Below are 57,671 nucleotides of genomic sequence, written 5' to 3' on the forward strand. Positions count from 1 at the left end.
AACACCACGGCTGGCCCATCGTCATCAAACCCCGAGCCGAAAGCTCCAGCGCGGGCGTCGTCATCGCCCACCGCCCCACCGACATCCAGATGCCCGCCAACGCCATGGTCCAGGCGTTCCACCCGGGTCGGATCTACTACGTCGACGGCGTCTTCGACGGAACCAGACTCGACATCTGGACCGCGTCCCGCTACCTGCAGTCCTGTGTGGACTTCCGGTCCGGTTCGGTGCTCGGCGGGGTACAGGAGGACGACCCCGAGATCCTCGACCGCGTCGGCGCGTTCGCCGAACGCGCCCTGCGCGCGCTGTCCAACCAGCCGGTGGTCGTCCACTTGGAACTGTTCGTCGACGGCGACCGCTGCGCGTTCCTCGAAGTCGGCGCCCGGGTCGGCGGCGGCGAGATTCCCTTCCTGTGGCGCGAGGTGCACGGCTACGACCTCATGGCGGCCGCGTTCCAGATCGCCATCGGGCAACGTCCGCAGCCGGTGCTCCCGTTCGACCGCGGCGGGGAGATCACGGGCGAACTGCTCGCCCCGGCACCCGCCCGGCGCCCGTGCCGCATCCTGGAGGCCACCCCGATGGTCGGCCGGGTGCCGTGCCTCTACGCCGAAGACCTGCTCCGGCCCGGGGACGTGCTGCCGAACGCGGACGCCTACTACGAGCACGTCGGCGGTCGGTTCCGGTTCCGCGGCCCCACCAGCGCGGCGGTCGAGGCGGCCATCGAGGCCACCGCCCGCGAGTTCCGGGTGCGCGCTGAGCCACTGCCCGTGGCGGCGGCGGCGTAGCCGTGACCGACCCGGCAGGTCTCATGCGCAACAAGAACTTCGCCAAGTTCTGGTTCGGTGAGACAGTGTCCCTGTTCGGTGTCCGGGTCACCGCCTTGGCGCTGCCGCTGACCGCCGTGCTCGTCCTCGACGCCGGCCCAGAGGAACTGGGCTTGCTCTGGTTCGTCACCTACTTGCCCTATCTGGTGGTGGCGATGCCGCTCGGCGTGCTGGTCGACCGGCGTCCCAAGCGGCCGTTGATGATCGCGGCGAACCTCATCCGGGGTGTCCTCATCGGACTGGTCCCGGTACTCGCCGTGCTCGATCTCCTTACCCTGACCGCTTTGTTCGTGATCACTTTCGGCGTCGGCGTCTGCACCGTCCTGTTCGACGTCTGCTGGCAGTCCTATGTCCCGGTCATCGTTGCCCCCGAGCACCTGATGGCCGCCAACGGCCGCGTCACCGCGAGTTGGTCGGCCGCCGAGTCGGCTGGCCCCGGTCTGGGCGGCCTGCTGGTCCAGGTCCTCACCGCGCCGTTCGCGCTGATCGTGAACTCGGTGTCGTACCTGGTGTCGGTGGTGTCGCTGTGGTCCATCCGCGTGCCCGAGCACGTGCCCAACGCGACCGGGAGGCATGTCGGCCGGGAGATCATGGACGGGCTCACCTTCGTGGTGCGTCAGCCCTACCTCCGGGTGATCGTGCTGAGCGGCGGCCTCTACAACTTCTTCTACGTCTTCCTCGAAGCACTGTTCGTCGTCTACGCGGTGCGGGTGCTGGAGTTCGACGCGGGGCTCATCGGCCTGGTCATGTCGCTGGGCGCCATCGGCGGCGTGCTGGGCGCGGGCGTCGCGTCCACGCTGGTCAAGCATCTGCCATTCGGCGTGGTCTACGTGGTCGCGGACCTGGTGGGGGTATGCGGCCCGCTGCTGATCGCGGCCGCGTCGGGCTCCAAGGTGGTCACCGCCGTGGTGGTGACCGTCGGGTTCTTCATCATGCGCGCGGGCTCGGCGATCTCCAACACCGCGAGCATCAGCCTGCGCCAGACCGTCACCCCGCCGGAGCTGATGGGGCGGATGAACGCGGGCATGCGCACGCTCATGTGGAGTCCGCAGACGCTGGGCGCGCTCGCGGGCGGCTTCATCGGCGGGTTCGCCGGCCTGCGCGCGGGGCTGTGGATCGCGGGAATCGGGACCGTTTTGTCCGTACTGCCGCTGCTCTTGTCCAGAATTCCGCACATTCGCGAGTTGCCCGCCGCCGCCCGACCGGCCGACAATGCGCAAATTCAGCAAGAATTCGTCTGACCAGGAACTTTTCACGGCAGATCCATGAATTTCGCTCTGTCGGCCGGGACATGGTCTGCGAAATACTCTGAGCCATCCACTCCCGCTGCCGTGAGTCGAGCAGCCGCGAGGCGACAAGGAGACCACCGGTGACAGGACTTGGCGCCAGTCCGCTTTCGGCGGTTCCCGCCGCGGTCGAATCCGACCCGCCGGTCCGACTCCACGCGAGTGAGAATCCCTATGGCGCGAGTGCCGCGGTGCACGCGGCCCTGGTTCGCGAACTCCCGAACATCAACCGATATCCCGACGGCACCGCGCGGGCACTGGTCGACGCTATCGCCGAACATCACGGAGTCGGCGGCGATCAGGTCAGTGTTGGAAACGGCGTCGACGAGATCATTCTGCTCCTGGTCATGGCACTGCGAAGATCAACCCATCCCGGCCTGGTCACCGACGCGACATTCCAGAGCTATCACGCGAGCATTTCCGCGATGCGGGAAACAGCCACCACCTGTCCGCTCGACGGCTATCGGCTGCCGGTCGCCGAAATCGCGGCACAGCTCGACAACGGGGCCGGATTCGCGTTCGTGTGCAATCCGCACAATCCGACCGGGACGGTGCTCACCGGAGCCGAACTGGAGTTCCTCGCCGCCGCGGCCCGGGGTGGCTCGACGCTGATCGTCGACGAGGCCTACGCGGAGTACGCGGGCGCGGAATTCGCCTCCGCACTTCCCCTGGTCGCCGGGGACGCGTCTGTCTGCGTGCTGCGGACCTTCTCGAAGGCGTACGGCCTCGCCGGGCTCCGAGTCGGCTACGTCATCGGCCCACCGCAGCTCGTCGCCCAGATCGGTCACCTGCGCCGGGCGCTGCCCTACAACGTCAACCGGCTCGCCCAGACCGCCGCCGTCGCCGCGCTGGCCGACCAGGACTTCGTCCGGCGCACGACGAAGCTGACCGTCGAGATCCGCGAGTGGTTCGGCCGGGAACTGACCGCGCTCGGCCTGAACTGCGTTCCCTCGAATGCGAACTTCCTGCTCGTCGAATTCGGCGAGGACAGCAGCGAGGTCGCGGCGGCGTTGCTCGCCTGCGGATACCACGTGCGCGACACGACCGGCATGGGCCTGCCCGGCCATATCCGAATCTCGATCGGCACCCGCGGCGAGATGGTCACCCTGCGGCACGAAATCGCCGACCTGCTGGCTCGCCGGGACGAACTCAGCCCCGTCGCCTGACTGGGGTGCCGAACGATGATCCGCGCCAACGCAATTGTCCCAGGATAAGAGGTCCGCACATGCTCGCCGCATCACTCTACAACGCCTACGCGACGTCCTCCGCTGTCTGCGCCGCTGTGCAGACCGGCCTGCTCGATGCCGTGCACCAAGACCTTAAAGTGGACATCGAGGAATTCGCGGCCGCGGGTGATTTAGACAGCTATGTGCTGCGGGGGGTGTGGGAGGCGCTGGCCCGCGAGCAGATTCTCTCGGTCGTACAGGCGGAGCCGCTGATCATCACCAAGGGCGCCGAGTTCGACGACATCTGGCTCAACAAAGGCTATTTTCTGTGGCTGGTCCGCGGCTACGGCGACATGCTGAGCCGGGTCGGCGAACTCGCGCACAACAGTGCCCGTGCGGGCGTTTTCGGCGCGCGCAATGGGCGCGCCATCGCCCAAGCGGGCAAGGACTACGGCGCGCATTTCGTCTGCCCGATCGTCAACGACCTGATCGCGGGCCTCGATTTCGAGGTGCTGGCCGACCTCGGCTGCGGAAGTGCCAACCGCATCATCCAGTTGGCGGGCCGGTATCCCACCAAGCGGTTCATCGGCGTCGAGGTCGACTCCGGCGCGGTCGACGTCGCCCGCGCCGCGGTCGCCGCCGCGAACCTGTCCGACCGGGTCGAGATCGTCCAGGACGACGTCCGCAAGTTGCGCGAACGCCCGGAGTACGCGCACGTCGACACCGTGCTGTCGTTCTTCCTCGGCCACGACTTCTGGCCGCGGGAGGACTGCCTCGCGACGCTGGACCAGATCCGCGTTCGGCTGCCGCGGGCCCGCGACTTCCTGCTCAGCGACACCTACCACTCGGCGTCGGTCACGCCCGACCCGCCGATCTTCACCTCGGGGTTCGAGCTGACGCACGCGGTCATGGGCCAGCGCGTCCCGACCATCGAGCAGTGGGTGGATCTGTTCGAGGACTCCGTCTGGGAACTGCGGAGCCGGACCGCGCTGGACATCGCCTACAGCGAGATCTTCCACCTGGTTCCCAAGCCGTAGCTCAGTCCTTGCGCGCCCTGCTCGGCGCGACGCGCGGGGGCTCGTTGGGCTGCTTGGGATACACCGGCGGCCACGGCGCGTCCATCAGGCCGCCCGCCAGGTCGCGGCGGGACCAGTCGAGCAGCGGATCGAGCGCCTGGGGGCGCTCGGCGATCCCCGCCCACGGGTCGCCGCGCTCGGCCAGCCGGGCGGGCACGGTCGCGATCGTGAGGCTGTCGGGGTCGACCGTGTCCAGCTCGTCCCAGCCGATCGGCGTCGACACCTGCGCGCCGACCCGCGGCCGCACGCACCACGCGCCGAACACCGTCTTGTGTGGAGCGTTCTGGTTGAAGTCGACGAACACGCGCGCGCCGCGTTCCTCCTTCCACCACCGGGCGGTGACGAGGTCGGGGTGGCGGCGCTCCAGCGCGCGGGCCAGCGCGACCGCGGCTGCCCGCACCTCGTAGCTGTCCCACCGCGGCAGCAGCCGCGCGTACACGTGCAGGCCGCGTGCGCCCGAGGTCTTCACGCGCGCCTCGATGCCCACCTCGGCGAGCAGGTCCCTGGTCAGCGCCGCCACCTCGCGCACCTGCGCGAACCCCACTCCGGGCGACGGGTCGAGGTCGATCCGCAGCTCGTCGGCGACCTGCGGGGCGGCGGCGTGGAACGGCCAGACGTGGAAGCCGATACAGCCCAGGTTCACCGCCCACAGGATGTGCGCCAGGTCGGTCGCCACGAGCGCGTTGCTGGTCGTGCCGTTGGGCGTCACCACCTCGGCGGTCGTGAGCCACGACGGCGCCGACTTGGGCGCCCGCTTCTGGAACCACGACTTGCCGCTCGCGCCATCCGGGTAGCGCTCCAGCAGCAGCGGCCTGCCGCCCACCGCGGCCAGGAACGGCTCGGCGACAGCCAGGTAGTACCGGACCAGGTCGAGCTTGGTCTCCCCGCGCTCGGCGAAGAACACCTTGTCGGGGTGCGTGATCGTGACCTCGGTCCCGGCCACGTCGATCGTCAGGTCGCCCGGTGACACTGGTTCGCTCACGGGTTCGTCCGTTCGCCGAACAGCGCGGCCAACTCGGCGGGCGCCACCGCGTCGAGTTGGGCGTAGGTGCACGACTCCGGCGTGCGGTCCGGCCGGAACCGCACCAGTCTGCCGCCGTGCCGGAACCGGCCGCCCAGCACGTGTTCGTAACGCACCTCGGCGACCGTCTCCGGTCGCAGCGGCTCCCACGACAAGTCCTTTGTGGAGTTCCAGCGGCTCTGCCCGCCGGTCATCCGGCCACCAGCGTCGGCCCACGCCTGCGCCCAGGCCCGCCAGGGATGCCCGTCGAGCGCGTTTTCCCGCAGCGGCGCCAATTCCGCGACCAGCTCCGCGCGCCGGGCGACGGTGAAGCTGCTGGCCACGCCGACGTGGTGCAGCACGCCGTCGCCGTCGAACAGGCCAAGCAGCAGCGAGCCGACGCCCACACCGTCCTTGTGCCAACGGAAGCCCGCCACCACGCAGTCGGCCGTGCGCTCGTGTTTCACCTTCCACATGACCCGCTTGTCCTGCAGGTAGGGCAGATCGGCGGGTTTGGCCATCACCCCGTCGAACCCGGCGCCCTCGAACCGGGTGAACCAGTCCTGCGCGACGTCGGGGTTGTCGGTCAGCGGAGTGAGGTGAAGCTGCCTCGCCGCCGAGCCCCCGGTGTCGCCGAGGACGCTAGCCAGCAGCCGCCGCCGCTCGCTGAACGGCTCGGCGGTGAGGTCGCGGTCGTCCAGCGCGAGCAGGTCGAAGGCCACGAAACCCGCCGGGGTCTCCGCCGCCAGCTTCCGCACCCGCGAAGCCGCCGGATGCAACCGATTCTGCAGCGTCGCGAAGTCCAACCCCGCCCCCGTGACGACGACGATCTCACCGTCCACAACGCACCGCCGTGGCAACTTCTCGATCAGCAGCTCGACCAGCTCGGGGAAGTACCGGGTCAGCGGTCGGTCGTTGCGCGAGCCCAACTCCACCTCGTCGCCGTCGCGGAACACGATGCAGCGGAAACCGTCCCACTTGGGCTCGTACACCAGGCCCGGCAGGCGCGGCACCTCGTGCACGGCCTTGGCCAGCATCGGCTTCACCGGCGGCATCACGGGCAGGTCCACGAGCTGACCCTAGAACGCCGACGACCACTCCGACACCACCTGGGCTTTCGTCGGGCCGCCTTCCCCGACCGGCCCTCGCACCCCAGCGTGTGTTCTGGACCCAGCGGCGGTCGGGGGCGTCAGTGTTTGGCGAGGCCGCCGACCAGGAGGTTGACGCCGAGGCGTAGGCGGTGGCGGAGGCGGTCGGGGTGGGCGATGTCCACCTCCAGGCCGTAGATCAGCGACAGGGTGACATGGGCGATCTCGCTCGCGTCGGTGCCGTGCAGGTCGACTTCGCCGCGGGCGGCGGCGGCTTCGATGGTGTTGGTGAGCAGGTCCAGGATCGCGGCGGTGAAGTCTTCGACGAGTCCGCCCGACAGCCGCGCGCCGGCGTCGAGCAGTTCGGCGGCGTGCGGGCTGTCGCGCCATAACTTGAGGGTCAGCTCCAGTTTGGCGGCCAGCACCGCGTGCAACCGGTCGGCGAGGGAGGCGTCCGCCGCCACGGCGGCGACGGCCTGCGCGACGGCGCCGTCGAAGAGCCTGGTCCCCAGCCTGCGGAACGCGTCGTCCTTGTTCCGTACGTACTGGTAGACCGCGGGCCTCGACATCGCCGCCGCGGCGGCGATGTCGTCCATCGTGGTCCGGCGCACCCCGTGCCGGGCGAAGCAGGCATACGCCGCGTCCAGGATCCGGTCAATCGGCTCGTCGGGCATGTCGAGGAATATCGCACGAGACGCCTGCCGCGCGTTCCAGGACCTCCAACACGGTGTCGCGCAGGAGGGCGACCTTGTAGCCGGTCTGCGGCAGTGGCGCGCACCGCAGGGTCGACTTCTCGGCGGCGGCCCGCAGCGTGGCGGGGTTGGCGACCTCCCCGATCAACGCGGACTCCACCTCGGGCAGCCGCAGCGGGGTGTGAGCAACGCCACCGACCGCCACCGCCGCGGCGGCGATGACCCCGGAGTCGGCGTCCACCACGAGCCGGGCCACCGCCTCGACCAGCGGCCATTCCGCCTCGGCGCGGCCGATCGCCCGGTGGTAAGCGGCCCGCTCCCCCGCGATCGGCGCGGGCAGCTCGACGGCCAGCAGCACGTCGGCCGGGCCGAGCAGGTGGTCGCGGGTGGGGTCGGAACCGTCCCCGTAGAGCTGGGCGACGGGCAGCCTGCCGCGGCCGTGCACCTCGACCCGGGCACCGTCGTAGGCCAGCAGCGCCACCGCGATCGACGACGGGTGCGGCGCGACGCACGGCCCCTGGTCGATCACCGCGGAGTACAGGTGCGCCCCCTCGCGGGCCGGGCAGCCGTCACCGCCGGTCTGGAAGCAGGAGAACCGCGGGTTGCGGTAGTACCAGCAGCGGTTGCGCTGCAACAGGTTGCCACCGAGCGTGCCCGCGGCGCGGATCTGCGGTGTAGCCAGCCCGCCCGCGGTCGCGGTGAGCGCCGGATAGCCCGCGCGCAGCCCGGGATCGGCGGCGATCTCGGCGACGGTGGTCATCGCCGCGATCCGCGTCGACCCGTCCGGGAGCCGTCCCATGCCGCGCATCCCGGGCACCCCGCCCAGGTCCACGAACGGTCCGGTGGCGCGGCCGGTGTGCTGGCGAGCGGTGACGTCGGTCCCGCCCGCGCGCAGCTCACCGCCACGGCCCACGGCGGCAACTACAGAATCGAGGCTCATGCGCGAATCCCTTCGAGCAGCCGGTCCGGCCGGATGGGGAGGTCGAGCGGAGACCAGCCGGTGGCGGCGCGGACCGCGTTGCCGACCGACGCGGCCACGCCCAGGGTGGCCAGTTCGCCGATGCCGACGCCGCCGCCGGTGACGTGGCCCCAACCGTCCTGGTGGAAGTGGACGTCGATCTCCGGGGTGTCCCCGATGCCGGGGATGCGGTAGTCCTCCAGGTTGTCGGTCAGCACGATGCCGGTCGCCGGGTCGACGTGGCGCTGCTCGTAGAGCGCGAAGCCGACGCCCTGGATGATCGAGCCCTCGCACTGGCTGCGGGCCAGCCGCTCGGAGTAGATGTGGCCCGCGGCGATGCCGCCCCACACCCGGGTGGCGCGGACCTTGCCGAGCCGGGTGTCGACCTCGACCTCGGTGACGTGCACCGCGCCGCTGAATCCGCGGCCGATGGCCAGGTTGTCCAGGGCGAACGGGGTGACGTAGCCGCGGCGGTCCCGGACCCGCTTGCCGACGACGCGCACGCCGTCGGCGGCACCGAGGCGACCGGCCACCGAGCCGATGGGAACCCCGAGCGCGGCGCGCAGCCGGGTGGCGGCGTCGCGGGCCGCGGGCGCCACCGAGGGGGTGGTGCGGCTGCCGCCGGACATCGGCCCGTGTGCCGGGCCGGTGCGGCCGACGTCGACGCGGATCCGGTCGGCGGGCAGCCCGAGGTCGGCGCGCAGGATGTCGTGGATCACCGAGCGGATGCCGGTGCCCATGTCCTGCGTTGCCGTGCGGGCGACGACCACCCCGCCTTCGACGACCAGTTCGACCTTGGTCCCCGGGTCGAGGAAGTAGAGCCAGTTGGCGGCGGCCACGCCGACACCGCGGCGGAAGCGGCCGGTCTGCGAGCCGGGCGCGGGCCGCTGGGTCCACGCGGGCAGCGCGGCCGCCCAGTCGTAGAGCGCGTGCCGCTTGGTGTTGCCGTCCCACCGGCGGCGCAGCGCGATCGGGTCTTCGCCCAGCCGCAGCGCCATCTCGTCGACGGCCCGCTCCATCGCCCACGACATCGGCGGCCCGCCGGGGCCGCGGAACGGCGCGCCGGGCGCCTGGTTCGTCACCACGTCATAGTCGCGCAGCCTGCGCGGCGCGGTGCCGTACATGAGCCGGGCGAGCGTGGCGACCGTGGAGGTGACCGACACCCCGCCGTCGCCGTACACGTCCACGGTGAGCGCCGCCAGGTCGCCCTTCTCGTCGGCCAGCAGGCTCAACTCGGTGCGGGTGCCCGGCCGGTTGCCGGTGGCGACGAGCTCCTCGGACCGGTCGAGCACGACCCGGACCGGGGCGCCGGTCGCGCGGGCCAGCTCGACGGCCGCGACGATCTCGATCGTCATGGACGTCTTGGCGCCGAAGCCGCCGCCGACGTGCTCGGCCGCCACGTGCACCTGGTCGACGCTTAGCCCCCACTTCTTGGCGGCGGCTTCGGCGACCGCGGTGACCGCCTGGGTGGAGACGTGCAGCCGCAGGCCGCCATCGGGAAGCCATTGCGCGACACAGGAATGCGGCTCCAGGGCGGTGTGCACCTGCACGGCGGTGGTGAACGTGGCCGATACCAGCCTCGGGTCGTCCTTCGCCCGCGCGCGCTCGACGCGCTTGGCCGCCGCGCCGCCGCGCCAGCTCATCGAGGTCGGGCCGCGCAGGTTGTCGTTCCACTTCGCGGGCATCGTCGGGCCCTCGCTGGACACCGGGGCCGCCTTGCGCGCGGCCTTCGTCGGGTAGATCACCGGCGCGTCGGACTGCCGGGCGCGCGCGGTGTCGAACACCGCGGGCAGCTCGTCGTACTCGACGTGCACCTGGCAGGCGGCCTTCCTGGCCTCGGCCGCCGTCGGCCCGGTGACCGCCGCGATGGGCTGGCCGACGTAGCGGACCGTGCGGTCCGCGCCCAGCAGGTCGACCAGCGTGGTGCCGTCGGACACCTTCACCGAGCGGACCACTGCGTGCGCGGCGGCCGAGCGGACGATCACCCCGTCGAGCTGGCCGGGCAGCCGGACGTCGGTGGTGTACTTGGCCTGGCCGGTGATCTTGGCCATCGCCTCGATCCGGGCGCCCGGGGGCCCCTCGGCGTCGTGCGCGCCGGTGCACGCGGCGCCGATCGCGGCGTAGATGCCCTGGTAGGCGCCGCAGCGGCAGAGGTGCCCGGACATCGCGTCGGCGATCTCGGCGCGCGTGGGCGCGACGTCGCCGCGTTCGGCGCGCCACCGGTCGACGAACGCGGCGCCCTCCACGACGAAGCCGGGCGTGCAGTAGCCGCACTGCAGCGCGTCGTGCGCGGCGAACGCGCGCTGCACCGGATGGGTGCCCGCGAGGCCCTCGACGGTGGTGACCGACCGCCCTTCGAGCGCCGCGCACGGCAGCAGGCAGCTCACCTTGGGGGTGCCGTCGACCTGCACCGTGCAGGCGCCGCACACGCCCGCGCCGCAGACCAGTTTGGCGCCGGTGAGGCCGAGGCCGTCCCGGAGCAGACCGACCGCGGACTCGTCTGGATCGGCGGACACGGTGTGCACTGTGCCGTTGACCGTCACATCCACATGCACTCCTCGGGGCGCCGATGACTTCGTACTGACATGTTGACATTCAAACCACAAAACGTCAGATCGTCAACCCGCAATCACCCGAACGTGTGGAAGTCATCGGCGCTCTGGAGGTCGTGGGCACCCTGGCGTGGATGGCGTGGCCGAAGCCGCGCGACAGCCGGTGACCGCACCGGCCAAGCGGGGCGCACACCTGCTCGACGCCGTCGTCGAGGTCGTCGCCGATGGCGGCATCACCGCGGTCAGCATGCGTTCGGTCGCCGCGGCGGCCGGGGTGTCGCTCGCCCAGGTCCAGTACTACTTCCGCAGCAAGGACGAGCTGGTCGCGGCGGCGTTCGAGCACGTCAGCGAGGGTGTCGAGGGCCGTGCCGCCGACCTGGACACCTCGGGTCCGCCGCGGATGGTGCTGCGGCGACTGCTGGAGCTGTGGCTGCCCTCGACCGCCGAGCGGGCCCGGGACGCCCGGGTGTGGGTGGCGTTCACCGCCGCCGCCATGACCTCCGCGCCGCTGCGGGAGATCAACACGAGGATCGACCGGGACCTCCGGGCGGGCTTCTCCGGCCTGCTCCGCCAGGCCCAGGCGACCGGTGACCTCGACCCGGCCCTCGACCCCGACGTACACGCGGCCGTACTGCTCGCGGTGGTCGACGGGCTGGTCACCCAGGCCGTGCTCGCACCGGAAGACGGGCGCGCCGACCTCGCCGCGCGCGGGCTGGACGCCCACCTGTCCCGACTCTTCGCCGACCAGGAGCAGCCATGACGGGAATCGGGAGAGCACTGTTGGGTTCCTGCTCGGCGTCACCGTGACCCTCGGCAGCGCGGCGGCGGTGTTCGCCGCGGGAACGGCGGCGGGCCTGCTCCGGTGGACGACGCCGGATCTCGCCGCGCTGGCGGCCTTCGTGCTCGTCAACGGCCTCACGGCGGTGCGGCTCGAAGCGCTCCCCGAGGAACTCGCCCTGCGCGGCTACGCCTGGACCGCGCTGCGCGAACGACATCGGGCCGCGGTCGCCACCCTGGTCACCACCGCCCTGTTCCTGCTGGTACCCGGCGGTTCCATGGTGGTGCACGCCGCGATCACCCCGTCGCCGATCGGCTTCGTCCCGCGCGGGGAAGACCCGCTGTCCTACCTGATCCTGCTTGTCGTGTTCGGCCTGACGCTGATCGCGGCCAGGACGGCCACGGCGTCGGCCTCGCTGTGGACCTCGGTCGGCACTCATCTGACAGTGCTCACCGTCAACCGCATAGCCCTGTTCGGCGACGAACGCGGCGCGGGCTGGTCCGCCGAGGCAGGCCCCGAAGCGGTTCTCCTGGTCCCGGTGTACCTGTGCGTGGCCGCACTCGCCTTCCTGGTGATCAGACGAGGTTCGCGGCGCAAGCGCCCAGCAGATCGGTCAGCCGCCGCTGATCGCGCGGCGTGAGGTCGGCGACCATGCGCCGCTCGACCCGGTCGACCGCGCGGGCGGCCGCGCGCAGGCCGGATCGGCCCGCCGGGGTGAGCGTGACCGGGCGGGCTCGACCCGCGCTCGGCCGGTCGGCCACGGCCACCAGGCCGCCTGCCCGGAGTCCACTGAGGACGTCCTGAAGCGACTGTCTGGTCACGAAACACAACCGCGCGAGTTCAGCGGACGACGCGCCGGGACGGTCGGCCAGCGCGCGCAGGACGGCGTACTGGGACAGCGAAAGCCCGGTCGGACGCAGCTCCTCGTCGCACGCCTGGCGCAGCAACTGCTGGACGCGTTTGACCAGATATCCGGGCCGAGTCTCGGTCGGCGCTTGACTCATGTCAGGTACCGTACACATACTGGACGCTGTAAGGAACCTGACATGAAGGAGAGCACCGTGCCGACCGTGATCGACGTCGACGCCGACGTCACCACCCTCATCAACTGCTTCACCGTCACCCCCGACCGCCAGCGCGAACTGGTCGACCTCCTGGCGCGCGCCACCGAGGACGTGATGCGCCACCGGCCGGGATTCGTCGCGGCGAACATCCACGCCAGCCTCGACGGCACGCACGTGGTCAACTACGCGCAATGGGCGAGCGTCGAGGCGTTCCAGGCCATGCTCACCGACCCGGTGTGCCAGGAGCACATGTCCGCCGCCGGACAGCTCGGGTCGGCCGAACCGGTGCTCTACACGGTGGAGTCGGTGCACCACCACTGATCGGCGTAATGCCGCGCGAACCTCGGCGAACACCGGACCAGAAGCCGAAAGGCGACCGCCGAGCGGGCGGACGGAGACCCGTTGCCTGAGCGTGCCGAGCCGTGTGCAGATCGTGCATACTCCGTGCTCTTGATCTTGTCCACTCCCTAGCGTCGGCCGGGTCCGCCCGATCCCGCCGCCAAGGGAGTCGCCTTGACTGTCAACCGCCGCACCGTGATCCGCACCGGGCTCGCCGTCAGCGTGGTCGGTACCGCCGGGGTGCTGACAACCGTGCCGCTGGCCCCGGAGAGCGATGCAGCCGAGGCCGCCGCCGCGCCGACGATGTACCGCAAGACGACCTGGGGCGCCCGGCCCGCGAACGGCACGATCACGGTGCTCAACCGCAAGCCCGCCTACATCGTGGTGCACCACACCGACGGCCCGAACAGCAGCGACCGGTCCAAGGCGCACGCGTTCGCGGTCGCGCGGAGCATCCAGAACTACCACATGGACAGCAACGGCTGGGCCGACAGCGGACAGCAGCTCACCAACAGCCGCGGCGGCTACGTCATGGAGGGGCGCCGGGGCAGCGTGCCCGCGATCCACGGCGGCCGGACCCACGTCGTCGGCGCGAACGTGCTCGGCCGCAACTCCGAGGTCATCGGGATCGAGAACGAGGGCACCTACACCTCCGCCCAGGTGCCCGCCGCGCTGTGGTCGTCGCTGGTCAAGCTGGTGACCTACATCGCGAAGCAGTACGACCTCGCGCCGTCGCGGATCAAGGGGCACCGCGACTTCAACAGCACCGCCTGCCCGGGCAACGTGCTCTACCGCAGGCTGCCGGAGTTGCGCCGCGCGGTCGGCCAGTCGCTGGGCAGGGCGGTCGTCGAGGAGGCAACCTGGCCGCTGCTCGGCCCGGCCAGCACGGGCGCGCAAGTCCTTGCCGCGCAACACCTCCTGCGGGCGCACGGGGCGAAGGTACCGACCGACGGGGTGTTCGGGCCGGGCACCGTGGCGGCCGTCCGGCAGTTCGCGGTGCGCACCAACGTGGGCTACGAGCCGTGCTACGCCAGCCGCGCCGCCGACGAGCGCGGGCTGCTCGGCGCGGGCGAGTGGCCACACCTGGTACGCACCGTGCGGGTCGGCGACAGCGGCGACTTCGCCCGCGCCGCCCAGGTTCTGCTCGACGCGCGCGGTCAGCGGCAGGCGCAGTCCACCGTGGTCGACACCCGCACCTGGCAGGACCTGCTCGGCTGACCGACACTCGACGGCGACGGAGAAGGCGGTGCCATGACGACCATCAGCACCGAGGACCCCGTCGCGGTCGTCGGCGCCATCCACAGTGGCAACGTCGCGCGCTGCGCGGGCTGCCTGCCGAGCATCCGGCCCGGCCGCGGCCCGACTCGGCGACGACGACCCGGCCGCTACACCTGCTCGGGGATCTCCTGGGTGAACCACACGGAGGCGCCGTGGCCGATCGGCACCGCAAGGCAGGCGAGCAGGTAGCAGCAGTGCGAGCGTGCTCCAGCCCGCCGAGCACCACGGCGACGGCGACCTTGGGCGGGGTCAGGGGACGCGCACGACCTGGCCGGCGTAGTTGAGGCCCGCCCCGAAACCGACCAGCAGCGCCAGCCCGCCCGCCGCCACCGCGCCGCTGCTCACGAGCTGGTCGAGGGCGAGCGGGATGGAGGCCGCGGAGGTGTTGCCTGCGGTGACCACGTCGCGCGCGATCGCCACCCCGTCGGCGAGGCCGAGCTTCTTCGCCATCAGGTCGATCATGCGCAGGTTCGCCTGGTGCGGCACGAACGCGGCCAGGTCGTGCACGTCCACCCCGGCGGCGGCGAGCACCCGTCTGCTCGCGGGGACCATCTCGGTGATCGCCCACCGGAACACGCGCTGGCCGTCCATCGTCAGGTTGGGCCTGGTCAGGCCGGGGTCGCGGCGGAACGCGCCCCAGGACGTGGTCATCGCCAGCGCGTCGCCGGCGCGTCCGTCGGCACCGCGGACCGCCGGGCTGATCCCCGGTTCGTCGGCGGGCCCGATCAGCATCGCGCCCGCGCCGTCGGCGAACAGGATCGCGACGTTGCGGTCGGCCGGGTCCACGATGTCGGTCATCCGCTCGACGCCGATGACGAGCACGTAGTCCTCCGCGCCCGTGCTCACCATGTCGTTGACCACGCCCAGCGCGTGGCAGAAACCGGCGCACGCCGCGGAGAGGTCGAATCCGCCCGCGGTTCGCGCGCCGAGTTCGTGCGCGACCGCGATGGCCAGCGGCGGCGTTTGCACCAGGTTCGACATGGACGCCACGACCACGCAGCCGATTCGGTCCGGTTCGATCCCCGCCTGCCCGCACGCCTTTCCGGCGGCCTCGACCGCCATGGTCAACAATGTCTCGTCGTCGGCGGCGAACCGGCGTTCCCGGATTCCGCAGCGCTCGACGATCCACTCGTCGGTGGAGTCGACGCGCCCGCACAGCTCCGCGTTCGTCACCACCCGGCTCGGCCGGTAGGCGCCGAGACCGAGGATGCGGGCGTGCCGCGGACGGGGTGCGCGCAGAGATCGGACAGCCATCGCTCACCTTCGATCGGGCCGACGGGGTACCGGGGTATTCGGAGCCGACCGACGGCCCGCCTGCCGCGCACCCGCCCGGACCGCGCCGAACCGCCCAGTCGACTCGGCGTTTCGGCGGCCACCATTGGCGCGTTCGGCGCAGTATCGCGCGGACCGTCACTTATTCGGCCTAACCGCGGACAGGGCCGCACTGGCGACCACTATGCCTGCCGAGTTGCCTCCAATGATGCCAACTTAGGTGACAACGGTCCGAATATCAACGGTTACTTTCCGTGACCTGAGCTACCCGCGGTCAGCGCAAGGGTGAAATCCCCTACTCCGCCCGGTCGGTCGCGGTCGGAATCCCCTATAACCCGCGAACGGCCTTGACGACCCCCGTACCGGCTGGTAGGACAATTCAATATCAGGTGCCCACCTGGACTCGGGAGGTGCTATTCGGCGAACGGGTACGTCCATTCGGAGTAAACGGCCGTTCACCAACCAAACCGCAGGTCAAGACAAGTTTCTGTGGTCTCGACCCGCTGCGGGTAGACCTTCCGAGAAGCCCTGAAGGAATCCGATGTAATTCCCGTTTACCATTCATGGCCCGCACTGTTGACGCGGACGCGAATCGGTGCACACTGTCGCACACAGCACCTTGCAACTAGTCTCGAACCGGCAGACACCGGTCGACAGACGTTTGTCGAAATACACGCGAACAACTGGGGAACGGGTGGCTGTGGGGATGCCGTCACCTCGCCTCCAGTCCATTTACCGGGCGCCTGTGCCGCAGGCAACGGAGGGGTAAATTGAACGACAACGAGCCGACGGATTTACACTTAATGGATTCGCCGCGAACTCGGGTGCTGGTCTCCATCGACAATGAGCTGATGCGGTACGGCCTCACCCAGATGCTGTCCGAACTGCCGATAGTCGGCTTCGTCCGGTCCGTCGGCGACTACGACGCCACCGCGGCGCTGCTGAGCGGCGGCCGGTTCGACGTGGTCGTGGTGTCGGTGGCCACCGCGGTCGAGGTGACCGAGCGGATCGTGCACGCGGCCAGACAGCACGGCGCGGCGTCGCTGCTGCTGCTGCGCCAGTCCGAGGACGCGCTCGCCCCGAACGTCGCCGCGCTCGACGTCAGCGGATTCCTGCTGGAGCCCGGCCTCAGCGGCGCCACGCTCGCCGACAGCCTGCAGAAGCTGCGCCGCGGCGACATGCCGATCCCCGGCGCGCTGGCCCTGCGCATCATCGACGAGCTGCGCACGGTGGGCAGATCCCGGTCGGATGTGCCGTTCATGCTCACCCCGCGCGAGCGCCAGGCGCTCAACCTGCTCGCCGAAGGGTTGAGCAACAAGCAGATCGCGCGGCGACTGGGCATCTCCGAGCACGGCGCGAAGCGGCACGTCGGCAACGTCCTGGCCAAACTCAACTGTCCGAACAGGACAGTCGCGGTGACGATGGCGCTCAACCACGGGCTGCTCACCGAGGACACCAGGTCCGCGACGCCGGACCCGGCCGTGGTCAGCCTCCGCCGCCGGATCGTGTCCGGCACCGCCAAGCACAGTCGAAGGGACGGGATCGCGTGAGCGCGCAGCGCAAGATCTGGCACAACGGGTCGCTGGTCGACTGGGACGAGGCGACGCTGCACGTCGGCTCGCACGGCCTGCATTACGGCATGGGCTTCTTCGAGGGCCTGCGCTGCCACGCCACCCCGGCCGGACCGGCGATCTTCCGGCTGACCGACCACCTGGCGCGGCTGGCCCGGTCCGCGGCCGCGTACCTGATCCCGCTGCCCTACGGCATCGACGACCTCGGCGAGGCGTGCAGGCAGGTGGTCAGGGCCAACGAGTTGACCGACTGCTACCTGCGTCCGGTGATGTACCTGGGCACCGGGGAGAACCCGTTCCGGGCGCCCTGGCACATCTCGATCATCCCGTCGGCGAACGGTCCGCTGGTCGGGGCGCCGAAGGACACCGGGGTCCGGGCGAAGGTGTCCAGCTTCAACCGCATCGCCACGAACGTCATCCCGCCCGCGGCGAAGGCCACCGGCCAGTACCTCAACTCCTACCTCGCCCAGCTTGAGGCCGTGACCAGCGGGTACGACGAGGCCGTGCTGCTCAACACGCAGGGCCAGGTGACCGACGGCTGGGCGCACAACCTGTTCACCGTGCGGGACGGCGTGCTGACCACGCCGTCGCTGTCCAGCGGCGCGCTGGCGGGTGTGGTGCGCGACACCCTGCTGACCCTCGCGGCCGAGGCGGGCATCGCGGCCGGGGCGGACATCCTCACCCGCACCGACCTGTACTTCGCCGACGAGTGCTTCCTCACCGGCACCGCGGCGGGCATCGTGCCGGTGGTCAACGTCGACGGGCGGCCGGTGGGCGACGGCAAGGTCGGGCCGATCACCCAGCAGCTCACCAGCCGCTACGCCGAAGTGATCACTGGGGCGACGGCCGACCACGCCGACTGGCGGGAACTGGTCTGATGACGGCGACGGCGGGCATCGACTCGGAGTTGGACTACCGGCGGCGGCTGCGGGACGCCCTGTCCGGGATCACGCCGGCGGCGGTGGCCGAGTGGGAGCGCGTCGGCCACCTGCCCCGGCGGGTGCTCGCCGACCTCGCCGCCGCGGACGTCTTCCGCGGCCGGTGGGCGCCCGGCGCGCAGGTCGGCATCCCGATGGTGGTGGCGATGGCGGAGGAGTCGGCCGAGATCTGCAGTGGACTGGCGCTGGCGGCCATGGGCCACAGTGAGATCTTCATCGGCGGCCTGCACTGGCTGGGCACCACCGAGTGGCACCGCACCCTGCTCGACGACGCGCTGGCGGGCCGGGCCATCGGCTGCTTCGGCTCGACCGAGCCGCAGGGCGGCTCCGACCTCGCGGGCATCCGAACCACGGCGACCCGCACGCCGGAGGGCTGGCACCTGCGGGGCCGCAAGCGGTACGTGTCGAACCTGGGCGCGGCCACCCACGTGGTGGCCGTGGCCAGGGTCGAGGGCAGCCAGGCGCGCGACCTGGCGCTGTTCGTGGTGCCGCTCGACCACGCCGGGGTGCGGGTGCACGGCTTCTTCGAGGCCACCGGGGTGCGGGCGTGCGACGTCGGCGAGGTGTCCTTCGACGAGGTCCTGCTGCCGCCGGAGGCGTTGCTGGGCACCGAGGGCATGGGGCTGGCCTACGCCAGTCGGCTGCTGCAGTTCGAGCGGCTGTCCATCTGCGCGCAGCTCCTCACCGCGGTCCGGCAGTCGATCGGGCTCACCGCGGCGCACGCGCGCAGGCGCCTGGTGGGCGGCGTTCCCTTGCTGGACAAGCAGGTCGTGCGGCATCGGCTCGCGACGGCCACGGCCCGGCTCGGGGTCGCCGACGCCGCCCTGCGCGACGTCGTCGCCCGCGGCACGGCGAAGCTGCCCTTCGCCCACCAGGTCGCCGCGCTCAAGCTGGTGGTCGGCGAACTGGCGAGCGAGGTCACCGACGGCTGCCTGCAACTGTTCGGCGCCAGGGGTTACACCGGCAACTTCCCCTTGGAACGCTGGTGGCGCGACGTCCGGCTGGCCCGCATCGGCGGCGGCGCGGACGAGGTGCTGACCGAGGCGGTCGCGTCCCGCCTGCGCCTGCCCGACGCCCGGTTCGACGCCGCCCTGGACCGCTACGAGGCCGCGGACATCGCCCGGTGACGCTTCCGGCGCGTCCACAACCCCGCCGACCATCCACAGAAATCTCGGCGCGCACGCCGGCGCGTCCACAACCCCGCCAACCATCCACAGAAATCTCGCCCCACCCCGCGCACCCCTGGTGACCGATAGACTGGAGCAGGGCAGACCCCCCAAGGGAAGGGCGGGGGCTGTCCTGGGGCCTGACCGACACAAAAGGACCCTGCCGCACGCCGGCAGGGTCCTTTGTGGTCGGTCAGGTCAGGATGGTGTACACCAGGTTCGCGGGCAGCGTGCCGGAGAGGCACGCGGTGCGCAGCGGGCCGCGCTGCGGCTTGCCCGACGTCGTGCGGGGGATGATGCCCGCGCGGGCCACCACCAGCGGCGCCACCCGGGTGCCGAGCGCCGCGGAGATCGCCGAGCGCACCGACTTCGCGATGTCCGGCGCCAGGTCCCGCGCGTCGCGCACGATCTCGATCACGACGCCGAACCGCTCGCCCGCCCCGGAGTCGTACTTGAACGCCGCGCAGCCCACCCCGGGCAGACCCGCCGCGGGGATCGCGACGGCCTCCACGTCCTCGGCGAACACGTTGTGCCCGCCGATCGAGGCGACGTCGCTGTGTCTGCCCAGCACGTACAGCTCGCCGTCGTGCAGAAAGCTCGCGTCGTTGGTGTCGAAGGGTGTCGTGGTGCGCGGCAGGAATCCGTCCGCGGTCCAGTAGCCGTCGAAGAGCCAGTCGCCGTCCAGGTGCAGGGTGCCCGGGTCGGTGTCGTTCGACACGGTCAACCGGTTGCCGGGCAACGGAGGGCCGAGCGAGACGTGCCCGCCGGGGCCCTGGATGGGGCCGCGGTCGTGCACCGCGCACGACGCGCCGACGGTGCCCTCCGCCAGGCCGTACGCGGGCATGATCGCCTCCCACGGGAAGCCGAGTGGGCCGACCGCGCGGTGGAAGTCCTCGATGTCGGACCAGAGCACCCGCTCGGCCGCGTTGAGACACGACCGCATCCGCGACAGGTCCAGGTCGCCCGGATACGGGACCCGGCTCGCGAGCCGGAAGCCGAAGTTCGGCGCGCCGCTGATCGTGGCCCGCTCCCGCGCGAGCAGCGTGATCCACCGCGACGGGTCGAGCACGAACGCCCGCGGGTCGAAGTGGACCTGCGGCACCCGCGCGTACAGGGCGGGGCCGAGGAAGCAGACGAGCCCGAGGTCGTGGTACATCGGCAGCCAGGTGACGACTTTGTCCCGGCCAGCGTCCATCCCGAAGCACCGGCTGATCATCTTGAGGTGCCCGGCGAGCGCGTCGCGGCCGATGGCGACGCCCTTCGGGGTGCCGAGGCTGCCCGAGGTGAACTGGACCAGCGCGGTGTCCGAAATGGACACTTCGGGATCGGTTCGGCCGTCGGTGCCCTGGAGTTCGGCGATCGGGAACCGGGCTGGTCGGCCCACCACCGGATCGGCGTCCGCGCCGACGAGGTGGTGCGCGCAGCCCATCGCGGCGAGGACCGCGCCGAACCGCTCGGCGTAGGTGCCGTCTTTCTTGTTGGCCTGCGGTGGAAGCGACACCAGCGTGCCGCCCGCGGCCCACACGCCCAGCGCGGCGATGAGCACGGGAAGGCTGTTGCGCAAGGTGATCGCCACCGGGCTGCCCCGCTCGACGCCGCGCCGACGCAGCCGCACGGCGGCGGTCACCACCCGGCGGGCAAGCTCGTCGTAGGTCACGGACTGCCGCCCGCCGTCGTCGTCCAGGAACCCGAACGACCCGGTGGCGCCGACCGGCCGGACGATCTCTTCGAGGCAGAGTCCCGGCGCGGTGGCGAAGTGCGCGGGCCACGTGCGGACATCCACCTCGGTCATCCGCCGGTACCGGCCCCGACGGCGGCCGCCGCCTCCAGTTCGGCCACCGCGAGTTCGTCGGCGCGCTCGGCCCGTTCGATGAGCGCGTGGACCGACTTGTCCTGGTCGGCGCGGCGCATCAGCGCCTCCTCGATGTAGGACACGTGCCACGCCTCGTCGCGGATGATCGCCCGCAGCGGCCTGCGGATCGCGGTCGGCAGGTCCTCGTTGACGTGCACCTCGTACTCGTCGAGGCCGCGCCGCTCGGACACCAGCGTCAGCGCGAGCATGTCGTCGAGCGACTTCGGGATGCCGTAGTGCGCGGAAAGCCTTGCCTGGTAAGGCTGTGCGACGTCGGCGACCTCGCCGCCGAACTCCTCGATGGCGCGCGTCCACAGCCAGGCGTGCACCGCCTCGTCGCGCAGGTGCCGGGACAGGTCCGCGCGCAGCTTCGCGGTGTCGGCCAGCCGGGCCATCCGCATGATCGCGCCCGCCCCGTGCACCTCCGCCGCGCGGTACTGGTTGAGGATCCACACCGGGTCCTCTGGATCGATGTGCCGACCGGACGAAGTGATCACGACAGGCTCTCCTGCTTGGTCAGCGCGGCGGCGACGTCCTCGATCGTCCGCAGCTCGGTGAGGTTGGAAATGCCGAGGTGTGCGCCCGTCTCGGCGTGCAGGGCGGCGAGCAACTCGGAGGCGTCGAGGGAATCGAAGCCGAGGTCGTCGACGAGGCAGGTGGTCGGCGCCAGCGCCCTGGTGTCGACGCCACGACCGCGCGCCACCAGTTCCATGACCAGGTCGAGCGCCTGTTGTTGGTCCATTTCGCACTCCGGTGTCGCCTAGGGGATTGCTCTCGATCGGCACGACCCGCCAGCGGGCTCGACGCCGCCCTGCCTCTCGAAACTAGGGTCGGCGGCACCGCCCGCTGGTCGCGGACCAGGGACTCAAAACGCCCGGGCCGATCGACCGGCGACCGGAGGTGCCCGATCGGGTACCGACCGCACTGTCCTCTGTAGACAACGGGGCCAGCCGGGGTCGGGGTCACCGGCCGACCCGGGTACCCGCACCGGATACCCCGGACAGGCAGTCATGGCCCGCCAACCCGCTGCCATGCTCGCTGGCATGACAGTGTGCGAGGCGGAAATCGACCTGTCCGCGATCGCGCACAACGTCGCCACCCTGCGCGGCCTGCGCCGCGCACCGGTCATGGCGGTGGTGAAGGCCGACGGCTACGGGCACGGCCTGGTCCCCAGCGCGCTGGCCGCGCTGGCCGGTGGCGCGACGTGGCTGGGGTGCGCGTTCGCGGCCGAGGCGCTCGCGCTGCGGGCCGCGGGGATCGCGGCGCCGGTGCTGTGCTGGCTGCTCACCCCCGGCGACGTGGCCGCCGCGGTGGCCGCCGACGTCGACGTGTCGGTGTCGGCGCAGTGGGCGCTGGACGAGGCGGTGCTGGCCGCGCGGGTGCACGGCCGGGCCGCGCGCGTGCATCTCAAGGTGGACACCGGCTGCGGCCGGAGTGGCGCCCCGGAGGCCGAGTGGGCGCGGCTGGTCAAGGCCGCGAGCGCGTACCGCGGCGACGAGGTGGACCTGGTCGGGGTGTGGAGCCATCTCGGGAACGCCGACGTGCCAACACATCCGGGCAACCGCGACCAGCTCGCCGCGTTCGCCGCCGCGCTCGACACCGCCGCCGCCAACGGTGTGGTGCCCGAACTGCGCCACCTGGCGAACTCGGCGGCCACGCTGGGCCTGCCCGCGGCCACCTACGACCTGATCCGGCCCGGCATCGCGCTCTACGGCGTCAATCCGCTGGCCGTCCCGAGCCCGGTCGACCTGGTGCCCGCGATGACGCTGCGCGCGCCCGTCGCGCTGGCCAAGCGGGTGCCCGCGGGGACGGCGCTGTCCTACGGCCACGACTACACCACGGCCCGCGAGACCACGGTCGCGCTCGTGGCGGCCGGGTACGCCGACGGAGTGCCGCGCGCGGCGGGCAACCGCGGCCCGGTCCAGGTCGCCGAGCGGCGCTTCCACGTGTCCGGCCGGGTGTGCATGGACCAGTTCGTGGTCGACGTCGGCGACGCCCCGGTCGCCGCGGGCGACTGGATCGTGTTGTTCGGCAAGGATTCCGCGCCGAGTGTGGCGGACTGGGCCGCGGCAGCGGGCACGATCCCCAACGAGATCCTGACCGGCCTGGGGCCACGCGTGCGGCGCGTCTTGCGCTGACGGCGCCGCGGGAGGAGTCCGGCGGCGAACCTCGCCGCCCGCAGGGAAAGGCGAGGCCCGCATGACCGTACGACCCGATGATCTTCTGCCAGGTGGGTTCGTCCCGCCGCAGGCCGCTGGTGCGACGTACGGCGAGTTCCTCCACCTGGACGCGCTGATCGCGGCGACCGACCCGGTGCCGGACCAGACCGACGGCCGGGTGTTCGTCACCGTGCACCAGGTCTTCGAGCTGTGGTTCCGGCTGATCCTGCACGAGCTGGAAGCCGCGCGGGACAACCTGTTCGCGGGCGAAGTCCCGGACGCGCTCTACCGGCTGCGCCGCACCGCGCGCGTGGATTGGCTGCTGGTAAGCCAACTCGACGCGCTCACCACGATCAGCCCCGGCAGTTTCCACGATCTCCGGCCGCATCTGGGCACCGCCAGCGGGTTCCAGTCCGTGCAGTTCCGCGAGATCGAGTACCTGTCCGGGCTGCCCGACCGCCACCACGGCACGTACCGCCCGCGCGACCCCGCCGAACGCGACCGGCTGGCGCGCAGGCTGCGCGAGCCGAGCGTGTGGGACGCCTTCCGCGACCTGGCGCGCGGGCGCGGCGTCACGGATCTGGTGCGGCTCTACCGGTCCGGCCCCGTCGACCGGGAGCTGCTGGACGTGGCGGAGGCGCTGATGGACCACGACGAGGGGTGGGCGATGTGGCGCATGCGGCACGCGGTCGCCGTCGAGCGGATCATCGGTCGCAAGTCCGGGACCGGCGGCTCATCCGGTGTGCACTACCTCAACTCGCGCCGCGACGAGCGGTTCTTCCCCGAGCTGTGGGCTGCCCGGACGCACCTGTGACCGGGCCCGTTCGGGTACCCCGAACCGGCGGGCGGCCGGGCACGTCAGGTGGGCGACCGGCCGGACTCTCCGTTGGGGGGCGGCCCGCGCGGCCCGCAGTTGGCAGCGTTGAGGACGCGGCCCCGGCCGTCATCGAGACCCGGCGCGTGCGCCGCGGCCCGGCCCCTTCCCTGGAGGTTCCCACCCCATGACCACCGCGAGCGAGCGCGAGCCGTCCGGCGACATCGCCATCGTCGGCATGGCGGGCCGCTTCCCGGGCGCCGCCGACGTGTCCGAGTTCTGGCGCAACCTGCGCGACGGCGTGGAGTCCATCACCCGCTACGACGAGGAGACCCTGCGTGCGGCGGGGATCGCGGCGGATATGCTCGCCGACCCCCGGTATGTTCGGGCCGCGCCTGTACTGTCCGATGTGGACATGTTCGACGCGCACTTCTTCGGTTATCCCGCCAGGGAAGCGGCGTTGATCGACCCGCAGCAGCGGATCTTCCTGGAGTGCGCGTGGCAGGCGTTGGAGGACGCCGGGTACGCGCCGGGGATGATGGCCGACACCGTCGGGGTGTACGCGGGCGCGGCGCTGTCCACGTATCTGCTGCATCACCTGCTGGCCGGTCGAGGCGTGGCCACCATCGCCGAGACGCTCGAACTGCTGGTCACCAACGACAAGGACTACCTGGCCAACCGCGTGTCCTACAAGCTGGGCCTGAGCGGCCCGGCGGTGGCGGTGCAGACCGCGTGCTCCTCCTCACTCGTCGCGGTGCACCTGGCCGCGCAGGCGTTGCTGGACGGCGATTGCGACGTCGCGCTCGCGGGCGGTGTCGCGGTCCGGCTGCCGCAGCCCTCGGGCTATCTGTGGCAGGAGGGCCTGATCTTCTCCGCGGACGGCCATTGCAGGCCGTTCGACGCGAACGCCACCGGCACGATGTTCGGCAGCGGGGCGGGCGTGGTGGTGCTCAAACGCGCCGAGGACGCGGTCGCCGACGGCGACCGGATTCTGGCTGTGGTCAAGGGAACCGGGGTCACCAACGACGGGTCGGCCAAGATCGGCTACACCGCCCCGGGGGTCGACGGTCAGGCCAGGGCGATCGACATGGCACTCGATCTGGCCGGGATCGAGCCGGAGACCGTCAGCGCAGTAGAGGCGCACGGCACCGCGACCCCGCTGGGCGACCCGATCGAGGTCGCCGCGCTCACCCGGGTGTTCGGCACCCGGCGCCCCGGCACCTGCGCGCTCGGCTCGGTGAAGTCCAATGTGGGCCACCTCGACACGGCCGCGGGCATCACCGGGCTGATCAAGGCGGTCTTGCAGCTACAGCACGGGAAACTGGTGCCCAGCCTCAACTTCGAGCGGCCCAACCCGGAGATCGACTTCGACCGCGGCCCGTTCTACGTCAACACCGAACTGCGGGACTGGATCCCGGCCGACGCGCCGCGGCGCATCGGCGTGTCGTCGTTCGGCATGGGCGGCACGAACGCCCACATCGTGCTCGAAGAGGGCCCGTCGGCGCCGGTCCGCCCGCGCGCCGAAGGCCGACCCGAGCTGATCGTGCTGTCGGCCAAGACCCGGCAGGCACTCGACGACAGCGCCGTCCAACTCGCCGAAGCGTTACGCGGCAACGACCTCGCGCTGGCCGATGTGTCCCACACGCTCCAGGTCGGCAGGCAACCGCTGGCGTTCCGCCGGGTCGTGGTCGCCGAGACACCTGCCGAGGCGGTGGCGAGCCTGGCGGGCGAGTCGCCGGACCGGGTCGCCGATGGCGCCGCGGGCGACCGGTTCCGGCTGGTGTTCCTGTTCCCCGGCCAGGGAAGCCAGCACCCGGGGATGGGCGCGGACCTCTACGCCGCGGAGCCGGTGTTCCGCGCCGAGGTCGACGCGTGCGCCGAGGTGCTCACCGGGCCGCTGGGACTGGACCTGCGCGAGGTGCTGTATCCGCCGGACGGCACCGATCCCGCGGCGGCGGCCGAGCGAATCGAGCGCACGGCGCTGGCGCAGCCCGCGCTGTTCGTCATCGAGTACGCGCTGACGGAACTGTTGGCGTCGTGGGGACTCCGGCCCGCGGCCATGGTGGGCCACAGCGTCGGCGAGATCACCGCCGCGTGTGTGTCCGGCGTGCTCGACCGCGACGACGCGCTACGGCTGGTCGCCGCCCGCGGCAGGCTGATGCAGGCGCTGCCGCCCGGCGCGATGCTGTCGATTTCGCTTCCCGCCCAGGAGGTTCGCGGGTTCCTGCCCGCGTCCGTGGCGTTGGCCGCGGTCAACGGCCCGGAGCTGTGCGTGGCGTCGGGGCCCGCCGACGACATCGCCGTGATGATGCGCGAGCTGAGCCAGCTCCATGTGCCGTGCAGGCTGCTGCACACCTCGCACGCGTTCCACTCGGCGATGATGGAGCCGATGCTGGCGCCGTTCGCCGCCGAGATCGCGGGCATCGAGCTGCGCGCGCCGCGGATTCCCTATGTCTCCAACGTCACCGGCCACTGGGCGGCGCCCGATCACGACTACTGGGTGCGCCACGTCCGCGAGCCGGTCCGCTTCGCCGACGCGGTCCAGGTGCTCACCGAGGCGGCGGGCACGGTGCTGCTGGAGGTCGGCCCCGGCCAGACGCTGGGAACGCTGGCCCGGCAGGGCAGCCGGCAGGTTCCCGTGGTCACCGCGATGCCGCGCGCCGGGGCGGGCGAGTCCGACCGCGACGCGCTGCTGCGGGCCGTGGGTCGCCTGTGGACGACCGGCGCCCCGGTCGACTTCGCGGCTGTGCGCGGCGCGGACCAACCCGCCCGGGTTTCCCTGCCCACCTACCCGTTCCAGCGCAGGCGGCACTGGATTGAGCCCGCCACCCAGGGCTCCGTCGGCAGTATCGAGAGCATCGAGGTGGCTGTCGGTCAGTCCGATGAGGACGGTGTGGTCGACACCCGGCCACCGATCAGCACGACCTACGCGGCACCCCGCGACGACCGGGAGCGGCTGATCGTCGGGGTGTGGGAGAGCCTGCTCGGGGTGGCGCCGATCGGCGTGCGCGACAACTTCATGGAACTGGGCGGCCATTCGCTGCTGGCCACGAAGATGGTCGCGCGGATCAAGGATGCCTTCGGCGTCCCGCTGACCCTGCGCCAGACCCTGGAGGCGCCGACGGTCGCCGATCTGGCGGCGCTGGTCGTGACCCTGCGCGGCAGCTCGCCTGCCGACCTTGAGTCCATAGAGGACGAACTGCCGCAGGCGGTGCCGGACCCCGGCACACTGCACGAGCCGTTCGCGCTGACCGAGATCCAGCAGGCCCAGTGGCTCGGGCGGCTCGGCGCGTTCGAGGGCGGCAACGTCGCCGCGCACGTGTACTGGGAGGTCGACGCCACCGATCTCGACCTCGCCAGGCTGGAGGACACCTGGCAGCACGTGCTGGCCCGGCACCCCATGCTGCGCGCCGTGGTGCTGACCGATGGCAGCCAGCAGATCCTCGCCGACGTCGGCCGCTACCGCATCGACGTGCTCGACCTGCGCGACTCGACCGAGGCCGACGCGGCCCTGCTCGCGGTCCGCACGGACCTGACCGAACGGATGCGCCCGGCCGACACCTGGCCACTGTTCGACATCAAGGCGACGCTGCTGCCCGCCGGGCGAACCCGGCTGCACCTCGGCTTCGACCTGCTCATCGCCGACATCGGCAGCATCCGGCTGATCTCGCGCGACTGGCGCAAGCTCTACGCCCAGGAAACGCTGCCCGCACTGGAACTCACCTACCGCGACTACGTGCTCGCGTTGGAGCGCGTGCGATCCACGCCGCGCTACGAGCGGGCCCGCGACTACTGGCGCGCCCGCGTCGGGCAGTTGCCCGCCCGGCCCGACCTGCCGCTGGCCATCGCGCCGTCCTCGATCGAGCGCCCGGAATCGGCCTCCTACAACCATGTTCTCGACGCCGCGACCTGGGCTCGGATCACCGCCCGGGCGGGCGCGCTCGGGCTCACGCCGTCCTCGGTGCTGCTGGCCGCGTACGCCACGGCGGTCGGCCGGTGGAGCCGGACCGGCGCGTTCACCCTGAACGTGACGATGATCAACCGGCTCGCGGTGCACGAGCGGGTCGCCGACCTGGTGGGCGAGTTCGCCTCGTTCGACCTGCTGCCGGTGGATCTGCTCGGACAGCCCGACATCGCCTCCCTGGCACGGAGTCTGCACGAGCAGAGCTGGGCCGACATGGAGCACCGCACGTTCAGCGGGGTCGAGGTGCTCCGCGAGCTGGCTCGCGAACGGGGCGGCGTGGGCGAAGCGGTGTCGCCGGTGGTGTTCACCAGCACCATCGTGCAGAGCAGCGAACCGGGCGACGAGACCTGGTTCGGCTGGCTCGGCGAGATCGCGCACGAGATCGCGCAGACCCCGCAGGTCTGGCTGGACTTCGCCCTGTTGGAGACCGCCGACGGCGTGCGGCTGGCCTGGCACGGCGTGCGGCAGATCTTCCCGGACGGCGTCCTGGACTCGATGTTCGAGGCGTTCCGCGGCCTGGTCGACCAGCTCGCGGAGTCCGCGGACGCGTGGTCGAGCGCGCTGGATGTCTGGCCGCGCCAGCGGGCCGTGGCGGAGTCGGTGAACGCCACGGACACCTTGGTACCCAACGGTTTGCTGAGCGACGGCGTGGTCGAGTGGGCGCGCCGGGAGCCGGACCGCGTGGCGGTGGTGGCCGCCGACGGCCGGACGCTGAGCTACGGCGACCTGGTCGGCTGGGCCGCCGCCGTCGCCGACACCTTGCGCGAACGCGGTGTGGCGCCAGGGGTTCTGGTCGGCGTGGCCATGGCGAAGTCGCCGGAACAGGTCGTCGGCGCGCTGGCCGTGCTGCTGGCGGGCGGCGCGTACCTGCCGATCGACGTCGACCTGCCCGCCGAGCGGCGCGCGCACCTGGTGACCGCGGCGGGCTGCGCGCACCTGCTCACCCGCGCCGACGACGAGGTGTTGCAGTGGCCGAGCGGCCTGCACAGCATTGCCGTGGACTCCTGTCGCGACAGTCCCGCGAAACCCGTTGACCAGCCCGGTTCGCCGGACGACGTGGCGTACGTGATCTACACCTCCGGCTCCACCGGGCTGCCCAAGGGCGTCGCCGTGTCGCACCGGGCGGCACTGAACACCTGCGTCGATCTGTGCTCCCGGTACGACATCGGGCCCGACGACGCGATGCTCGGCCTGTCCGCGCTCAACTTCGACCTGAGCGTGTTCGACGTGTTCGGCATGCTGGCGGTGGGCGGGCGGCTGGTGCTGCCCGCGCACGGGTCGAACCGCGACCCCGGGCACTGGCTGGACCTGATCGAGCGGCACGGGGTCACGGTGTGGAACAGCGTGCCCGCGCTGGCGGACATGGCCGTCACGCACCTGGCCGACACCGAGAGCGCGCCGCTGGCGGGCGTGCGGCTGGCGATGTGGTCCGGGGACTGGATTCCGGTCGACCTGCCGGACCGCTGGCGCGAGCGGTCGCCCGCGTGCAGGCGGGTGTCACTCGGCGGTGCGACCGAGGCCGCGATCTGGTCGATCCACTACGAGATCGGCGAGGTCGACCCGGCCTGGGACTCCATTCCCTACGGTCGCCCGCTCGCCAATCAACGTTTCCACGTCCTCAACGACCGGTTCCAGGACTGCCCGGTGTGGGTGACCGGCGAGTTGTACATCGGCGGCGTCGGCCTCGCTCTGTCCTATTGGAACGACCCAGAGCGCACCGCCGAGCGGTTCGTGCACCACCCGGTGACCGGCGAGCGGCTCTACCGGACCGGCGACCTGGGCCGGTGGCGACCGGACGGTGAGATCGAGTTCCTCGGCCGCGACGACTTCCAGGTCAAGGTCGGCGGCTACCGGATCGAACTGGGTGAAATCGAGGTGGCCCTGGGCAAGCACGCGGCCGTGTCGTCGGCGGTGGCCCTGGCTGTCGGCGACCGGCACCACCGCCGCCTGGTCGCGTACATCGTGCCCACCGACCCCGGGACCGACCACGACACGCTCGGCGCGGAGGTCGGCGAACAGGCGACACTGGCGCTGCCCGGCTACATGGTCCCCGGCACGATCACCGTGGTGGACCGGCTTCCGTTGACCGCCAACGGCAAAGTGGACCGCAACGCGCTCACCACGCTGGCATCGGCCCGCGCGACCGACGCGGTGCCCGCCGTCGAGGGCGGGCCCGTCGCCGAAGCGTTGGCGCGCATCATCGCCGAGGTGCTCAACGTCGAGGCGGTCGGCCTGCACGACAACCTGTTCGCGCTCGGCGGCGACTCGATCACCGGCATCAGGATCGTGAGCCGAGCCACCGCCGAGGGCTTCGACATCACCCCGGCAGACCTGTTCGCCCACCAGAACACCGCCGCGCTGGCCGCCGTGGTGATCGCGCGCGGCGGCACGGTCGACGCGGGCGAGGCCGACCTGCCGCTGAGCCGGTACCAGCGCACCCTCGTCGAGCACGCGGGCGAACCCGCCGCGGTCCCGGCCTACCAGGTGCTCCTGCCGATCACCGACGTCGACGCGGCCCAGGCCGCGGTCCGCGGCCTGCTCGCCCGCCATCCCGCGCTGCGCCTGCGGTTGGTGGCCGACGACACCGGGTGGCGGCAGCGGGTGGCGCCCGCCGACGAGACCGACGAGAGCGCGCCGCCCGTGCGACTCGGCGCCCTGCCCGAGGCGCGGCGGTCTGCCGCGCTCGCCCAGATGGGCGCGGATCTTGCCGACGAACTGGACCCGGTGCGCGGTCCGGTCGCCAAGGCCGCCGTGTTCGACCTCGGCCCGGACGACCAGCGCCTGGCCCTGGCGGTGAGCCTGCTCGCGGTGGACGCCGCGTCCTGGCCGGTCCTGCTGCGCGAACTGGCCGTCGACTGGGCGGAGCCTGCCAATCCCTTCGCGGGCGGGCCGATGGCGCTCACCACGATCACCGACACCGCCACCGCGGACCAGCAGGCCCTCACCGGGACGTACTGGCCCACAGCCGAGACCCCGACCCAGCAGCGCACTGTCCACTTGAGCCGTGAGAGCACCGCGGACCTGCTCGACGGCGCACGGCGCGTGCTTCGGGTGGCGGCCCCCGAGATCGCGGCGGTCGCCCTCGCCGTGGCACTGTCTCGGCGCGACGCCGAGACGCCGGTCGTCATCGACCTCGAACGCGACGTGCGCCAGGCGGGTGCGGTCGACCTCACCGGAGCCGTCGGGCCGTTCGCCGAGATAACCCCGGTGCTGATCGACCTCGCCCGACCCGACCTCGGGGAGTTGGTCGTCGGCGTCAAGGAAGCCTGCCGCACCAAGATGATCAGGCATTCCCCCGGGTCCCGGACACTGGTGCGGCACGTGGGCGACGTCGGCACGAGCGGGGTCACCGCCGACGCGCCGTACCCGATGACCATCACCTCGTCCGTCCTCGATGGACAGTTCACCATCGGCGTCACCGGTCCCGGCGCCGCCGACCTGGCCGCGGCCCTGACCACCGCGCTGGACGACCTGGTCGCCCACGTCCGTGAGCCGCGGTCGGGAGTAGTGGCGCCCAGCGACTTCCCACTGTCCGGTTTGGACTCGGCGGAGCTGGAGATGTTCCTGGCCGCGGTGACCGGCGGCCCCGCCCGCTCAACTCAAGCCACAGCAGCCGGTTCGGCGCGAGAGGACTGACATGGACCTGGAAGGCATCGAGGATGTCTACGAGCTGTCGCCGATTCAGGAGGGGCTGCTCTTCCACAACCTGCTGTCCCCCGGCTCGGGCATCTACCTCGAACAGGTGACGATGGAGATGCGCGGACACCTGGACGTCGAGGCGTACCGCCGCGCCTGGCAGACCATTGTGGACCGGCATTTCGTGCTGCGGACCAGTTTCCACTGGGAGGGCGTGGACAAGGCCCTGCAGGTGGTCCGCCGGGACGTCGAGTTCCCGATCGGCGTGCTGGACTGGCGCGACACCGACGCCGAGGAACAGCGCCGCCGCTACGCGGAGTTCGCCCACGAGGACCGCATGCGCGGGTTCGACTACGCCGCCGCCCCGCTGATGCGCGGACACCTGATCCGGTTCGCCGACGAGCGGTGGGAGTTCTTCTGGAGCTTCTCCCACCTGCTGATGGACGGCTGGTCGTTCGGCCTCGCCTTCGCCGAACTGGCCGAGCTGTACCGGGCCTACGCCACCGGCGGCGATGTCGAACTGCAACCGGCCCGGCCGTACCGCGACTACCTGTCGTGGTGGAACCGGCAGGACCGGTCGGCCGCCGAGAAGTTCTGGCAGTCCACTCTGGACGGCTACGCCGCGCCGGACGCACTGGAGGTCGGATCGGCGCCCGCGGGCGAACTCGGCCCCGACGAGCCGACCCACGCGGTGCTGCCCACGCCGCGGCTGCTCGACCAGCTACCCGACCTGGCCGCGTTCGCGCGCGAGCACGGTCTGACCCTCAACACGGTGATGCAGGGCGCGTGGACGATCATCATCGGCCGCTACCTGGGCTGCCGGGACGTGCTGACGGGCTCGACCGGCACCCAGCGGCCTGCCACGCTCCCCGGTGCCGAGCTGATCATGGGACCGATGCTGGCCACCATGCCGGTGCGCGCGCGGATGCCCGACGACGCCGAGCTGATCCCGTGGCTGCGCGAGCTGCAGACCGACATGGCGCAGGCCCGCGAGCACGCCGACATCTCCCTGACCGAGCTGCGCCGGATGGCGGATCTGCCCGGCAACCAGCCCATCTTCGAGTTCGACCTGGCCTTCGAGAACGTGCCCGTGCCCGACCTGGTGCTGCCGGACCTGGAGATCGTCCGGTCCACTTACGACGGTCGGCCGCACTTCCCGATCACCATGATCGTCATGCCGGGCGAGGGGATGCCCGAGCCGCGCCTGGTCTACGACCAGACCCGGTTCAGCGAGCGGGCGATGCGCGGGCTCGCCGAGCAGTTCGAGGCCACGCTGCACAACATGATGACCTACCCGGGCCTGTGCCTCGGCGAGGTGGACATCATGCCGCCCGAGGAGTGGCAGAAGGTCCTGCTGGACTGGAACCGGGTCGTGCCGCAGCCCGCCGCGCCCGCCCTGCACGAGCTGTTCGCCGAGCGGGCCGCGGCCAGGCCGGACGCGGTGGCGGTGGTCTGCGACGGCGAGTCGATCACCTACGGCGACCTCGCGGTGCGCGCCAACAGGCTGGCCAACCTGTTGCGGCACAACGGTGTGCATCGAGGCGGCCGGGTCGGGCTGTGCCTGCAACGGTCCCTCGACATGATCGTCGGCATCCTCGGCACGCTCACGGCGGGCGCCGCGTACGTGCCGCTCGACCTGGGCCACCCGGCCGACCGGATGCGCTTCATCCTCGCCGACGCCGAGGTGTCGCTGCTGGTCACGCACTCGGCAGCGGCCGACCGCGCGCCGGAGTTCGACGGCCCGATGATCGACCTCGACGTGGACGCGGACACCATCGCCGAGCAGCCGGATTCGGCTCCGCGCACCGCGAGCGCGCCGGACGACGTGGCGTATGTGATCTACACCTCGGGCTCGACCGGCAGGCCCAAGGGCGTGCTGGTGAGCCACGCCAACGTGGTGCGCCTGGTGTCCGGCGCGGGCACCCTGTTCGACTTCCGCGCCGACGACGTGTGGAGCATGTTCCACTCCTACGCCTTCGACGTGTCGGTGTTCGAGATGTGGGGCGCGTTCGGTACCGGCGCCCGCCTCGTCGTCGTCCCGCACGACACCCTGCGCAACCCGGACGCGCTGTTGGACCTGGTGCGCGCCAACGGGATCACCGTGTTCAGCCAGACCCCGTCGGCGTTCCGGCAGTGGATGATCAGCGCGCTGGGCGCGGGCAGGCCGGACCTCGACCTGCGCTACGTCGTGTTCGCGGGCGAGTACCTCGACATCGGTACCCTGGCGCCCTGGTTCGACGCGTTCGGCGACGACGGCGCCCACCTGATCAACATGTACGGGATCACCGAGGTCACCGTGCACACCACGTTCCATCGGGTTCGGGCAGCCGACGCCGACTCCGGCGTCCGCAGCAACGTCGGCACACCGTTGCCGGACATGCGAATCCACCTGCTCGACGAGCGGATGATGCCGGTACCGCCCGGTGTGCGGGGCGAGATCTACGTCTCCGGCCCCGGAGTGACGCTGGGCTACCAGAACCTGCCGGAACTGACCGCGCGGCGGTACCTGCACGACCCGTACGCGGGCGAGGGCGAGCACCGGATGTACCGCTCCGGCGACCTCGCCCGGTGGACCCACGACGGCGAACTGGAGTTCCTCGGCCGGGCCGACCGGCAGCTCAAGATCCGCGGGTTCCGGGTCGAGCCGGGCGAGATCGAGGCCGTCCTGCGGGCCCGCCCGGACGTGGCCGACGCCATCGTGCACGGCCGGACGATCGCCGGTGACCTGCGGCTGGTCGCCTACGTCGTGGCCGAGCAGGGCTCCACTGTGGACGGTGACCTGCGGACAGCGGTGCGCGAGACGCTGCCCGAGTACATGGTCCCCGCGCACGTGATCGTCCTCGACGAGTTCCCGTTGACGCCCAATGGGAAGATCGACCACCAGGCGCTGCCCGACTTCGACGGCGCCCGCTCGGACGTGACCCCGTACGTGGCTCCCCGGACACCGACCGAGCAGGCCGTGGTGGACGCGTGGCAGGAGATCCTCGGCGTGGCGAAGGTCGGTGTGCTGGACGACTTCTTCGCCCTGGGCGGCCATTCGCTGCTCGCCACCCGGGTCACGTTCAAGCTGCGCTCGATCCTGGGTGTCGAGGTGCCGGTGCGGATCGTCTTCGACCGGCCGACCGTGGTCGCGCTCGCCGAGGCGATCGACGGCGACGCGATCAGCTCGGCCCGGTCCAGGTCGATCGCCCGACAGCCCCGCGTCGCCCAGCGCGTCTGACCCCCGCAGAGCCCGCTCAAGGGAGCACAAGTGACCGTCGAACAGACACCGGTTCCCACCCGGGAGGCCTATCTGCTGCCCACGTCCTTCGGGCAGCGCCGGTTGTGGTTCCTCGACCAACTCGAACCGGGCAGCAACGCCGCCTACGTCGAGCACGGGACGCTTCGGTTGTCCGGCAAGCTCGACGCGGACGCGCTGCGGCGGGCGCTCGACGGGGTGGTCGATCGGCACGAGACGCTGCGCACGGCGTTCCTCGTGGTCGACGGGGAACCGGTGCAGGCGGTCCGCCCACACCTGCGGGTGCCCATCGACACCCTCGACGTCGGCGGCCCGCTCCCGGCCGGAACCCGGACGCCCCAGGTGAAGGCGGCGCTCGCGGATACCATCCGGGAGTATGTGCGCAGGCCGTTCGACCTGTCCCGGGCGCCCCTGTTCCGGGCCGCGCTGGCCCCGATCGGCGTGGACGACCACGTGCTGGTGGTCGCGTTCCACCACGCCGTCTACGACCAGTGGTCCGGCACGGTGTTCGTCCGCGAGCTGCTGGCGGGCTACGACGCCGAACTCCTCGGCACGCCGCTGCCCCGGTCCGAACTGGCCGTCCAGTACGGCGATTTCGCCGCCTGGCAACGGGAGTGGGTCGGCGGCGACGAGGAGACCGCGGAGTTGGGCTACTGGGAGCACGGGCTCGCCGGGATGCCGCCGCTGGAGTTGCCCACCGACCGGCCCCGGCCCGCCGCACAGACCTTCGACGGCGCGACGGTCGACGGATACCTGACGCCCCAACTGGTCGAGCGGTTGGAACAGGTCGCGCGCGACCGCAAGGCGACCCTATTCATGACCGTCCTCGCCGCCTTCACGGCCGTGCTCGGGCGACACAGCGGTCAGCACGACTTCGGCGTGGGCACCCCGGTGGCGGGCAGACGCGCGCCGGAGTTGGAGCACCTGATCGGCTTCTTCGTCAACAACCTGGTGATCCGGGCCGACCTCAGCGGCGACCCGAGTTTCGGCGCGCTGGTGGAGCGGGTCCGCGTGCGCTGCCTGGAGGGCTACGCGCACGCGGAGGTCCCGTTCGAGCGGGTCGTGGAGCGGCTGCGGCCCGCGCGTGATCTGGCCAGGAGTCCGCTGTCGTCGGTCATGTTCGTCTTCGGCAACGTGCCGCCACCCGCGCTGGGCGCGTCCGGGGTGAGCGCGGAACTGTTCCGAGTGGACCCACACACCGCGAAGTTCGACCTGTTCGTCACGTGCGTGCCCGACGCCGTGGGCGGTCTGTCCGTGACGATCGAGCACAACCGCGCGCTGTTCGACGAGCAGACCGCGGCCCGTCTGCTCGACCACCTGCTCCGCGTCCTCGACCACGCGGCGGCCGACCCTGAGCTGGCGTTGTCCGCGCTGCCGATGCTCGGCGACGACGAGCACGCCCAATTGGTTCGGTGGGGCGCTGGTCCCGCGCGCGATCTGCCCGCACCCACGGTGCTGTCGCTGATCGCCGAGCGCGCGGTGTCCACACCGGACGGTGTCGCCGTGCGCGGGACCAGCGGAACGCTGACCTACCGCGAACTTCTCGACCGCGCTCGGCGGATCACCGCCGGGCTCGGCGCCGCCGGGGTTCGACCCGGCCAGCTCGTGGGTGTCGCGATCGACCGCGACCTCGACCTGCCCGCGGCCCTGCTGGGCGTGCTCGGCTGCGGAGCGGCGTATCTGCCGATCGACACGGCTATGCCCGCCGAGCGGATTCGGTTGGTATTGCGGGACAGCGGCGCCGCCGTGGTGCTCGCGAACGTCGACGGGCTGCCCGCGGGCACCCCGACGGTGGCGCTCGCCGACGTCGTCACCGCCGAGCCGGGCACGCAGGCGAACCCGGACCCGACCGACCTGGCCTACGTCATCTACACCTCGGGCTCCACCGGGACCCCGAAGGGCGTCGCGATCCCGCACTCAGCCCTGGTCAATCTGCTGACCTCCATGACGGAGCGGCCCGGACTGTCCGAAAGGGACGTCTTCGCCGCGGTCACCACGCTGTCGTTCGACATCGCCGCGCTGGAGGTCTTCGGCCCGCTGGTGGCGGGCGGCTGCGTCGACATCGTGGCCCGCGACACCGCCACGGACGGCGCGGCGCTCGCCGCGCACCTGCGCGATGCCACCGTCATGCAGGCCACGCCGACGACGTGGCGGCTGCTGGTCGCCGCGGGCTGGCGACCGCGGGCCGGGTTCGGCGTGTGGTGCGGCGGCGAGGTCGTCCCGACCGATCTCGCCCACCTGCTGCGCGACGCGGGCGCGTCCGTCTGGCACCTGTACGGGCCGACCGAGACCACCGTGTGGTCGGCGGTCCACGAGGTGACCGGCGGCGAGCGGACCCTCCCGCTCGGCCTGCCGGTGGCCAACACCGACCTGCTCGTGGTCGACGGTGGGCTGCGGCGCGTTCCGATCGGGGCGCCCGGCGAGCTGCTCATCGGCGGCGCGGGCCTGGCGGCGGGCTACTGGCGGCGCGACGACCTCACCCGCGAGCGGTTCGTCGTCCATCCCGAGACGGGCGCACGGGTCTACCGCACCGGCGACCTGGTCCGCAGGCGGGCCGATGGCGCGCTGGAATTCCTTGGCAGGTCGGACTTTCAGGTCAAGGTGCGCGGCTACCGGGTCGAGCTGGGCGAGATCGAGGCCGTCCTGCGTGGCCACGACGACGTCCGAGACGCCGTCGTGGTGCTGCGCGAGGTCAACGGTGACCCCCGCCTGGTCGCCTATCTCGTGCCCGGGGCCGGACAGCGGCCGGAAGACGACGAACTGCGGGCCGCCTGCCAGGTTCGGCTGCCGGAGTACATGGTGCCCGCCACCTTCGTCCGGGTGACCGAGTTTCCGTTGACACCCAACGGGAAAGTCGACCGCGAGGCGCTGCCGGAGGTGGACCTGCGCCGTGCCGACGAGGGCTACATCGCTCCGCGCACGGACACCGAACGGGCGCTGGCCGCGATCTTCGCCGAGCTGCTCGGCGTGGACCGGGTCGGTGCGCACGACGACTTCTTCGCCCTGGGCGGCCATTCCCTGCTCGCCACCGGGTTGGTCGGCCGGGTGGCCACCGCCCTCGGTGTCACCGTGGGAGTGCGCACGGTGTTCACCCACCCGACTGTCGCACTGCTCGCTGACGCCGTGCGCGCCGCGGGCACCCCGGACCGCCAGGTCGCCGCGATCGCCGTCGTACCAAGGGAACCGGACGCCACGGGGCGGGTGCGGCTGCCCGCGTCGTTCCAGCAGCGCCGGGTCTGGTTCCTCACCGAGTTCGACACCGAGACCGGCGCTGCGTACACCCTGCACGGCGCCCTGCGGTTGCGGGGCCTGCTCGACCCCGACGTCTTGCGTCGTGCGGTCGCGCTGGTGACCGGCAGGCACGAGGTGCTGCGCACCGGCTTCACCGTGGTGGATGGCGAACCCATGCAGGTGATCGACCCGACCGTGCCAAGCCCACTGTCCGAAGTGGACCTGTCCGGCTCGGACGCCGAGAGCGCGCTCGCCGAGCTGCTGTCCCGGGAGGTCGCCCGTCCGTTCGACCTGTCCGTTCCCCCGCTGCTGCGGCTGACCCTGGCCACGCTAGGCCCCGACGACGCGGCTCTTGTCGTCGTGCTGCACCACGCGATCGCCGACCGACTCGGCATCGAGGCGCTCACCACCGAGCTGTCCACTGTGTACACGGCACTGGCCGCGGGCGACGAACCCCGCCTGCCCGAGCTGCCGGTCCAGTACGGCGACTACGCCTGCCACCAGCAGCAATGGGCAGGCGGCCCGGAGGAGACCGCGCAGGTCGACTACTGGCGCGGGCAGTTGGCCGACCTGCCGACCCTCGAACTGCCGACCGACCGGCCGCGGCCCGCGGTGCAGACCCACCGCGGCGCCACCCGAACCACCGAGCTGCCCGCCGACCTCGTGGCGCGGCTGACCGAGACCGCCGCGCGGCATGGTGCCACCCTGTTCATGGCGCTGCTCGCGGGTTACGCCCTCACACTGTCGCGCTACGCGCGGTCGACGGACATCGCCATCGGCTCCCCCATTTCCGGCAGGCACCGCCCCGAACTCGAACCGCTGATCGGCTACTTCACCAACAACCTGGTGCTCCGGGTCGATCTCGACGGCGATCCCACCGTCGGCGCGCTGCTCGACCAGGTCAAGGCCACCTGCCTCGACGGGTTCGGCCACGCCGACGTGCCGTTCGAGCGGCTCGTCGAGCGCCTGCGCCCGGAGCGCCACCTCGCGCACAGCCCGCTGTTCCAGACCATGCTCATCGCCGCGCACCTGCCAGCGCCGTCGCTGCGGCTCGGCGAGCTGACCGCCACCCCACTGTCCACTCCAGACTCGTCGGCGAAGTACGACCTGACGTTCACCGTGTTCCCGGCCGGACCGGCCACGACCGCGCAGCAGGTGGTGGCCGAGTACAACACCGACCTGTTCGACGCCGAGACCGTGGACCGGATGCTCGCGCAGTACCGGCTGGTCCTGGCCGCGCTCACCATGCCCGCCGATCGGCGACTGTCGGAGCTGCCGACGCTGCCCGCCGACGAGCGCGCCCGCCTCATCACCCTGGGCACCGGAGCGCGGCTTCCCTTGCCGGAGTTGAGTCTCACCGGCCTGCTCGACCCGAAGCTGCGCGAGTTCGCCGACCGGGTCGCGGTGGCCGACGAGCACGGCACCTTCAGCTACGCCGAGTTGGACGAGCGGGCGACCAAGCTGGCCAACCACCTGCGCGGGCTCGGCGTCGTCCGGGGCGACAAGGTGGCGCTGTTCGCCGAGCGGTCTCGCGAGCTGCTGGTGGCCCTGCTCGGCGTCCTGCGGGCGGGCGCGGCGTACGTGCCGATCGACGTGGACTTCCCGGCCGACCGGGTGGCCTATGTGCTGCGGGACTCCGCATCCGTGGCCGTGCTGACCCAGGCGGATCTCGCGGACAAGCTCCCCGCGGCAGGCTCGGACCGGCCCGCCGCGCTGGACCGTGTGGTGTGCCTCGACTCCGACTGGCCGACGATCGACCAGTCCGCCGCGGTGTCTCCTGTGGACGGACCGGAACCCGACGACCTGGCGTACGTGATCTACACCTCGGGCTCGACCGGCCGCCCCAAGGGAGTGCTCCTGCCGCACCGGCCGGTGGTGAACTTCCTGCTCACCATGGCGAACTCCCCCGGTATGGCGGCGGACGACGTCGTGGGTGCGGCCAACGCCATCTCCTGCGACATGCCCGTGCTGGACATGTACCTGCCGCTGCTGCGCGGTGCCCGCGTCGAGATGGTCACCCGGGACGTGGTTGCCGACGGCGAGCGGCTCGCCGCCCGGCTCCGCGACACCGCGATCACCTACCTGCAGGGAACTCCGACCACCTGGCGGCTGCTGCAGCAGGCCGGGTGGCGGCCGAGCGGGCCGTTCACCGCGCTCGCGGGCGCGGAGAAGGTACCCGCGGATCTCGGGCACTGGCTGCGGAACGCGGGCGCGGCCGTGTGGCACCTGTACGGGCCGACCGAGACCACCGTGTGGTCCACCGTGCACCAGGTGGCGGGCGGCGAGGAAACGCTGCCACTGGGCCGACCCGTGGCCAACACCGACCTGCTGGTGGTGGACGACCGGCTGCGGCGCGTGCCGCTCGGGGTGCCCGGCGAGCTGCTGATCGGCGGGGCGGGGGTGGCCGCCGGGTACTGGCAGCGCGACGAGCTGACCGCGCAGCGGTTCGTGGCCCATCCCGAACTGGGTGAGCGGTCCCGGGTGTACCGCACCGGCGACCTGGTCCGTTGGCGGACCGACGGGTCGCTGGAATTCCTTGGCAGACTTGACTTCCAGGTCAAGCTGCGGGGTTACCGGATCGAGCTGGGCGAGATCGAGGCGGTGCTGCGCGGGCACCCCGACGTGCGCGACGCCGTGGTCGTCGTGCGGGAGGACAGCCCGGGCGACCGCCGCGTCGTCGGCTATGTCGACCTGCGGGACCCGCACACCGCCGACCGCCAGGCACTTGTGCGCGAACTGCACGGCGCGGGCCGGGAACGGCTGCCCGAGTACATGGTTCCGGCCGCGCTGGTGGTCTTGGACGAACTGCCGCTCACCGCGAACCGCAACAAGATCGACCGGGCGAAGCTGCCCGCGCCGGACGGCGCCCGGCCCGAGGTCGGCGACTACGTCGAGCCCCGCACGGACACGGAGCGGACCCTGGCGTCGATCTTCGCCGAAGTCCTGGGCCTGGACCGGGTCGGTGCGCACGACGACTTCTTCGCGCTCGGCGGGCACTCGCTGCTCGCCGCCCGGGTGGTCGCGCGGATCCGGGCGGCGCTGGAGATCGGCATGGCGGTCCGGGCCGTGTTCGAGCATCCGACGGTGGCCGGGCTCGCGGAGACACTGCCCGCGCGCGCCGTCCCCGCTGTGCTGCCCCAGATCCCTCCGCAGGTGCGGATGCCGCAGCTCGCGGGCGAACTGGCGGGCCGGTTCGCGCTGCCCGCCTCGTCAGGACAGCGCAGGCTGTGGTTCCTGAGCCAGCTCGACCCGCGCAGCGCGGGAGCATACACAGTGGACGCCGCGGTCCGGCTGACCGGGCCGCTCGACGCCGACGCGCTGCGCCGGGCGGTGGACGCGGTCCTCGCGCGGCACGAGAGCCTGCGCACGGCGTTCGTCGAGTCGGACGGCGACCCGATGCAGGTGGTCTCCCCGGCCGTCACCGTGCCCGTGCGGCACCTCGACGTGCCCGAGAACCGGCTCACGGCAACGCTTACCGACCTGTCCGGGCTGCCGTTCGACCTGGCCACCGCGCCACTGATGCGGGTCACCGTGGTCCGCGTCGGCGACCGCGAGCACGTACTGCACCTGGCCCTGCACCACGCGGTCTGCGACCGCTGGTCGGTGCAGATCCTCGCCGCGGACCTGATCGCGGGCTACGAGGGCGGCACGGCCGAGCCGCTTTCGGTGCAGTACGGCGATTACGCGGCCTGGCAGCAGCGCTGGCTGATCGGCGACGGCGCGGCTGCCCAGGCACGGTACTGGCGTGGCAGGCTCGCCGACCTGCCCGACCTCGACCTGCCGACCGACCGGCCCCGGCCCGCGGTACGCGGCTACCGCGGCGATCTGCGCTGGCGGCGCGTACCCGCCGAGTTGGTGCGGCAGGTCACCGAGACCGGTCAGCGGCACGGCGCGACGCTGTTCATGGTCGCCCTGGCCGCCTGTCAGCTCACCCTCGCCCGCTACAGCGGTCAACGCGACTTCGCCATCGGCTCTCCCGTCGCGGGCAGGCCCGCGCCCGAGCTGGAGCGGCTCGTCGGGTTCTTCGTGAACAATCTGGTGCTGCGCACGGACTTGGCGGGCGATCCCACCGTCACCGACCTGCTCGCCCGGGTGAAGTCGACCTGCCTGGACGCCTACGCCAACGCCGACCTCCCCTTCGACCGGATCGTGGAGGAACTCGCACCCACCCGCGACCGGGCCAGAACCCCTTTGTTCACCGTGCTTTTCGCCGTGCAGAACACCCCGGACGCCGCCCGCCGGATGGGCGAGGCGAGCGTTGTACCCATCGAGCTGGCGCCGGGCACGGCCCAGTTCGACCTGTCGGTGATGCTCGTCCCCGACTCGGCGTCCGGCGACCTGCGGCTGCGCGTGGAGTACGACGGCGAGCTGTTCGACGCCGACACGGTCGACCGGATGATCGCGCAGTACCTGTTGCTGCTGAACGAGATCGCCGCCAATCCGGCCCGCCGGGTCTCCCAGCTCCCGCCGCTGACCGCGGAGGAACACCGCCTGGTGTCCGAAGAGTGGGTCCGCACGACGGACGTGGCGGGCGAGATCGGTCTGGCCCAGGCGTTCGCCGACCAAGCCGCCCGCACCCCGGACGCCATCGCGGTCGAGTGCGGCGGCGAGCGACTGTCCTATCAGGACCTGCTGACGCGGTCCGCCGCGGTGGCCCGCGGCCTGGGTGTGGCCCCCGGCGCGCGCGTCGGGCTGTGTCTGGACCGATCGCTGGACCTGGTGGTGGGCCTGCTCGGCATCCTCGGCGCGGGCGCGGCGTACGTCCCGCTCGACCCCGCCTGGCCCACCGACCGAATGGCCTACGTGCTCGCCGACGCGGGCGTCGACGTGCTGCTGGCGGACCGCCCTATTCCGCACTACACGGGGAAAGTCCTGTCAGTAAAAGATTTCGACGCCGGTACTGGCGAATCGTTCGCGCCGACCGGTCCCGACGACCTCGCGTACCTGATCTACACCTCGGGCTCGACCGGCAGGCCCAAGGGCGTAATGGTCACCCACCGCAACGTCGCGCGGCTGGTCAACGGCGTGCGACAGCACGTCGACCTGTCGGCCGACGACGTGTGGTCGATGTTCCACTCGGTCGCCTTCGACGTGTCGGTGTTCGAGCTGTGGGGCGCCTGGCTGACCGGCGGCCGCGTCGTCGTCGTGCCCTACCTGGCGAGTCGCGACCCGGAACACCTGCGGCGGCTGCTGGCCGAGCACCGGGTCACCGTGCTGAGCCAGACCCCGACTGCCTTCCGGCAGCTCGCCGGGGTCGACGTGGCGCGCGCCGATCGCCTGGATGCCCTGCGGTACATCGTGTTCGCCGGTGAGGCGCTGGACGTGCGGGTGCTCGGCCCGTGGCTGGACAAGTACGGCGACGGCACGCCGGTGCTGGTCAACATGTACGGCACCACCGAGACGACCGTGCACGCCACCTACCACCGGGTGCGCGCGACCGAACTCGGGGCGGCGCACCAGAACCGGGTCGGGCGCCCGCTGCCGGACCTGACCGTCCACCTGCTCGACGCCGACGGCAGCCCGGTCCCGGTCGGCGCGGTGGGCGAGATCCACATCGGCGGCCCCGGCGTGTCCCACGGCTACGCGGGCAGGCCGGAGCTGACGGCCGAGCGATTCATCGAGAGCCCGGAACGGCGCTACCGCACCGGGGACATGGCCCGCTGGCTGCCCGACGGCACGCTGGACTTCCGGGGCAGGCGCGACTCGCAGGTCAAGATCCGCGGATTCCGGGTGGAGCTGGGCGAGATCGAGGCGGTACTGCGTGAGCACGGCGACGTGGCCGACGCGGTGGTGGTGGCAAGGCCGGGACGCGCCGAGGACACCGAACTCGCCTGCTACGTCGTGGCCCACGCAGGCGCCGACCCGACCCGCGCCGAGCTGACCGCGCACGCCCGGCTGCTGCTCCCGGACTACCTGGTACCCAGGACGCTCACCGTGCTGGAGGCGTTGCCCCGCACGGCGAACGGCAAGATCGACCTGCGGGCGCTGCCCGAGCCGGACCAGGCCGATGGCGTGGTCTTCGTGGCACCGCGCGACGAGTGCGAACGGATGCTCGCGCGGGTCTGGCAAGACGTGCTCGGCGTCGATCGGGTCGGCGCGCACGACAACTTCTTCGACCTTGGCGGCCATTCGCTGCTGGCCACCCGGGCGATGAGCCGGACGCGGGTGGCGCTGGGCCGCGACGCCCGGGTCAGCCTGCTGTTCGACCGACCGGTGCTGGCCGATCTGGCCGCCGCACTGTCCGATGTGGACAAACCAGCCGACCAGGTCGCCCGGCTGCCGCGCACACCTGGTCAGGACGGCACCATCGAGCTACCGGTTTCCTCGGCGCAGCGCAGGCTGTGGCTGCTCGACCGACTCGACGCCGCGAGCGCGGGCGCGTACGTCATCGGCACCGCCGTCAAGCTGACCGGCCCGCTCGACGTGCCCGCGCTGCGCGCCGCGTTCGACGCCGTCGTGGCCCGGCACGAGCCGCTGCGCACGGCGTTCACCGTCCGCGACGGCGAACCCGTGCAGACCGTGTGTCCGAATAGGACTGTCGCCCTGGACGTCGTCGACGAGCCCGACGTCGACGCAGTGCTGCGCGACCGGCTCACCGCGCCGTTCGACCTGGCAGGCGGACCCCTGGTCCGGGCGACGCTGGCCCGCGTCAGCGCGGGTGAACACGTTCTCCTGCTGGCGATGCACCACGCGATCGGCGACCAGTGGTCGACCCAGGTCATCGTCGCCGACCTGGTGGCGGCCTACCGCGCCCTCGTCACCGGCCAACCGAACCCGTTGACACCATTGGACATCCAGTTCGCCGACCTGGCCGCACACGAGCGCGACCGAGTGGCCAGGGGCGACCTCGACACCGAGATCGCCCACTGGGTCGAGCGGCTAGCCGGCCTGCCGGTGCTCGATCTGCCCACCGACCACCCCCGACCGATGGCGCGGAGCTACCGGGGCGGGCAGCGGTCGACGTACGTCGCGGCGAGCGTCGTCACCGCACTGGCGGCGACTGCCCGCGACCACGACGCGACGCCGTTCATGGCCGCGCTCGCGGCCTACGACCTGATGCTGTCGCGCTACTGTGGACAGACCGATTTCGGTGTCGCCGTCCCGGTCGCCTGCCGCGACCGGCCGGAAGCCGAGCGGGTGGTGGGGTTCTTCGCCAACACCCTGGTGCTGCGGGCCGACCTGGCGGGCGTCGTCACGGTCGGGGACCTGCTGGGCCGCGTGCGGCGGACCTGCCTGGACGCCTACGCGCACGCGGGTGTGCCGTTCGAGACGCTGGTCGAGCACCTGTCGGTGCCGCGCGACCTGTCCCGTACCCCGGTGGCACAGGTCGGTTTCGCGCTGATCGAGCGGGTGGCGGCCGCCGACCGCGAGTTCGCGGGCGTGCGGGCCGAGCCACTGGCGTTCGACCCGAGCACGGCCAAGACCGACCTGACGATCACCGTGGTCCCCGCCGACGACGGCGGCTGGCGGGTGGTCGCCGAGTACGCGGCGGACCTGTTCGATCCCTCCACAGTGGACCGCATGCTCGCGCACTTCGTGCTGCTGCTCGACGAGTTCGCCGCCGACCCGCGCGGGCCGATCGCCGCGCTGCCCGCGCTGCCCGCCGCCGAGCTGGCGCAGTTGACGCGGTGGGGCACCGGTCCGACCGACCGGGCGCTCGACACCACGTGGCCGGACCTGTTCGAGGCGCAGGTCGCCCGGACGCCGGACGGGATCGCGCTGGTCCACGGCGACCAGCAGGTGAGCTTCGCCGAGCTGAACGCCCGCGCCAACCGGTTGGCACACCACCTGATCACCCTGGGGGTGCAAGCCGATTCGCTGGTGGGCCTGGTCGCGGACCGGTCGGTGGAGATGGTCGTCGGGGTACTGGCCACCCACAAGGCGGGCGGCGCGTACGTACCCGTCGATCCGACGTACCCGGCCGAGCGCATCGCCTTCATGCTGGACGACGCGAGCGCCGACGTCCTGCTGATCCAGCGCCACCTGACCCACACAGTGTCTACTTCGGACACCACGGTGGTACTGCTCGAAGACGACCACGACGGCCCCGCGGACAACCCGCCGCGGCGCTGCCGACCCGACCACATCGCCTACGTCATCTACACTTCCGGCTCCACCGGCACCCCGAAGGGTGTCTGCGTGGAGCACCGCTCGGTGGCGAACCTGCACCTCGCCGGGCACCGCGCGCACCTGCACGAGCACAGCCGGGTGCTGCAGTTCGCGCCGTTCAGCTTCGACGTGTCGGTCTTCGAGATGGTGTTGTCGCTGCTGAGCGGTGTCCCCCTGGTGATCCCGACGCCGCGGGACCTGGCGGGCGGTGTGGAGATCGTCGGACTCATCAACCGCGAGCGGATCACCTTCACCTTCCTGCCGCCCTCGCTGCTGGCCCACCTGTCGCCCGAACACGTGCCCACGATCGAACTGCTCGGCTCGGGCGGCGAGGACTGCCCGCCGGACGTGGCCGAGCGGTGGGGCGGCGCCAAGGAGTTCCTGATCGGTTACGGCCCAACGGAGTGCACCGTTTTCGCCACCGTGACCGACCGCATCGTCGGCGGCGGACACCCCCCGATCGGCAGGCCGGTGGAGAACACGATCGTCCGGGTGCTCGACGACGACCTGCGGCCGCGCCCGATCGGGGTCCCCGGCGAGCTGTACATCGGCGGCGCGGGGCTGGCCCGGGGCTACCTCGACCGGCCCGAGCAGACCGCGGCCGCGTTCATCAGCGACCCCGGAACCGGGCAGCGGGTGTACCGAACCGGTGACCTGGTGCGGTATCTGCCCGACGGCAACCTGGAATTCCTTGGCCGGGTGGACGAACAGGTGAAGATCCGCGGCTTCCGAATCGAACTCGGCGAGATCACCGCCGCCATGCGGGCCCACCCGGCGGTGCGGGACGCCGTCGCCGTGGCCCGCGAGGACTCCCCCGGCGACCGGCGCCTGGTCGGCTATGTCACGGCCGATGCCGACCCGACCGAGTTGTCCAGGAGTGTGCGCGCGGCGCTGGCCGAGCGGCTGCCGCGGTACATGGTGCCCGCGTTCGTGGTGGTACTGGCCGAACTTCCCCTGACGCCCAGCGGCAAGGTGGACCGGCGCGCGCTGCCAGCCCCCGAGGGCGCGGCCGCCGAGGCCGAGTACGTCGCGCCGCGGACACCGACCGAGCGGCGGCTGACCCGGCTGGTGGCCGAGACACTGCGGATCGAGCGAGTCGGCCTGGACGACGACTTCTTCGCCCTGGGCGGGCATTCCCTGCTCGCCGCGCGACTGCACGCGACGATCCGCCGGATCTGGCAGGTGGACCTGCCGATCCGCAGCGTGTTCGAGCACCCCCGGATCGGCGCGCTCGCCGACCTCCTCGACAGCGCCGGAACGGTGGACACCGCCGCGGTCGAGGCCGAGCACGCCGCCGCACTGCGCGCCGATGTCGCGCTGCCCGCGGACATCGCCCCGGTGGGCGAGGTGGTGTGGTCGGAGCGGCCGGAGACGGTCCTGGTCACCGGGGCCACCGGGTTCCTCGGCGCGTTCCTGGTCGAGCGGTTGGCCGAAACCGGCGCGACAGTACTGTGTCTGGTCCGCGGGGCGGACGACGCGCAGGCGCAGCGGCGGCTGGAGGAGCACCTGCGCAAGCACGAACTCTGGCGGCCGAGTTGGGCCGGGCGGGTCCGCGCGGTCAACGGCGACCTCGCCGCGCCGCGCCTCGGACTGTCCGAAGTGGACTTCGCCGGGCTGGCGCGCTCGGTGGACGAGATCTACCACTCCGGTGCCGTGGTCCACTTCCTGCGCCCCTACTCGATGCTGCGCGACGGCAACGTCCTCGGCACCATCGAGGTGCTGCGGCTGGCCACGGCCGACCGACCGGTGCCCGTGCACTACATCTCCACCATGTCGGTGTTCGGCGGCCTGGCTGGCGGCGCCGACCTGACCACGGCGGTGCTGCGCGAGGACCGACTCCCCGACGTGCCGCCGCCCGCGGGCGACACCGGCTACAACCACAGCAAGTGGGTGGCCGAACAGATCGTCGCGCTGGCCCGCGAACGCGGCGTGCCGGTCGCGGTGTACCGGCCGGGCCGCATCGGCGGGGACAGCCGCACCGGGATCTGGCGCACGGACGACCTGGTGAGCCAGGTGATCCGGGCGTGCGCGACCACCGGGCTGGTGCCGGACGCGGGCCTGGCCACCGACCTGGTGCCGGTCGACCACATGGCGGCGGCGATCGCCCGGCTCGCCCGCGTCCCCGCGTCGCTGGACCGGACGTTCCACTTCGCCCTCGCCGAGAAACTCCCGCTGGTCAGCCTCGCCGATGCGCTGACCGCGGGCGGCTGGCCCGCCCGGCCGGCACCGCTGCGGCAGTGGTACGAGGCGGTCACGGCCGCCGCCGAGCACGACCCCGTGCTCGGCAGCGTGCTGGCGATGTACGCGCCGCTGGCCGAGGGCCGGGTGCACGGGCCGGGCGAGCCCGTCTTCGACACCAGCGCGAGCCGAGAACTCCTTGGCGCGGAACTGCCCCCGCCGCGGGTGGGTGTCGAGCTGATCGGCCGTTACCTGGATGCCCTGGCGGCAGCGGACTTCCTGCCGCCACGGGAACCGACACGGGAGGAAGCGTAGATGCGCACCGACAGACCGATCATCGTCGTTGGCGCGGGAGTGGGTGGCCTGACCGCCGCACTTGCCCTGCACCGCAACGGGTTGCCCGTCGAGGTCTACGAGCGGCGGACCGTGGCCGAGATCCTCGACGCGCCGGGCAGCGGACTCACCCTGTGGAGCAACGCCTCGACCCCGCTGGGCTGGCTGGGCCTGGGCGACCGGCTGCAGGCCAGGGCCGAGCCGGTGACCGCCATCCACAGCTTCGACGCCCGCCGCCGGGTGCGGTTCAAGATGTCCACCCACCGACACATCTGGCCGGGCGCGCTGCCCTCGCTGTCGATCGGCCGAATGGACCTCGCCGAGACGCTCATGTCGGCATGCGACGAACGCGGCATTGCGATCCACTATGGACAGAAGGTGACCGGGTACACCGACGGCCCGGACGGCGTCGAGGTCCGGTTCGAGAACGACAGGGCCGGTGTGGTCGGCGCCGCGCTCGTGGGCGCGGACGGCGTCCGCTCCGCGATCCTGGCCCGGTTGCACGGCGGCGAGGTCCCCGGGATCTACCTGGGTCGGACCGTCTATCGCGGTGTCATCGAGAACGCGCGCGGTCTGGTGGCGGGCATCCCGCAGCTCTTCCACGACGAAGCCACCGGGATCGGCGGCGGGGTCTACCCGGTCGGCGACGGCCGGGGCGCCTGGACCCTGTCGGTCCGGGCGCCCGCGGGCGAGCGGGACGAACCCGGCCGACTGCACGCCAGGTCGGTGGAGTTGGCCCGGGTGCTGCCTTCCGTGCTGCGCGACATGGTCGACCAGACCCCGGGGGACGCCATCATCCGCACCGACATCTGGTACCACGAGTGGCACGAGAACTGGGGTGTTGGCCGGGTGACCCTGCTCGGCGACGCCGCGCACGCGATGCCCAACGACCTGGGACAGGGCGCCTGCCAGGCGGTCGAAGACGCCGTGGTGCTCGCCGACGCCCTGGTGGCGTCCGATATGGACAGTCTTACTGGGATGGCCGACGCGCTGCGCGGCTACGAGCGACGCCGGTTCGAGCGGGTCAAGTGGGTCCGCGAGCAGTCGGTGCGCGTGGCCACCGCGCCCGAGGTGCGCAACCCGGTCGGCCGGTGGCTGCTCGGCAAACTGACCCGGCTGTACCTGTCCCTGGCCGAGAAGGGCATGTGGCGGCAGATGCAGGCGCTGCCCGAGCTGACCGCGACCGGCACCCCGGTGGCCGAGGCGGCGGGGTCGGCCCCGTGACCGACCTGGCGGAGTTCCCCGCGCCGGTGACCTATCTGCCCGCCGACGACGAGGCGTGGCGGTCGAAGGTCCGCTCGTTCGCCGAGTCCGCGATCGGGCCCCGGGTGCGCGCGATGGACACCGCGGCGCGGATCGACCCGGAGCTGGTGCGCGAGCTGTTCGACGCCGAGCTGATGGGGGTCGAGGTGCCGCGGGCCTACGGCGGCGCGGGCGGCGACCTGTTCAAGGTGGTCCTCACCATCGAGGAGATCGCCCGGGTGGACCCGTCGGTCGCGGTGCTGGTCGACGTGCAGAACGCGCTGGTCGTCAGCGCGATCCTGCGGCACGGCGACGGCGACGCGCGGCGGCGGCACCTGCTCCGGCTGGCGACCGGAACCGTTGGGGCGTATGCGATCTCGGAGGCGGACACGGGCAGCGACGCCTTCGCGATGACCACTACCGCGCGCGCGGACGGCTCCGGGTACGTGCTGTCCGGGGCCAAGCGGTGGACCAGCAGCGCGGCCGAAGCGGGGCTGTTGCTGGTGTTCGCGCGCCTGGCGGGGATCGGGCTGACCGCGTTCCTGGTCGACCGGGACACCCCGGGCGTCCGGGTCGGCGAACCGATCGCCAAGATGGGCGTGCGGGCGAGTTCGACCTGCGACGTCACCTTCGACGAGGTGCGGGTGGGCCGCCACAACGTGCTCGGCAGGCCCGGAACCGGTGAGCTGCTCGCGATCGAGACGCTGAACATCGGCAAGATCGGCATCGCCGCGCAGCTCGTCGGCCTGGCGGGCGGCGCGCTGGCCGCGGCGACCGGCTACGCCGAGACCCGCACCCAGTTCGGTCAGCCGATCTCGGCATTCCAGGGGGTTTCCTTCCCGCTGGCCAGGTTGGCCGCCGAGTTGGAGGGCGCCCGGACCGTGCTCTACAACACCGCGCGGCTCGTGCAGCGCGGCGGCGAGCCCGCCGCGCGGCTGCGGATGACCGCCGTGGCCAAGTACCTGGCCTCCGAGGTCGCCGAGCGGATCGCGAGCCAGGCCGTGGAGACCTTGGGCGGCAACGGTTTCATCCCGGACTACCCGGTGGAGAAGTTCTACCGCGACGCCAAGGTCGGCAAGATCTACGAGGGGACGTCGAACATGCAGTTCCGCACCATCGCGGGCACCCATGAGTGAGCTCCTGCTGTTCTGCCTGCCCTACGCCGGTGGTTCCGCGCGGCGGATCTACGGCGACTGGCAGGCCGCGCTGCCCGACTTCGTCACGGTGGTCCCGGTCGAACTGCCCGGCCGGGGTGTCCGAATCACCGAGCCGCTGCTGACCCGTGTCGAGGCCATGACCGACGACGCGCTGGGCGCGGTCATCCCCCGGCTGGACCGGCCGTTTGTCCTTTTCGGACACAGTCTCGGCGCCCTGGTGGGGTACGAACTGGCGCGCAGGCTGGAACACCTGCACCGGTACCCGCCCGCACACCTGATCATGTCCGGGCACCGGGCACCGCAGTTGCCGACAACATCGGACAACGACTACGACCTGCCGTTGCCGCAGTTCCGCGAACGGCTGCGCCAGTTGGCCGGGACACCGGAGGAAGTGCTGGCGAGCAGGGAACTGCTGGAGGTGTTCGCGCCGATCATCCGGGCCGACTTCGAGGCCGCCGACACCTACCGGTTCCGCTCGGGGCCGGGGCTCTCGGGCCCGATGACGGTCTACGGCGGGGTCGACGATCCAGAGGCGCCGCCGGACACCCTGCCCCGGTGGGCCGAGCTGACCACCGGTCACTGTGCGGTCCGCGTGCTCGCGGGCGGGCACTTCTTCCTGCACCAAGAACAGGATGCGCTGTTGTCGGGAATCGCCGACGACCTGGCCGCGGTACGCATACCGCGCGGGCGCACAACTTCGGGAAGGGCGAACTGATGCGCTTGCGACCCTGGTTCTACAACACGCTGTACCGGCTCAAGATGGCGCCGTGGGACAAGGAGGTCCGGCCGGTGCTCGTCGAACTGGTCGAGACCGGCAGGCTCGACCCGACCGAGATCCGTGCCGCTGTCGATCTCGGCTGCGGCACCGGCGCCGAGGTCGTCTACCTGGCCGCACAAGGGTTCCAGCGGGTCGACGGGGTGGACTTCTCCCCGGTCGCGATCCGCCAGGCCCGCGCCAGGGCCAAGGCGGCGGGCGTCGGCGACCGCTGCGGGTTCCACCGGGCCGACCTGACCGCGGCCACGGTGCCCGGCCTCGCACCCGGCTACGACCTGGTCTGCGACTTCGGCGCGCTCAACGACACCGTGGGCGAGGCCCGGCTGGCGGTGGCCGCGCTGATCACCCGGCTGTGCAAGCCGGGCGGAAGGGCGCTGCTGTGGGCGTTCCAGGGCGACAAGGCCGAACTGCCCGCCGCCGCGCGGATGGCGCCGATGATCGCCCCCGGTGAGGAGAAGGAACTGTTCGGCGAGACCTTCGACATCGAGTACCTGCCGACCCGCCCGCGCACGGCGATGCTGCTGATGACCAGGAGGCAGTCATGACCAAGCCGGTTCTGGTCGCGGGCGCGGGAATCGGCGGGCTCACCGCCGCGCTCGCGATGAGCAGGCACGGCATCCCGGTGCGGGTGTTCGAGCGGCGCACCCTCGCCGAGATCACCGCGTCGGCCGGGTTCGGCCACACCATCTGGAGCAACGCGACTACCTCGCTGGCCACGCTCGGACTGGCCCAGGGACTGCGTGACGCGGGCGAGTACCTGCGCGCGTCCGAGAGCCGCAATTCGCGCCAGGAAGTCATGTTCCGAATGGAGATGGCCAAGAGCATGTCCCCCGGCGCGATGCCCGCGATGGGCATCGGCCGGGCCGACCTGATCGGCCTGCTGCGCGAGGCGTGTCTGAGCCGCGGCGTCGACATCCGGCACGGCTGCGCCATCCACCGCTTCGACCCCACCGAGGGCGGCGTCACGCTGAAGGTGGGCGACGGGGAAACGGTGACCGGTGCGGGCCTGATCGGCGCCGACGGCGTTCGGTCCACTGTGCACACTCAGGTGCACGGCGGGCTGCCGCTGCTGGACACCGGCCGCTCCACCTACCGCGGCATCGCCACCGGCACCTGCGGCCTGAGCGGGGGCGTCGTGCACCTGTTCTCCGACCCGGCCAGCCGAATCGGCGGCGGCGCCTGGCTGATCGGCGGCGACCGGGTGGTCTGGACGCTGTCCTGCGAACGGGCGCCCGACGGCGAGGACCCGCAGGGCACGTGGGCCCGCGCGATGGAGATGGCCGAGCTGCTCGGCGAGATCCCCCGCACGTTCGTCTCCCGCACGCCGCCGGAGCGCACCACCAGAACCCACGTCTTCCACCACGACTGGCTCGACTACTGGGGCCACGGCCCGGTCACCCTGCTCGGCGACGCCGCGCACGCCCTGCCCACCGACCTCGGCCAGGGCGCCTGCCAGGCCATCGAGGACGGCGTCGTCCTCGGCGATGCCCTGGCCTGCGCGCAAGACGTGGCGTCGGGTCTGCGCGCCTACGAGCGGCGGCGCAGGCCGCGGGTCGCGTGGATTCGCCAGCAGGTGTTGCGGGTCAACGGTTTCAAGCCGATCGCCAACCCCGCCGCGCGCTGGCTGGTCACCAAGATCGCGAAGGTGGTCATCGCCGCCAGCGCACCGAAGATGTGGCGCGAGATCCAGCGCCCGCCCGAACTGTCCGCCGAACCCGCCGTCGCCGCATGACCTTTGTGCCACCAGGTGTACCCGAACGAGCAGTGACCGGACTTCCACCCCTAAGAGACTCGTCACGCCGATGCGGCGAGCGGCAGGGTCGGGAGCGAATTGACCAACAGCGTGGGGAGCGGACGCGATGACCCAGGTCATGACCGACAAGGCGGGCTGGATCGACCAGGCGCATCGATCCGGCCTGCGGTCGGTGCTCCGGGCGAACGCGCAGGACGACCCCGACGCGCCCGCCTTCCGGTTCCTGCCGCCCGGCCACCAGCCGGGCGCGCCGGGGACGGTGTTGAGCCGCGGTGACCTCGACCTCGCCGCACGCGCGCTGGCGGTCCGCATCCAGGACCGGGTCGCCCCGGGCGGGCGCGTGCTCGTCCTGCACCAGCCGGGAATCGAGTTCCTGACCGCGCTCGCCGCCTGCTTCTACGCCGGGGTGACGGCCGTGCCGTGCGCCCCGCCGAAACTGATCGGCACCCCGCTCGCCGCGTCCCAGCCGGACGCGCGGCGCTTCGCCGACATCGGGGCACACGCGAAGGTCGAGGCGATCGTCACCACCGCCGGGCTCCAGCCCGAGTTGGCCGAACTGTGGGGCGAGCGGCCGGTCGACTGGATCACCGCGGCGGGCACGGCGCGGGACTGGCGGCCACGCCGGATCGAGAGCAGGGATCTCGCGCTCATCCAGTACACCTCCGGTTCGACCGGGAACCCCAAGGGGGTCATGGTCTCCTCCGGGAACTTCATCGCGCAGCTCGTCAACTTCGGCGCGCTGGTCGGACTTCCCGACGGCGGCAACGTCGTGAGCTGGATGCCGGTGTTCCACGCGCTCGGGCTCGGGCACCTGTGGCTGCCGCAACTGACCGGCGGCCACGCGACCTTCCTCGTGCCGGACGACTTCGTCGCCGACCCGTACCGCTGGCTGCACGCCATCTCCGCGACTCCCGGCCCGGTGCTGGGCGGCGGCCCGAACTTCGCCTACGAACGCTGCGTCGAGGCGGCGGCGACCGCGGAACCGGTCGACCTGAGCGGCTGGCACGCCGCGCCCTCTGGCGGCGAACGCATCCGCCCGCAGACGGTCGAGCGCTTCGTCAGCACGTTCGAGCCGTGGGGTTTCCGCCGTGCCGCATTCTATCCCGGCTTCGGCCTGACCGAGGCGATGCAGTTCGTGACGCTTCGCCCGGCGACCGACCCGACCCACCGCGGCTACGATTCCGTCGCGCTCGAAGCGGGCCGCGCCGTCCCGGCCACCGCGGAGGACCGCGCGCTCGACCTGGTGCCGTGCGGCCCCGCGGGCCCCAACGCCGAGGTGCGCGTGGTCGATCCGGTCACCCGAGAGGTCAAGGAAGCCGGCGGTGTCGGCGAGGTCTGGGTGGGTGGACCCGTTGTGTGCCAAGGCTACTGGGACAATCCAGAGCTGACCGAGGAGGTCTTCCGCGCGCGTCTCGCCGATGGCACCGGCCCCTTCCTGCGCACCGGGGACATCGGTTTCCTCGACGGCGGCGAGGTCGTGCTGTGCGGCCGGATCAAGGAACTGGTCATCATCCGCGGCCGTAACCTGCACCCCCAGGACATCGAGTTCACCGTCCAGTCCGTACACCCGGCGCTGCGCAACCGCCCTGGCGCGGCGTTCGCCGTCGACGGGCCGGAGACCGAACTGCTCGTCGTCGCGCAGTCGCTGCCCGAGGACGCCGGTATCGATCCGATCGACCTGGCCAGGCGGATCGCGCGCGCGGTCACGTCCGTGCACGAGGTGCCCGTGCACGAGGTGCTGCTCGTGCCGGAGACCGCGATCGCCCGCACGGCAAGCGGAAAGGTACGCCGCACAGCTACCCGCGACGACTACCTCGCGGGCAAGCTGACCACGGTCGCCGCGGCCGAGCAGACCGTCCACTCAGGACCGGTGCGGCAGCCGCGGGGAGACCTGCACGCCCAGGTGAAGAGTCGGGTGGCCAGGGCGCTCGACCTGCCCGCGGACGCCGTGCCCGACGACGAGCCGCTGGTGATCCTCGGCCTCGAATCGGTGAAGGCGATCGCGCTGCGCTACGAGCTCGAAGCCGAGTTCGGCTGCGGGCTGCCCGCCGCGAAGTTCCTCAGCGGCACCGTCACCGAACTCGCCGAACTGGTCGCGGAGTCCACACAGGACAGTATGGATTGGCCGGAACTGGTCGCCGACCCGGAACACCGGCACGACCCGTTCCCGCTCACCGTGCTCCAGCACGCCTATCTCGTCGGCCGCAGCCCGTCCTTCGAACTGGGCGGCACGTCGATCCACCTCTACGCCGACCACGAGTGCCTCGACCTCGACCTCGACCGGCTGCGCGCCGCGCTCGACCGGCTGATCGAGCGGCAGGAGATGCTGCGCTCGGTCGTCTCGGCCGACGGATACCAGCAGATCAGCGCCGACCCGCCCGCGTATCCCTGGCGGGAGTACGACCTGCGCGACGGCGGACCGGGTGAACTCGACGCCCATCTGGCCGAGATCCGCGCGGAGTTGGGGCACCAGGTGATGCCCCTGGACGAGTGGCCGATGTTCGACATCCGGGTCACCCGGGTCGACGACCGGCGGTGTCACGTGCACGTCAGTCTCGATCTGCTCATCTTCGACGTCGCGAGTGTGCGGCTGTTCTTCCTGGAGTGGGGCGAGTTCTACCGCGACCCGGATGTCGAACTGCCGCCGATCGATGTGTCCTTTCGCGACTTCGTCACCGCCGTGCGCCGCATCCCGGAGACGACGGCATACCAGCGGGCGCGCGAGTACTGGCTGGAGCGCTTGGACACCCTGCCGCTCAGCCCCGAACTCCCGCTGCGCACGGACATCGAGTTCCCCGACGGCAAACCCGTCCGCAGCAGGCGCAGGCACCGGGTCGATCCGGCGCGCTGGGCCGGGCTGAAGACCCGCGCCGCCGAACTCGGCGTGACACCGACGGCCGTGCTGCTCGCCGCCTACTCGACCGTGCTGGGCGCCTGGAGCGGCAGCGGTCACTTCACCGTCGACGTGCCGCTGTTCAGCCGGTACCCGCTGCACCCGGACATCGAGAAGGTGTTGGGGGACTTCACTTCGGTGACGCTGCTGGAGGTCGACCTCCGCCCGGGCGACGGTGTCGCCGGGCTCAGCGACCGGATCCAGAAGCAGCTCTGGCGCGATCTCGAACACCGGCTGTTCTCCGGCGTCGAGGTCGCCAGGGAGGCGGCGGCGGTCCGAGGGGTCCCGGCCAGCAAGTTCGCGTCGGTTGTGTTCGCGAGCATCCGCGAGCACGGCCAGGACCAGGGTTTCGCCCAGGGCGAGTGGGGTTCGGCCTGGTTGGGCGAGATGGTGCACGCGATCACCCAGACCCCGCAGGTGCTGCTCGACCAGCAGGTGTTCGAGGAGGACGGCTCGCTGGCCTTCAACTGGGACGCGGTCGAAGCACTGTTCCCCGCCGGCATGCTCGACGACATGTTCGACACCTACTGCGGGCTGCTCGACGCGCTGGCGGACGACGAAACAGCCTGGCGGACAGACGGTTTCACCGTGCTGCCCGAGGCGCACCGGCAGGTGATCGATCAGGCGAACGACACCGGGGGCGAGGCTCCCGGCGGACTGCTGTTCGACGGTTTGGTCGAGGTCGCGCGCCGCGCGCCGGACAGCGTCGCGGTCGTCGGCGCGGACCGCACGCTGACCTACGGCGAGTTGTACCGGCACGCCTGCCGCTACGGTCGACAGTTGCGGGATCTCGGCGCCCAGCCGGGTGAGCTGGTCGCGGTCTGCCTGGAGAAGTCCGCCGCGCAGATCGTCGCGGTGATCGCCGCGCACCTGTCCGGCGCCGCGTATCTCCCGCTGGACCCCGACCTCCCGCCGGGCAGGCGCGCGGAGGTGCTCGCCCACTCCGGCGCCCGGTACGTGCTGGCCGCGGCCGAGGACTGGCCGCAAGGCGTGCTGGCCCTGCGCGTCGATCTGGACGAGGCAGGCGGCGAACCGCTGGAACCGGTGCAGCGCCCGGAAGATCTCGCCTACGTGCTCTACACGTCGGGCTCGACCGGGCAGCCGAAGGGCGTGGCGCAGTCGCACGCCGCCACGCTCAACACCCTCGCCGACGCGGGTGCGCGGATGGGCGTCGGTCCCGGCGACCACGTGCTCGGCCTGTCGCAGCTCGGTTTCGACCTGTCGGTGTGGGACGTGTTCGGCGTACTCGGCGCGGGCGCGACCCTGGTGCTGCCCGAACCGGCGGCGCA

At 71.9% G+C, this 57,671-nt stretch carries 33 protein-coding genes (1 of these 33 running past the window's edge); 23 read left to right on the top strand and 10 right to left on the bottom strand.

Annotated features, from left to right (window positions below):
- The 4 genes from ACT4N7_RS25635 to ACT4N7_RS25650 form a co-directional block, all read left to right on the top strand.
- Nucleotides 1–785: ATP-grasp domain-containing protein (locus ACT4N7_RS25635; RefSeq protein WP_444831410.1), on the top strand; the 785-nt coding region annotated here is incomplete at its 5' end.
- A gap of 2 nt (nucleotides 786–787) precedes the next feature.
- Complete coding sequence (locus ACT4N7_RS25640; RefSeq protein WP_444831411.1) at nucleotides 788–2,065, top strand: MFS transporter; 1,278 nt, start codon at nucleotides 788–790, stop codon at nucleotides 2,063–2,065.
- 128 nt (nucleotides 2,066–2,193) lie between these two features.
- Complete coding sequence (locus ACT4N7_RS25645; RefSeq protein ID WP_444831412.1) at nucleotides 2,194–3,276, top strand: pyridoxal phosphate-dependent aminotransferase; 1,083 nt, start codon at nucleotides 2,194–2,196, stop codon at nucleotides 3,274–3,276.
- Between the two features lie 59 nt (nucleotides 3,277–3,335).
- The gene (locus ACT4N7_RS25650) at nucleotides 3,336–4,313 is read left to right on the top strand and encodes a methyltransferase domain-containing protein (RefSeq protein ID WP_444831413.1); all 978 of its coding nucleotides are present in this window, start codon (nucleotides 3,336–3,338) and stop codon (nucleotides 4,311–4,313) included.
- A gap of 1 nt (nucleotide 4,314) precedes the next feature.
- Here the strand turns inward: ACT4N7_RS25650 and ligD are convergent, their stop codons facing one another.
- From ligD to ACT4N7_RS25675, 5 genes are all read right to left on the bottom strand, one after another.
- Nucleotides 4,315–5,334: a non-homologous end-joining DNA ligase gene (gene ligD / locus ACT4N7_RS25655; protein ID WP_444831414.1), complete on the bottom strand. Its 1,020-nt coding sequence runs from the start codon at nucleotides 5,332–5,334 to the stop codon at nucleotides 4,315–4,317.
- A complete protein-coding gene (locus tag ACT4N7_RS25660; protein ID WP_444831415.1) occupies nucleotides 5,331–6,422 on the bottom strand; it encodes an ATP-dependent DNA ligase in 1,092 nt (363 codons plus the stop codon). The genes ligD and ACT4N7_RS25660 overlap by 4 nt, the downstream gene beginning before the upstream one ends.
- A 119-nt stretch (nucleotides 6,423–6,541) precedes the next feature.
- Nucleotides 6,542–7,114, bottom strand: coding sequence for a TetR/AcrR family transcriptional regulator (locus ACT4N7_RS25665; RefSeq protein WP_444831416.1), 573 nt, complete (start codon nucleotides 7,112–7,114; stop codon nucleotides 6,542–6,544).
- On the bottom strand, nucleotides 7,095–8,072 hold the full coding sequence (locus ACT4N7_RS25670; RefSeq protein ID WP_444831417.1) for an FAD binding domain-containing protein: 978 nt from the start codon (nucleotides 8,070–8,072) through the stop codon (nucleotides 7,095–7,097). The genes ACT4N7_RS25665 and ACT4N7_RS25670 overlap by 20 nt, the downstream gene beginning before the upstream one ends.
- Complete coding sequence (locus ACT4N7_RS25675; protein WP_444831418.1) at nucleotides 8,069–10,639, bottom strand: molybdopterin-dependent oxidoreductase; 2,571 nt, start codon at nucleotides 10,637–10,639, stop codon at nucleotides 8,069–8,071. Before ACT4N7_RS25675 ends, ACT4N7_RS25670 begins: the two co-directional genes overlap by 4 nt.
- Before the next feature lie 142 nt (nucleotides 10,640–10,781).
- Here ACT4N7_RS25675 and ACT4N7_RS25680 point away from each other — a divergent pair, with 142 nt between their 5' ends.
- Together ACT4N7_RS25680 and ACT4N7_RS25685 are read left to right on the top strand one after the other, a co-directional pair.
- Nucleotides 10,782–11,402, top strand: coding sequence for a TetR/AcrR family transcriptional regulator (locus tag ACT4N7_RS25680; protein ID WP_444831419.1), 621 nt, complete (start codon nucleotides 10,782–10,784; stop codon nucleotides 11,400–11,402).
- A 43-nt stretch (nucleotides 11,403–11,445) separates the two neighbouring features.
- The gene (locus ACT4N7_RS25685) at nucleotides 11,446–12,060 is read left to right on the top strand and encodes a CPBP family glutamic-type intramembrane protease (protein ID WP_444831420.1); all 615 of its coding nucleotides are present in this window, start codon (nucleotides 11,446–11,448) and stop codon (nucleotides 12,058–12,060) included.
- Here the strand turns inward: ACT4N7_RS25685 and ACT4N7_RS25690 are convergent.
- On the bottom strand, nucleotides 11,996–12,424 hold the full coding sequence (locus ACT4N7_RS25690) for a MarR family winged helix-turn-helix transcriptional regulator (protein ID WP_444831421.1): 429 nt from the start codon (nucleotides 12,422–12,424) through the stop codon (nucleotides 11,996–11,998). The genes ACT4N7_RS25685 and ACT4N7_RS25690 overlap by 65 nt on opposite strands.
- 42 nt (nucleotides 12,425–12,466) lie before the next feature.
- Here ACT4N7_RS25690 and ACT4N7_RS25695 point away from each other — a divergent pair, with 42 nt between their 5' ends.
- The 3 genes from ACT4N7_RS25695 to ACT4N7_RS25705 all read left to right on the top strand — a co-directional run bounded on the left by ACT4N7_RS25695 (nucleotide 12,467) and on the right by ACT4N7_RS25705 (nucleotide 14,290).
- Nucleotides 12,467–12,805: an antibiotic biosynthesis monooxygenase family protein gene (locus tag ACT4N7_RS25695; protein WP_444831422.1), complete on the top strand. Its 339-nt coding sequence runs from the start codon at nucleotides 12,467–12,469 to the stop codon at nucleotides 12,803–12,805.
- 192 nt (nucleotides 12,806–12,997) lie between these two features.
- On the top strand, nucleotides 12,998–14,041 hold the full coding sequence (locus tag ACT4N7_RS25700; protein ID WP_444831423.1) for a peptidoglycan recognition protein family protein: 1,044 nt from the start codon (nucleotides 12,998–13,000) through the stop codon (nucleotides 14,039–14,041).
- Nucleotides 14,042–14,074: 33 nt separating this feature from the next.
- Entirely contained in the window at nucleotides 14,075–14,290 is a 216-nt protein-coding gene (locus ACT4N7_RS25705; protein ID WP_444831424.1) for a hypothetical protein, read from the top strand.
- Nucleotides 14,291–14,350: 60 nt separating this feature from the next.
- Here the strand turns inward: ACT4N7_RS25705 and ACT4N7_RS25710 are convergent, their stop codons facing one another.
- Nucleotides 14,351–15,355 (bottom strand): beta-ketoacyl-ACP synthase III, encoded by a 1,005-nt coding sequence (locus tag ACT4N7_RS25710; protein WP_444831425.1) that lies wholly within the window; start codon nucleotides 15,353–15,355, stop codon nucleotides 14,351–14,353.
- An 821-nt stretch (nucleotides 15,356–16,176) separates the two neighbouring features.
- Between ACT4N7_RS25710 and ACT4N7_RS25715 the strand changes: the two genes are divergently transcribed.
- From ACT4N7_RS25715 to ACT4N7_RS25725, 3 genes are read left to right on the top strand one after another with little or no spacing between them, the layout of a single operon-like run.
- Entirely contained in the window at nucleotides 16,177–16,923 is a 747-nt protein-coding gene (locus ACT4N7_RS25715) for a LuxR C-terminal-related transcriptional regulator (protein WP_444831426.1), read from the top strand.
- Complete coding sequence (locus tag ACT4N7_RS25720; protein ID WP_444831427.1) at nucleotides 16,920–17,822, top strand: branched-chain amino acid transaminase; 903 nt, start codon at nucleotides 16,920–16,922, stop codon at nucleotides 17,820–17,822. Before ACT4N7_RS25715 ends, ACT4N7_RS25720 begins: the two co-directional genes overlap by 4 nt.
- Nucleotides 17,822–19,009 (top strand): acyl-CoA dehydrogenase family protein, encoded by a 1,188-nt coding sequence (locus ACT4N7_RS25725; protein ID WP_444831428.1) that lies wholly within the window; start codon nucleotides 17,822–17,824, stop codon nucleotides 19,007–19,009. Before ACT4N7_RS25720 ends, ACT4N7_RS25725 begins: the two co-directional genes overlap by 1 nt.
- Nucleotides 19,010–19,241: 232 nt before the next feature.
- Here ACT4N7_RS25725 and ACT4N7_RS25730 read toward each other — a convergent pair whose 3' ends face one another.
- From ACT4N7_RS25730 to ACT4N7_RS25740, 3 genes are read right to left on the bottom strand one after another with little or no spacing between them, the layout of a single operon-like run.
- Nucleotides 19,242–20,840 (bottom strand): AMP-binding protein, encoded by a 1,599-nt coding sequence (locus tag ACT4N7_RS25730; RefSeq protein ID WP_444831429.1) that lies wholly within the window; start codon nucleotides 20,838–20,840, stop codon nucleotides 19,242–19,244.
- Nucleotides 20,837–21,397, bottom strand: a complete 561-nt coding sequence (locus ACT4N7_RS25735; RefSeq protein ID WP_444831430.1) for a ferritin-like domain-containing protein — start codon at nucleotides 21,395–21,397, stop codon at nucleotides 20,837–20,839. The genes ACT4N7_RS25730 and ACT4N7_RS25735 overlap by 4 nt, the downstream gene beginning before the upstream one ends.
- Complete coding sequence (locus ACT4N7_RS25740) at nucleotides 21,394–21,642, bottom strand: acyl carrier protein (protein ID WP_444831431.1); 249 nt, start codon at nucleotides 21,640–21,642, stop codon at nucleotides 21,394–21,396. The genes ACT4N7_RS25735 and ACT4N7_RS25740 overlap by 4 nt, the downstream gene beginning before the upstream one ends.
- Before the next feature lie 301 nt (nucleotides 21,643–21,943).
- Between ACT4N7_RS25740 and alr the strand changes: the two genes are divergently transcribed.
- The 11 genes from alr to ACT4N7_RS25795 all read left to right on the top strand — a co-directional run.
- Nucleotides 21,944–23,038: an alanine racemase gene (alr, locus tag ACT4N7_RS25745; RefSeq protein WP_444831432.1), complete on the top strand. Its 1,095-nt coding sequence runs from the start codon at nucleotides 21,944–21,946 to the stop codon at nucleotides 23,036–23,038.
- 61 nt (nucleotides 23,039–23,099) lie between these two features.
- Entirely contained in the window at nucleotides 23,100–23,873 is a 774-nt protein-coding gene (locus tag ACT4N7_RS25750) for a tryptophan 2,3-dioxygenase family protein (RefSeq protein WP_444831433.1), read from the top strand.
- Between the two features lie 187 nt (nucleotides 23,874–24,060).
- Nucleotides 24,061–31,473, top strand: coding sequence for a hybrid non-ribosomal peptide synthetase/type I polyketide synthase (locus tag ACT4N7_RS25755; RefSeq protein ID WP_444831434.1), 7,413 nt, complete (start codon nucleotides 24,061–24,063; stop codon nucleotides 31,471–31,473).
- 1 nt (nucleotide 31,474) lies between these two features.
- Nucleotides 31,475–34,693 carry a non-ribosomal peptide synthetase gene (locus ACT4N7_RS25760; protein ID WP_444831435.1) on the top strand — a complete coding sequence of 1,073 codons (3,219 nt, stop codon included), beginning with the start codon at nucleotides 31,475–31,477 and terminating at the stop codon, nucleotides 34,691–34,693.
- 30 nt (nucleotides 34,694–34,723) lie between these two features.
- Entirely contained in the window at nucleotides 34,724–48,544 is a 13,821-nt protein-coding gene (locus tag ACT4N7_RS25765) for an amino acid adenylation domain-containing protein (protein ID WP_444831436.1), read from the top strand.
- Nucleotides 48,545–49,786, top strand: coding sequence for an FAD-dependent oxidoreductase (locus ACT4N7_RS25770; protein WP_444831437.1), 1,242 nt, complete (start codon nucleotides 48,545–48,547; stop codon nucleotides 49,784–49,786).
- A complete protein-coding gene (locus ACT4N7_RS25775) occupies nucleotides 49,783–50,940 on the top strand; it encodes an acyl-CoA dehydrogenase family protein (protein ID WP_444831438.1) in 1,158 nt (385 codons plus the stop codon). The genes ACT4N7_RS25770 and ACT4N7_RS25775 overlap by 4 nt, the downstream gene beginning before the upstream one ends.
- Nucleotides 50,933–51,676: a thioesterase II family protein gene (locus ACT4N7_RS25780; RefSeq protein WP_444831439.1), complete on the top strand. Its 744-nt coding sequence runs from the start codon at nucleotides 50,933–50,935 to the stop codon at nucleotides 51,674–51,676. Before ACT4N7_RS25775 ends, ACT4N7_RS25780 begins: the two co-directional genes overlap by 8 nt.
- Complete coding sequence (locus ACT4N7_RS25785; RefSeq protein WP_444831440.1) at nucleotides 51,676–52,281, top strand: class I SAM-dependent methyltransferase; 606 nt, start codon at nucleotides 51,676–51,678, stop codon at nucleotides 52,279–52,281. Before ACT4N7_RS25780 ends, ACT4N7_RS25785 begins: the two co-directional genes overlap by 1 nt.
- The gene (locus tag ACT4N7_RS25790) at nucleotides 52,278–53,468 is read left to right on the top strand and encodes an FAD-dependent oxidoreductase (protein WP_444831441.1); all 1,191 of its coding nucleotides are present in this window, start codon (nucleotides 52,278–52,280) and stop codon (nucleotides 53,466–53,468) included. The genes ACT4N7_RS25785 and ACT4N7_RS25790 overlap by 4 nt, the downstream gene beginning before the upstream one ends.
- Before the next feature lie 127 nt (nucleotides 53,469–53,595).
- Nucleotides 53,596–57,671: the 5' portion of an amino acid adenylation domain-containing protein gene (locus ACT4N7_RS25795; protein ID WP_444831442.1), read on the top strand. It continues 1,879 nt past the right edge of the window; the window shows 4,076 of its 5,955 coding nt (coding positions 1–4,076); it begins with the start codon at nucleotides 53,596–53,598; its stop codon lies off the right edge, out of view.

This window comes from Actinokineospora sp. (genome assembly GCF_052390155.1).
Classification (GTDB): domain Bacteria; phylum Actinomycetota; class Actinomycetes; order Mycobacteriales; family Pseudonocardiaceae; genus Actinokineospora.

What these genes read in the sequence shown, in the direction of transcription:
- ACT4N7_RS25750 (WP_444831433.1), top strand. Translation starts at nt 23,100, where the DNA reads ATGACCGTACGACCCGATGATCTTCTGCCAGGTGGGTTCGTCCCGCCG.
- ACT4N7_RS25785 (WP_444831440.1), top strand. Translation starts at nt 51,676, where the DNA reads ATGCGCTTGCGACCCTGGTTCTACAACACGCTGTACCGGCTCAAGATG.
- ACT4N7_RS25760 (WP_444831435.1), top strand. Translation starts at nt 31,475, where the DNA reads ATGGACCTGGAAGGCATCGAGGATGTCTACGAGCTGTCGCCGATTCAG.
- ACT4N7_RS25780 (WP_444831439.1), top strand. Translation starts at nt 50,933, where the DNA reads ATGAGTGAGCTCCTGCTGTTCTGCCTGCCCTACGCCGGTGGTTCCGCG.
- ACT4N7_RS25670 (WP_444831417.1), bottom strand. Translation starts at nt 8,072, where the DNA reads ATGAGCCTCGATTCTGTAGTTGCCGCCGTGGGCCGTGGCGGTGAGCTG.
- ACT4N7_RS25725 (WP_444831428.1), top strand. Translation starts at nt 17,822, where the DNA reads ATGACGGCGACGGCGGGCATCGACTCGGAGTTGGACTACCGGCGGCGG.
- ACT4N7_RS25705 (WP_444831424.1), top strand. Translation starts at nt 14,075, where the DNA reads ATGACGACCATCAGCACCGAGGACCCCGTCGCGGTCGTCGGCGCCATC.
- ACT4N7_RS25665 (WP_444831416.1), bottom strand. Translation starts at nt 7,114, where the DNA reads ATGCCCGACGAGCCGATTGACCGGATCCTGGACGCGGCGTATGCCTGC.
- ACT4N7_RS25695 (WP_444831422.1), top strand. Translation starts at nt 12,467, where the DNA reads ATGAAGGAGAGCACCGTGCCGACCGTGATCGACGTCGACGCCGACGTC.
- ACT4N7_RS25650 (WP_444831413.1), top strand. Translation starts at nt 3,336, where the DNA reads ATGCTCGCCGCATCACTCTACAACGCCTACGCGACGTCCTCCGCTGTC.
- ACT4N7_RS25770 (WP_444831437.1), top strand. Translation starts at nt 48,545, where the DNA reads ATGCGCACCGACAGACCGATCATCGTCGTTGGCGCGGGAGTGGGTGGC.
- alr (WP_444831432.1), top strand. Translation starts at nt 21,944, where the DNA reads ATGACAGTGTGCGAGGCGGAAATCGACCTGTCCGCGATCGCGCACAAC.
- ACT4N7_RS25690 (WP_444831421.1), bottom strand. Translation starts at nt 12,424, where the DNA reads ATGAGTCAAGCGCCGACCGAGACTCGGCCCGGATATCTGGTCAAACGC.
- ACT4N7_RS25755 (WP_444831434.1), top strand. Translation starts at nt 24,061, where the DNA reads ATGACCACCGCGAGCGAGCGCGAGCCGTCCGGCGACATCGCCATCGTC.
- ACT4N7_RS25740 (WP_444831431.1), bottom strand. Translation starts at nt 21,642, where the DNA reads ATGGACCAACAACAGGCGCTCGACCTGGTCATGGAACTGGTGGCGCGC.
- ACT4N7_RS25715 (WP_444831426.1), top strand. Translation starts at nt 16,177, where the DNA reads ATGGATTCGCCGCGAACTCGGGTGCTGGTCTCCATCGACAATGAGCTG.
- ACT4N7_RS25710 (WP_444831425.1), bottom strand. Translation starts at nt 15,355, where the DNA reads ATGGCTGTCCGATCTCTGCGCGCACCCCGTCCGCGGCACGCCCGCATC.
- ACT4N7_RS25790 (WP_444831441.1), top strand. Translation starts at nt 52,278, where the DNA reads ATGACCAAGCCGGTTCTGGTCGCGGGCGCGGGAATCGGCGGGCTCACC.
- ACT4N7_RS25730 (WP_444831429.1), bottom strand. Translation starts at nt 20,840, where the DNA reads ATGACCGAGGTGGATGTCCGCACGTGGCCCGCGCACTTCGCCACCGCG.